The sequence below is a fragment of the Exiguobacterium aestuarii genome, from assembly GCF_020171655.1.
Taxonomy (GTDB): Bacteria; Bacillota; Bacilli; order Exiguobacteriales; family Exiguobacteriaceae; genus Exiguobacterium; species Exiguobacterium aestuarii_A.
Genome location: NZ_JAIVAC010000001.1, coordinates 1,845,090 through 1,900,777 on the forward strand (window position 1 = coordinate 1,845,090; position 55,688 = coordinate 1,900,777).

The 55,688-nt window shown below is 48.9% G+C and carries 63 protein-coding genes (2 of these 63 cut by a window edge); 23 read left to right on the forward strand and 40 right to left on the reverse strand.

The features are described 5' to 3' along the window. The 5 genes from LCM29_RS09590 to LCM29_RS09610 form a co-directional block, all read right to left on the reverse strand. On the reverse strand, positions 1-234 hold the 5' portion of the coding sequence (locus tag LCM29_RS09590; RefSeq protein ID WP_224862326.1) for a hypothetical protein. 195 nt of this gene lie to the left of the window's left edge; 234 of the gene's 429 nt are visible here — the first part of the coding sequence; its start codon is at positions 232-234; its stop codon lies off the left edge, out of view. Further along, positions 234-650 carry a DUF1934 domain-containing protein gene (locus LCM29_RS09595; protein WP_214694605.1) on the reverse strand — a complete coding sequence of 139 codons (417 nt, stop codon included), beginning with the start codon at positions 648-650 and terminating at the stop codon, positions 234-236. Before LCM29_RS09595 ends, LCM29_RS09590 begins: the two co-directional genes overlap by 1 nt. 63 nt (positions 651-713) lie before the next feature. Then, positions 714-1,262, reverse strand: coding sequence for a GNAT family N-acetyltransferase (locus LCM29_RS09600; RefSeq protein ID WP_224862328.1), 549 nt, complete (start codon positions 1,260-1,262; stop codon positions 714-716). A gap of 34 nt (positions 1,263-1,296) precedes the next feature. Further along, entirely contained in the window at positions 1,297-1,959 is a 663-nt protein-coding gene (locus LCM29_RS09605) for a Type 1 glutamine amidotransferase-like domain-containing protein (RefSeq protein ID WP_224862331.1), read from the reverse strand. A 119-nt stretch (positions 1,960-2,078) separates the two neighbouring features. Next, a complete protein-coding gene (locus LCM29_RS09610) occupies positions 2,079-3,785 on the reverse strand; it encodes a glycoside hydrolase family 13 protein (protein ID WP_224862333.1) in 1,707 nt (568 codons plus the stop codon). Between the two features lie 213 nt (positions 3,786-3,998). Between LCM29_RS09610 and LCM29_RS09615 the strand changes: the two genes are divergently transcribed. Both LCM29_RS09615 and LCM29_RS09620 read left to right on the forward strand, forming a co-directional pair. Continuing rightward, positions 3,999-4,463, forward strand: a complete 465-nt coding sequence (locus tag LCM29_RS09615) for a GNAT family N-acetyltransferase (RefSeq protein ID WP_224862335.1) — start codon at positions 3,999-4,001, stop codon at positions 4,461-4,463. Positions 4,464-4,510: 47 nt separating this feature from the next. Then, positions 4,511-5,275: a MerR family transcriptional regulator gene (locus tag LCM29_RS09620; RefSeq protein WP_224862337.1), complete on the forward strand. Its 765-nt coding sequence runs from the start codon at positions 4,511-4,513 to the stop codon at positions 5,273-5,275. A gap of 10 nt (positions 5,276-5,285) precedes the next feature. Here LCM29_RS09620 and LCM29_RS09625 read toward each other — a convergent pair whose 3' ends face one another. From LCM29_RS09625 to LCM29_RS09650, 6 genes are read right to left on the reverse strand one after another with little or no spacing between them, the layout of a single operon-like run. Beyond that, entirely contained in the window at positions 5,286-5,945 is a 660-nt protein-coding gene (locus tag LCM29_RS09625) for a hypothetical protein (RefSeq protein ID WP_224862339.1), read from the reverse strand. A gap of 24 nt (positions 5,946-5,969) precedes the next feature. Then, a complete protein-coding gene (locus LCM29_RS09630) occupies positions 5,970-6,980 on the reverse strand; it encodes a polysaccharide deacetylase family protein (protein ID WP_412093978.1) in 1,011 nt (336 codons plus the stop codon). Further along, the gene (locus LCM29_RS09635) at positions 6,977-7,561 is read right to left on the reverse strand and encodes a hypothetical protein (RefSeq protein ID WP_224862341.1); all 585 of its coding nucleotides are present in this window, start codon (positions 7,559-7,561) and stop codon (positions 6,977-6,979) included. Before LCM29_RS09635 ends, LCM29_RS09630 begins: the two co-directional genes overlap by 4 nt. A gap of 12 nt (positions 7,562-7,573) precedes the next feature. Continuing rightward, the gene (locus LCM29_RS09640; RefSeq protein WP_224862343.1) at positions 7,574-8,716 is read right to left on the reverse strand and encodes an aminotransferase class I/II-fold pyridoxal phosphate-dependent enzyme; all 1,143 of its coding nucleotides are present in this window, start codon (positions 8,714-8,716) and stop codon (positions 7,574-7,576) included. Beyond that, the gene (locus LCM29_RS09645; RefSeq protein ID WP_224862345.1) at positions 8,713-9,552 is read right to left on the reverse strand and encodes an NAD-dependent epimerase/dehydratase family protein; all 840 of its coding nucleotides are present in this window, start codon (positions 9,550-9,552) and stop codon (positions 8,713-8,715) included. Before LCM29_RS09645 ends, LCM29_RS09640 begins: the two co-directional genes overlap by 4 nt. 14 nt (positions 9,553-9,566) lie before the next feature. Further along, entirely contained in the window at positions 9,567-11,483 is a 1,917-nt protein-coding gene (locus LCM29_RS09650; protein WP_224862347.1) for a polysaccharide biosynthesis protein, read from the reverse strand. A 397-nt stretch (positions 11,484-11,880) separates the two neighbouring features. On the opposite strand from LCM29_RS09650, the gene LCM29_RS09655 reads away from it, so the two are divergent. Continuing rightward, a complete protein-coding gene (locus tag LCM29_RS09655; protein WP_214744652.1) occupies positions 11,881-12,633 on the forward strand; it encodes a homing endonuclease associated repeat-containing protein in 753 nt (250 codons plus the stop codon). Between the two features lie 51 nt (positions 12,634-12,684). Here the strand turns inward: LCM29_RS09655 and LCM29_RS09660 are convergent, their stop codons facing one another. From LCM29_RS09660 to speE, 4 genes are all read right to left on the reverse strand, one after another. Beyond that, on the reverse strand, positions 12,685-13,641 hold the full coding sequence (locus LCM29_RS09660; RefSeq protein WP_214744654.1) for a sodium-dependent bicarbonate transport family permease: 957 nt from the start codon (positions 13,639-13,641) through the stop codon (positions 12,685-12,687). Positions 13,642-13,858: 217 nt separating this feature from the next. After that, positions 13,859-14,218 (reverse strand): DUF2294 domain-containing protein, encoded by a 360-nt coding sequence (locus tag LCM29_RS09665; protein WP_031422162.1) that lies wholly within the window; start codon positions 14,216-14,218, stop codon positions 13,859-13,861. Next, complete coding sequence (speB, locus tag LCM29_RS09670) at positions 14,219-15,100, reverse strand: agmatinase (RefSeq protein WP_214784858.1); 882 nt, start codon at positions 15,098-15,100, stop codon at positions 14,219-14,221. Then, on the reverse strand, positions 15,097-15,936 hold the full coding sequence (gene speE / locus LCM29_RS09675; RefSeq protein WP_012727429.1) for a polyamine aminopropyltransferase: 840 nt from the start codon (positions 15,934-15,936) through the stop codon (positions 15,097-15,099). Before speE ends, speB begins: the two co-directional genes overlap by 4 nt. 201 nt (positions 15,937-16,137) lie before the next feature. Between speE and LCM29_RS09680 the strand changes: the two genes are divergently transcribed. The 4 genes from LCM29_RS09680 (at position 16,138) to cls (ending at position 20,442) form a co-directional block, all read left to right on the forward strand. Continuing rightward, on the forward strand, positions 16,138-17,076 hold the full coding sequence (locus LCM29_RS09680; protein ID WP_224862349.1) for an EAL domain-containing protein: 939 nt from the start codon (positions 16,138-16,140) through the stop codon (positions 17,074-17,076). 189 nt (positions 17,077-17,265) lie between these two features. Continuing rightward, the gene (locus tag LCM29_RS09685) at positions 17,266-18,450 is read left to right on the forward strand and encodes a chloride channel protein (protein ID WP_224862351.1); all 1,185 of its coding nucleotides are present in this window, start codon (positions 17,266-17,268) and stop codon (positions 18,448-18,450) included. 65 nt (positions 18,451-18,515) lie between these two features. Next, the gene (locus tag LCM29_RS09690) at positions 18,516-18,866 is read left to right on the forward strand and encodes a hypothetical protein (RefSeq protein WP_074035622.1); all 351 of its coding nucleotides are present in this window, start codon (positions 18,516-18,518) and stop codon (positions 18,864-18,866) included. Between the two features lie 46 nt (positions 18,867-18,912). Beyond that, complete coding sequence (gene cls, locus LCM29_RS09695) at positions 18,913-20,442, forward strand: cardiolipin synthase (RefSeq protein WP_224862353.1); 1,530 nt, start codon at positions 18,913-18,915, stop codon at positions 20,440-20,442. Here cls and LCM29_RS09700 read toward each other — a convergent pair. The 9 genes from LCM29_RS09700 to LCM29_RS09740 all read right to left on the reverse strand — a co-directional run bounded on the left by LCM29_RS09700 (position 20,418) and on the right by LCM29_RS09740 (position 28,763). Continuing rightward, positions 20,418-20,951 carry a TVP38/TMEM64 family protein gene (locus LCM29_RS09700; RefSeq protein ID WP_224862355.1) on the reverse strand — a complete coding sequence of 178 codons (534 nt, stop codon included), beginning with the start codon at positions 20,949-20,951 and terminating at the stop codon, positions 20,418-20,420. The genes cls and LCM29_RS09700 overlap by 25 nt on opposite strands. A 64-nt stretch (positions 20,952-21,015) precedes the next feature. Then, positions 21,016-22,293, reverse strand: coding sequence for a dicarboxylate/amino acid:cation symporter (locus LCM29_RS09705; RefSeq protein ID WP_224862357.1), 1,278 nt, complete (start codon positions 22,291-22,293; stop codon positions 21,016-21,018). Between the two features lie 157 nt (positions 22,294-22,450). Further along, positions 22,451-22,954 carry a YwhD family protein gene (locus LCM29_RS09710; protein WP_224862359.1) on the reverse strand — a complete coding sequence of 168 codons (504 nt, stop codon included), beginning with the start codon at positions 22,952-22,954 and terminating at the stop codon, positions 22,451-22,453. Positions 22,955-23,009: 55 nt separating this feature from the next. Further along, a complete protein-coding gene (locus LCM29_RS09715; RefSeq protein ID WP_224862361.1) occupies positions 23,010-24,059 on the reverse strand; it encodes a DUF871 domain-containing protein in 1,050 nt (349 codons plus the stop codon). A gap of 60 nt (positions 24,060-24,119) precedes the next feature. After that, the gene (locus LCM29_RS09720) at positions 24,120-25,493 is read right to left on the reverse strand and encodes a PTS transporter subunit EIIC (protein WP_224862363.1); all 1,374 of its coding nucleotides are present in this window, start codon (positions 25,491-25,493) and stop codon (positions 24,120-24,122) included. A gap of 14 nt (positions 25,494-25,507) precedes the next feature. After that, positions 25,508-26,401, reverse strand: a complete 894-nt coding sequence (gene murQ / locus LCM29_RS09725; RefSeq protein WP_224862365.1) for an N-acetylmuramic acid 6-phosphate etherase — start codon at positions 26,399-26,401, stop codon at positions 25,508-25,510. 100 nt (positions 26,402-26,501) lie between these two features. Continuing rightward, positions 26,502-26,969 carry a GNAT family N-acetyltransferase gene (locus LCM29_RS09730; protein ID WP_224862367.1) on the reverse strand — a complete coding sequence of 156 codons (468 nt, stop codon included), beginning with the start codon at positions 26,967-26,969 and terminating at the stop codon, positions 26,502-26,504. Next, positions 26,966-27,814 (reverse strand): MurR/RpiR family transcriptional regulator, encoded by an 849-nt coding sequence (locus tag LCM29_RS09735; RefSeq protein WP_074035742.1) that lies wholly within the window; start codon positions 27,812-27,814, stop codon positions 26,966-26,968. Before LCM29_RS09735 ends, LCM29_RS09730 begins: the two co-directional genes overlap by 4 nt. A gap of 94 nt (positions 27,815-27,908) precedes the next feature. Continuing rightward, entirely contained in the window at positions 27,909-28,763 is an 855-nt protein-coding gene (locus tag LCM29_RS09740; protein ID WP_224862369.1) for a neutral zinc metallopeptidase, read from the reverse strand. Positions 28,764-28,911: 148 nt separating this feature from the next. On the opposite strand from LCM29_RS09740, the gene LCM29_RS09745 reads away from it, so the two are divergent. Continuing rightward, a complete protein-coding gene (locus LCM29_RS09745; protein WP_214744680.1) occupies positions 28,912-29,100 on the forward strand; it encodes a 2-hydroxymuconate tautomerase in 189 nt (62 codons plus the stop codon). 52 nt (positions 29,101-29,152) lie between these two features. Here the strand turns inward: LCM29_RS09745 and LCM29_RS09750 are convergent, their stop codons facing one another. The 3 genes from LCM29_RS09750 to LCM29_RS09760 are packed head-to-tail and all read right to left on the reverse strand — an operon-like array spanning position 29,153 to position 32,730. Next, positions 29,153-29,806, reverse strand: a complete 654-nt coding sequence (locus LCM29_RS09750; protein WP_224862371.1) for a hypothetical protein — start codon at positions 29,804-29,806, stop codon at positions 29,153-29,155. A gap of 20 nt (positions 29,807-29,826) precedes the next feature. Further along, the gene (locus tag LCM29_RS09755) at positions 29,827-31,413 is read right to left on the reverse strand and encodes a Na/Pi cotransporter family protein (protein WP_224862373.1); all 1,587 of its coding nucleotides are present in this window, start codon (positions 31,411-31,413) and stop codon (positions 29,827-29,829) included. Positions 31,414-31,434: 21 nt separating this feature from the next. Further along, on the reverse strand, positions 31,435-32,730 hold the full coding sequence (locus LCM29_RS09760; protein ID WP_214694686.1) for an HD domain-containing protein: 1,296 nt from the start codon (positions 32,728-32,730) through the stop codon (positions 31,435-31,437). Positions 32,731-32,836: 106 nt separating this feature from the next. Here LCM29_RS09760 and LCM29_RS09765 point away from each other — a divergent pair, with 106 nt between their 5' ends. Both LCM29_RS09765 and LCM29_RS09770 read left to right on the forward strand, forming a co-directional pair. Beyond that, a complete protein-coding gene (locus tag LCM29_RS09765) occupies positions 32,837-33,679 on the forward strand; it encodes a biotin/lipoate A/B protein ligase family protein (RefSeq protein WP_214784887.1) in 843 nt (280 codons plus the stop codon). An 8-nt stretch (positions 33,680-33,687) separates the two neighbouring features. Next, positions 33,688-34,533 (forward strand): DegV family protein, encoded by an 846-nt coding sequence (locus tag LCM29_RS09770; RefSeq protein WP_224862375.1) that lies wholly within the window; start codon positions 33,688-33,690, stop codon positions 34,531-34,533. Between the two features lie 41 nt (positions 34,534-34,574). Here the strand turns inward: LCM29_RS09770 and LCM29_RS09775 are convergent, their stop codons facing one another. After that, on the reverse strand, positions 34,575-36,524 hold the full coding sequence (locus LCM29_RS09775) for a glycoside hydrolase family 3 protein (protein ID WP_224862377.1): 1,950 nt from the start codon (positions 36,522-36,524) through the stop codon (positions 34,575-34,577). Positions 36,525-36,849: 325 nt separating this feature from the next. Between LCM29_RS09775 and lipA the strand changes: the two genes are divergently transcribed. Both lipA and LCM29_RS09785 read left to right on the forward strand, forming a co-directional pair. Beyond that, positions 36,850-37,749, forward strand: a complete 900-nt coding sequence (gene lipA, locus LCM29_RS09780; protein WP_260569918.1) for a lipoyl synthase — start codon at positions 36,850-36,852, stop codon at positions 37,747-37,749. A gap of 17 nt (positions 37,750-37,766) precedes the next feature. After that, positions 37,767-38,597, forward strand: a complete 831-nt coding sequence (locus tag LCM29_RS09785; protein ID WP_224862379.1) for a biotin/lipoate A/B protein ligase family protein — start codon at positions 37,767-37,769, stop codon at positions 38,595-38,597. 34 nt (positions 38,598-38,631) lie between these two features. Here LCM29_RS09785 and LCM29_RS09790 read toward each other — a convergent pair whose 3' ends face one another. The 6 genes from LCM29_RS09790 to LCM29_RS09815 all read right to left on the reverse strand — a co-directional run bounded on the left by LCM29_RS09790 (position 38,632) and on the right by LCM29_RS09815 (position 44,711). Beyond that, a complete protein-coding gene (locus tag LCM29_RS09790; protein ID WP_224862380.1) occupies positions 38,632-39,645 on the reverse strand; it encodes a fatty acid desaturase in 1,014 nt (337 codons plus the stop codon). Between the two features lie 204 nt (positions 39,646-39,849). Further along, positions 39,850-41,391, reverse strand: a complete 1,542-nt coding sequence (gene amyS, locus LCM29_RS09795) for an alpha-amylase (RefSeq protein ID WP_412093986.1) — start codon at positions 41,389-41,391, stop codon at positions 39,850-39,852. 175 nt (positions 41,392-41,566) lie between these two features. Then, positions 41,567-42,094, reverse strand: coding sequence for a DUF2812 domain-containing protein (locus tag LCM29_RS09800; protein ID WP_214744697.1), 528 nt, complete (start codon positions 42,092-42,094; stop codon positions 41,567-41,569). After that, a complete protein-coding gene (locus tag LCM29_RS09805) occupies positions 42,091-42,423 on the reverse strand; it encodes a PadR family transcriptional regulator (protein ID WP_214744699.1) in 333 nt (110 codons plus the stop codon). Before LCM29_RS09805 ends, LCM29_RS09800 begins: the two co-directional genes overlap by 4 nt. A 129-nt stretch (positions 42,424-42,552) precedes the next feature. Beyond that, complete coding sequence (locus tag LCM29_RS09810) at positions 42,553-43,680, reverse strand: YfbR-like 5'-deoxynucleotidase (protein ID WP_224862384.1); 1,128 nt, start codon at positions 43,678-43,680, stop codon at positions 42,553-42,555. Between the two features lie 11 nt (positions 43,681-43,691). Beyond that, positions 43,692-44,711 (reverse strand): ion channel, encoded by a 1,020-nt coding sequence (locus LCM29_RS09815; RefSeq protein ID WP_224862386.1) that lies wholly within the window; start codon positions 44,709-44,711, stop codon positions 43,692-43,694. 106 nt (positions 44,712-44,817) lie between these two features. Between LCM29_RS09815 and LCM29_RS09820 the strand changes: the two genes are divergently transcribed. The 5 genes from LCM29_RS09820 to LCM29_RS09840 all read left to right on the forward strand — a co-directional run bounded on the left by LCM29_RS09820 (position 44,818) and on the right by LCM29_RS09840 (position 47,903). Next, positions 44,818-45,276 carry a hypothetical protein gene (locus tag LCM29_RS09820; RefSeq protein ID WP_214694705.1) on the forward strand — a complete coding sequence of 153 codons (459 nt, stop codon included), beginning with the start codon at positions 44,818-44,820 and terminating at the stop codon, positions 45,274-45,276. Next, positions 45,273-45,641: a hypothetical protein gene (locus LCM29_RS09825; protein WP_012727458.1), complete on the forward strand. Its 369-nt coding sequence runs from the start codon at positions 45,273-45,275 to the stop codon at positions 45,639-45,641. The genes LCM29_RS09820 and LCM29_RS09825 overlap by 4 nt, the downstream gene beginning before the upstream one ends. Then, positions 45,638-46,867 (forward strand): glutathionylspermidine synthase family protein, encoded by a 1,230-nt coding sequence (locus tag LCM29_RS09830; protein ID WP_224862388.1) that lies wholly within the window; start codon positions 45,638-45,640, stop codon positions 46,865-46,867. The genes LCM29_RS09825 and LCM29_RS09830 overlap by 4 nt, the downstream gene beginning before the upstream one ends. Continuing rightward, positions 46,864-47,277, forward strand: a complete 414-nt coding sequence (locus LCM29_RS09835) for a DUF350 domain-containing protein (protein WP_012727460.1) — start codon at positions 46,864-46,866, stop codon at positions 47,275-47,277. The genes LCM29_RS09830 and LCM29_RS09835 overlap by 4 nt, the downstream gene beginning before the upstream one ends. A 68-nt stretch (positions 47,278-47,345) precedes the next feature. Next, the gene (locus tag LCM29_RS09840; RefSeq protein ID WP_224862390.1) at positions 47,346-47,903 is read left to right on the forward strand and encodes a hypothetical protein; all 558 of its coding nucleotides are present in this window, start codon (positions 47,346-47,348) and stop codon (positions 47,901-47,903) included. 41 nt (positions 47,904-47,944) lie between these two features. On the opposite strand, the gene LCM29_RS09845 is transcribed toward LCM29_RS09840, so the two are convergent. Further along, a complete protein-coding gene (locus LCM29_RS09845; protein WP_224862392.1) occupies positions 47,945-49,045 on the reverse strand; it encodes a globin domain-containing protein in 1,101 nt (366 codons plus the stop codon). A 186-nt stretch (positions 49,046-49,231) separates the two neighbouring features. Between LCM29_RS09845 and LCM29_RS09850 the strand changes: the two genes are divergently transcribed. After that, complete coding sequence (locus LCM29_RS09850) at positions 49,232-49,672, forward strand: RrF2 family transcriptional regulator (protein ID WP_224862394.1); 441 nt, start codon at positions 49,232-49,234, stop codon at positions 49,670-49,672. A gap of 22 nt (positions 49,673-49,694) precedes the next feature. Here the strand turns inward: LCM29_RS09850 and LCM29_RS09855 are convergent, their stop codons facing one another. Beyond that, entirely contained in the window at positions 49,695-50,627 is a 933-nt protein-coding gene (locus LCM29_RS09855; protein WP_224862396.1) for a ring-cleaving dioxygenase, read from the reverse strand. Between the two features lie 119 nt (positions 50,628-50,746). Here LCM29_RS09855 and LCM29_RS09860 point away from each other — a divergent pair, with 119 nt between their 5' ends. The 4 genes from LCM29_RS09860 (at position 50,747) to LCM29_RS09875 (ending at position 52,337) form a co-directional block, all read left to right on the forward strand. Next, complete coding sequence (locus LCM29_RS09860; protein WP_224862398.1) at positions 50,747-50,956, forward strand: helix-turn-helix transcriptional regulator; 210 nt, start codon at positions 50,747-50,749, stop codon at positions 50,954-50,956. After that, complete coding sequence (locus LCM29_RS09865; RefSeq protein ID WP_224862399.1) at positions 50,953-51,420, forward strand: hypothetical protein; 468 nt, start codon at positions 50,953-50,955, stop codon at positions 51,418-51,420. Before LCM29_RS09860 ends, LCM29_RS09865 begins: the two co-directional genes overlap by 4 nt. Before the next feature lie 87 nt (positions 51,421-51,507). Then, positions 51,508-51,840, forward strand: a complete 333-nt coding sequence (locus LCM29_RS09870) for an ArsR/SmtB family transcription factor (protein WP_224862400.1) — start codon at positions 51,508-51,510, stop codon at positions 51,838-51,840. Continuing rightward, positions 51,837-52,337, forward strand: coding sequence for an SRPBCC family protein (locus LCM29_RS09875; protein WP_224862401.1), 501 nt, complete (start codon positions 51,837-51,839; stop codon positions 52,335-52,337). Before LCM29_RS09870 ends, LCM29_RS09875 begins: the two co-directional genes overlap by 4 nt. Positions 52,338-52,380: 43 nt before the next feature. Here LCM29_RS09875 and LCM29_RS09880 read toward each other — a convergent pair whose 3' ends face one another. From LCM29_RS09880 to LCM29_RS09890, 3 genes are read right to left on the reverse strand one after another with little or no spacing between them, the layout of a single operon-like run. After that, the gene (locus LCM29_RS09880) at positions 52,381-53,439 is read right to left on the reverse strand and encodes a threonine aldolase family protein (RefSeq protein ID WP_224862402.1); all 1,059 of its coding nucleotides are present in this window, start codon (positions 53,437-53,439) and stop codon (positions 52,381-52,383) included. Positions 53,440-53,494: 55 nt separating this feature from the next. Beyond that, positions 53,495-54,475, reverse strand: coding sequence for a zinc-binding dehydrogenase (locus tag LCM29_RS09885; RefSeq protein ID WP_224862403.1), 981 nt, complete (start codon positions 54,473-54,475; stop codon positions 53,495-53,497). Positions 54,476-54,477: 2 nt separating this feature from the next. After that, on the reverse strand, positions 54,478-54,969 hold the full coding sequence (locus LCM29_RS09890; protein WP_214786108.1) for a lactoylglutathione lyase family protein: 492 nt from the start codon (positions 54,967-54,969) through the stop codon (positions 54,478-54,480). A 118-nt stretch (positions 54,970-55,087) separates the two neighbouring features. On the opposite strand from LCM29_RS09890, the gene LCM29_RS09895 reads away from it, so the two are divergent. Beyond that, entirely contained in the window at positions 55,088-55,396 is a 309-nt protein-coding gene (locus LCM29_RS09895; protein WP_031422089.1) for a winged helix-turn-helix transcriptional regulator, read from the forward strand. 28 nt (positions 55,397-55,424) lie between these two features. Here the strand turns inward: LCM29_RS09895 and LCM29_RS09900 are convergent, their stop codons facing one another. Continuing rightward, positions 55,425-55,688, reverse strand: the 3' portion of a protein-coding gene (locus LCM29_RS09900) for a VOC family protein (RefSeq protein ID WP_214784925.1). It continues 117 nt past the right edge of the window; 264 of the gene's 381 nt are visible here — the last part of the coding sequence; the start codon falls outside the window, past its right edge; the stop codon is at positions 55,425-55,427.

A 55,688-nucleotide genomic window follows, 5' to 3' on the forward strand; every position in this document is an offset into this window, starting at 1 on the left:
GCGAACGGTATCCTCTCCGTAAAGGAGCGGGAACTCATCGTTCAATTGAAGCAGTTTATCGATCGAATCGACATCGACACCGTTCTCCTGATCGTAGTGCGTGATGACTTGTTCGGCGTGGTCCTCGAGGCGACCACGCCACTCTTCATACTCTTCTTCGTTCGTTTCGAGCATCTCGAACCAGTCTTCATTCAACATCTCTTCAATCTTGTTTACGCGTTCTGTAAAGTTCATCAGTCTTCTCCTCCTTCAAATGTCCATGTGACATGTACTTCATATATGCCAACATCTTCTTCATTCATGGACAACTCATATACGAACGTACATGATTCTTCTGACACATCGAGGCGCGATGTCGTCGTCGCCATCGTCATCGACATATATGGATTCTTGTATAAGCTTTGCGTGAAGCGACCTTCGATGAAGGAGTGATTCATCTCGATCGGTCCTTTACAGATCAGCGCCAATCGTTCCGGCGTGTACTTGATTGTCGTCGGGACCGGTCCGTCCTCTTGTTGTTGGTCAAACATTAAAATAAAGCCAGTCTTCAATGGATAGTATAAACCGTCAGCCGAGAGCTCGATCGCCTCTGGCATGTCACTCATCCGTGTTGTTTGCTGGACACGCACGCGAAGTGGTTCAATCGCCATGCTCATCCCCCTTTCCGTCAATTCATCGTACCATATGTGGTAGGAGTCGTTCTATCGACGGCGCTAAGTTTTCACGTAGACGAGATGATCTACCCAATCTTCGTTCTCAAAGATAAATCCTTTTCTCGTACACTCATACGACATGCCGACACGCTCCGCGAGACGAATGGACGCCTCATTGCCGAGATTGATATGTGCCTCGATTCGTTGAAAGTTCAACTCGTCAAAAGCGATGCGCATTGCCAGGTCGACTGCTTCTGTGCCATATCCCTGGCCCCAATGCTGATTATGAATCGTATACCCGACCCTCCCCCATTGAAACGCATCTCGCGCAAGAGTAGAAAAATCCACCATACCAAGGTGTGTCCCATCGTCGAGTCGGAAAATGGCGAAGACATGTGCCTCGTCTTCAAGCGCAAGTGACTGATGATTGTCGACTAGCTGGTCAAACCAAACGGACGTACAGTCGCTCATGTCTAATTTCCCAGGGTCATACTCATGTTGCGAAACAAGACGATTGGTAAATCCACTTAACCACGCGTCATAATCTTGCTTCTCTAACGGTCGTACGACGATTCGATTCGTTTTTCGTTGATGTGTAAATCGGTTCAATCTCTCAGGTCCCCTTCCTATTGGTTTTATACAGTCAGAAAAACTTCTTCCACTTTCCTTCCGAAATCACATCGACCTTTCCTTCATTCACACGAATTGCGGTCTCGTCGTCAATCGCATAAGCAGGTGCCTGTAACGCTTCCGCCCACTCTGCCGCATCTCGTGACGTGTTCTCCGGGAGCATCTCGTGGTCAAGGTGCGGAAAGATTGAGAAGTCGACAAACCCTAACGTCTCATCGTTTTGGTCGTCGGATGCGCGCCATCCGACAAATGCTTCCCCGATTCGTGGTGTCATCACCATGCTACCTGCGCTCAATCCGACATACACGCCTTCCCAAGATGGGAGTAATGCCACCACCCCGGACTGTTTCATCCAGTGATGTAAAAAGAGCGGATCGCCACCGTTCACCAATAACACGTCCGCCCGTTCAAATGCCGGTCTCCATACCGATTCATCGATACTCGGGAGCGCGCTCAGTTCGAGCACCCCGATTGATTTCCAACCTAACTCACACATCGGTGTCGAGAAATCTCCGTTAAAAAAGTTCCATGCGTGCTGCGTTCCACCGTTCAACGCATAGATGGCTGTCGGGATACAGAGTGCCTCACACTCTTCAATCGGCTTGTCTAATAACTCCAGAAGCGCTTGTTTGATGCTTTCATTCTTTATGCCTGCTGACGTTAATAACAGTTTCATCTACGTCTCCTCCTTCTTCATCTCCCTATAAGGAGTTCGCATGAGTCGCCGTCATCCCCTTTGTTCAACAAAAAAGGTCGTAGACGAATTCTCGTCCACGACCTTGGGGTTCTGAAAAATTAGCTGACTTTATACACGCGGCCTTCGAACGGCTTCAAGTGAAGAAGCGTCGATTCTGCATCGCCCTCGACCGGCATGTTGCTCAAGACGACATCTTTCGCACGAAGTGTCTGGTCCATATCGAACATCGTCTCTTTCGCCGTCAAGTTCGTGACGACAAGGTACTGCGTATCACCGAGTGTACGCGTATACGCATAGACTTCCGGGTGATCTGGTAAGACGACATCATACGCCCCGTATACAAACGTCTCATCGTCTTTACGGAGTTGAATCATCTCTTTATAGAAGTTAAAGATAGAGTCCTCGTCTTCAAGCTGTGCTTCGACGTTGATGTCTGTATAGTTCGGGTTGATGCCGACCCATGGCTTCTCTGCGAACGTGAAGCCGGCGTTCGGTGCATCACTCCACTGCATCGGAGTGCGTGTGTTGTCGCGTGACGAGTTCCACGTGATGCGCATCATCTCGTCATGACTCTTCCCTTGCTCGACGCCGATATAGTAGCGATTGCGTGTCGCGATATCGTCATATTGGTCGATTGAATCGAATTTAACGTTCGTCATCCCGATTTCTTGACCTTGATAGATAAATGGCGTTCCTTGCATGAGGAAGTACATCATCGCAATCGACTTCGCGCTTTCTTTCCAGTAACGCTCATCGTCTCCCCATTTCGAGACCGTACGTGTCTGGTCATGGTTTTCGACGTAAAGGGCGTTCCATCCGTCAGCTTCAAGTCCTTTTTGCCATTTCGTCAATACGTTCTTCAAGTGGACGACATCGAGTTTCGAATCGGCGTCCTCACTCCATAGGTCCATGTGTTCGAATTGGAAGACCATGTTCATCTTCCCTTCTTTTTCACCGACCCAAAGGTGTGCATCGTCAGGTGATACACCGTTCGCCTCACCGACTGTCATGATGTCATGTTTATTGAACGTCTCGTCACGAAGCTCTTCTAAATAATCGTGAATCCCGTCCACGTTCATGTGCATCTCGAACGACGGTACAAAGTCGAGGTCGTTCGGGTTCGGCAAGTCGGCGAACGTCGGATTCTTGCGGATGTGGCTGATCGCATCGACACGGAACCCGTCGATTCCTTTTTCGAGCCACCAGTTGATCATGTCGTATACGGCTGTACGCATCTCAGCGTTTTCCCAGTTGAGGTCCGGCTGTTTTTTCGAGAAGACGTGCAAGTAGTATTGCTCCGTCGCTTCATCGAATTCCCAAGCCGAGCCACCAAAGATCGATTCCCAGTTGTTCGGCTTCGATCCGTCTGGTTTCCCGTCGCGCCAGATGTACCAGTCACGCTTCGGATTGTCTTTTGAGCTCTTCGATTCAATGAACCAAGGGTGCTCATCCGACGTATGGTTGACGACGAGGTCGAGCAACAGTTTCATACCGCGCTGATGCACTTCGTCCAATAAGCGGTCGAAGTCTTCCATCGTACCGAATTCGTCCATGATGTCCTGATAGTCACTAATGTCATACCCGTTGTCATCGTTTGGCGATTTATACATTGGGCAAATCCAGATGACGTCAATACCGAGGTCTTTCAAATAGTCGAGCTTATCGATGATTCCTTGAATGTCTCCGATTCCGTCTCCGTTCGCGTCATAAAAACTGCGCGGATAAATCTGATAGGCGACGGCTTCTTTCCACCAGTTGCGTTTAAGCGTTTGTGTTTGTTGTTGTTCTCGTTGTAAAAGTTGCATGTGATCTAGATACTCCTTATCCCAAAACTCACTGCTCATCATTTATAATTATCTTATTCGTGCTGTGAACTTTATATCATTAGCGCAATCGTTTGCACGATGCAATAAATTTATCTTACCAAAAAACATTCGATGATACAAAGATGTTTCATCAGCATACTCAACGTGTACCCTACACGATTTTGAAAAGAAATGAAAGCGAGGTGCCTCATCATGTTTCGATTTGCGACACTTGATGATTTTTCAGCCATCGACCAATTAATTGTAAAGAAAGCGAAAGAGTTTCAGACAGCCGGGAAATCCCAATGGGTCAAATATTTAGAGCCGAGTCACTCGGATTATGTCCGCCACGATTTAACGAAAGGGACTGTGTTTGTGTATGTACGCGACAATCAAGTCGTCGGTGCGGTCAGTCTCATCCCACCGACCGATTGGGATCTTGCTCTCTGGGACAACCCGAACGGTGCCGTCTACTTGCACCGACTCGTCACGGACTCGAACGTAAAAGGAGAACGCATCGGCGAGCGTCTGATGCAGTACGCCCTCTCTCACACTGCCTCGACCGTCCGATTGGATTGCGTGGCAGACAACACGTTCTTGAATGAATATTATCCACAGTTCGGCTTCCGTTACATCGGGGAGCGGAATGGATTTTCGTTATTTGAAAAACAGGCTTGACCTTAACGTGACGTCAACCTTTACGCTTGTGCTAAGGAGGTGAAGGGATGTATACGATTCAACAACTTGCGTCACTCGCCGGAACGACGACACGGACGCTTCGCCATTATGACGCGATCGGTCTCCTCGTCCCTACACGAGACGACAACGGCTACCGACGTTATACGTCAAGCGACGCCGAACGTCTACAGCTCATCTTACTGTATCGAACACTCGACGTTCCGCTCGACCAAATCGGACAATTGCTCGATGCATCGACGTTTGATCGAGTCGAAGTATTGAACGAACATGTCGAGGCGTTACGACAAAAAGCCGCCTATTTCGCGCAACTCGCGAAGACGGCGGAAGCGACCCTCACCTCACTCAAAGGAGGGATTCCGATGGAAGACAAATCATTGTTCAAGGGATTGTCTTATGAGGAGATTCAAGCACATGAGGCAAAACATCAAGATGAGGTAATTGAGCGTTGGGGAGACAGTTCTGCTTACAAAACCGCGCAAGAACGAGCTGCGAAGCGTTCGAAAGCGGACTGGGAACGCATGAATCAGATGCAACTCGATTTGATTGCGCCACTCGTCGACTTGTTTCGTTCACAAGTCGCAATCGAGGATGACCGGGTTCAATCGATTGTGAAAGACAATCATCTGTTCATCCACACACACTTTTATGACTGTTCGCTCGATATGTTCAGCGGACTCGGACAGATGTATGTAGCGGATGAGCGATTCACCGCCTATTATGATCGCTTCGAACCAGGTCTTGCATCGTATTATAACGAAGCCATCCAATATTATTGTATCGCCAACAGTTAAAGTCCAAGCCTCAGGCTTGGACTTTAATTTGTCGTCGGTCTAGTTGTACGAGATCTAGTGTTTCGATGTGTCGACGCAACATCGGTAACACCGTGGTCAATTGTAAATAAGGATAGGTGGCAAAATTGTCGCTTCCGCCTTTATAGATGACCGCCCGATCGAGAACGCGCCATCCTTGTGTCGTCCATTGTTCGAGCGTCGCCTCACAAAAAGAAGGCACGGATTGAATCGCCCAATAGGCTTGTAGCTGCCCTTTCGCCATCGATGGACGAACGGTGATGATAGGGCATGACAACTGGTTCAAACGACTCGACTCGATTGGACCGGTTTCATGAATCACGAGCAACTTCGGTTCAAGTCGTTCGAGCCACATGAGCGTTTTGTCATCATTCAAGGATGAGACATGGATGAGGTGATGAGGAGGAATCGGAGAATCCTGTAACGGATAACGCTCTCTCACTTCTCGAATACGCGCTTGACTCGTCCATTTCATATATGGCGTCGCCCATCGAATATATAGATGAGTAATCCACTGTTTGAGCGACTGCGGTCGATGTTCAGTGGGACCGTCTTCTTGAATGACATGTGTCACGCCTAAATCGCGGATCGCGTGATAAATATGCTTAGACGTTTCATGCTCACTAATCAGCAGAACAATCGGTCGAACCATATAGACGACACCTCCATCCTAGGATTATCCGTGTCCTTGTCGCGAAACATGGACTTGTTGATTACAATAATCCGCAACCTCTTCCATCGACAAACTCATCCATCCGTACTCTTTCTCAAGCACTTTATAATGTTTGAGAATAGCCTCAAGCATGTTAACGTTCTGTTCAATGTTTTTTCCAAAGTTGTGGGGATGCCACCACAGATGATAAAGTTCACCTCGTTTGGCGGCTTGTGTCATGCTTTGCTTAATTCGACGAAGCTTTAAAATTTCCACTATACGTAAAGATGGAACGTATGGACGCAGAAAACGACTTGATGGAACGTTGTATGGGTGAGTCTGTTGGATTGAATTCCATGTAGACGTATGATGCCCTGTCAAATTGATGTACGCATCAAGCAACCGAATCGCACGTCGTAATAGACCTTCATCCCCGCGGGCATCAGGATGATAGATACGATGTTGTTCGTTACCACGATATACTTCTATCCCTAGCATGCCCGCAGCTTCATGAAATGCTCCATCCGATTGATTCCGTGGGTATACTATGCTTCGAATCGGTAAGTTATGAAGAGCTCCCACTCGTTTTGCCGCTTCAATATCGGCTTTAAACGCTTCAACGGTAACACCTTGCTCTAAACATGATAGGTGTGAGAAAGTATGAGTTCCAATGGTTTGATGAGGCGTTTTCATAATTTGATCAACTAACGATTTTCCAAAATGGTACGGATCCGTTCGCTCATTTTCTCCAATCTGTTTCAACCATTCATAAGAGGAGTACTTAGGTTTAACATAATTCGGTAGACGTGTTGGTAAATGAAGAAGTAGTTCAGTTTTCGATTCAAAAAATAGAAATCCTACCGTAGACCATGTCACGTGCATGCCGTATGTCGTAAAGAGTTCCAGTAAACGAGGCACGACTTGACGAACACCTAAGATATTCTCACCGTACTCCTCTAGCGTGACCGCATCAAACGTACCCCAGTTCAGTTCGAAGTCTAGTGAGATGACAAACGCCCCATTCATTCGATTCACTCCCTTCCTCTCCCTTCTGATTCATAAATTCCAAGTTCATCAAGTGCGCTTTTCCATGAACCAAAACGTCTTGACACTTTTGCAACGCTCGGTTTCTGAAATCGCTTTGCCCATTTTTGATATGTGATTGCATTAAATGGCTTCAAAATACGATATGCCTCAAACAACGCTTGAACCATCTCTACTTTTTCGCGCTCTGGCTGAACAGTAAAGTGTTGTTCTTCTAAACGCTCGACCGCTTTGACTGCGAGACTCCACGACCCGAAGTGGGTAATAATATCGCCTAATGAAGGAACACTTCGTCCTGATGCCCAGTGCCGATATTGAGCACTTGTCAGTTTTCCTTCTTCTGTCGATGCGAGCCGAAGTGCCTGAATCATATCATGGGATTCATAACGTCTGATTTCTAACAATCCCGATGCTTTCAGGGCATTCGTCCATGTCCCATATACAGATAAAATGTCTAGAAACGTGGGAGCATTTTTCCCTTGGCTCCATCGTTGATATTGTGTCACCGTGAGAGATGGAGTCAGAGATGCTGCGGTTTGAAGCGCTCGAATGATCTCTGCTTCCGTTTTCATTTCATTTCCTCCTTACACGCTTTTTTCTTTTACGAAATGGCGTGTATCTAGCACGGCCTGAATCACTTTCTGTTGTTCACCAATCGTCAAGCTTGAACTCGATGGCAAGCAAACACCGTTTTCAAATAAGTGGCGACTCATGTCTTCCCCGTCAACCGTGACATATTCGGCATCTCGATAAATCGGTTGTAGGTGCATCGGTTTCCAGACTGGCCGTGATTCAATTTCGGCGTCGCTCAACTGTTGAATCAACTGATCACGGCTGGCGATATCGCGTCCGACTTGCATGGCGGTCAACCAACGATTCGCACGAGAGAAAGGGATTTCTTGTTGATACGTGACATCAATCGTCGAAAACATTTGTTCATACCGACGAAAGACGTTACGTCTCGCCCGGACTCGTTGTTCGATGACCTCTAGCTGTCCTCGACCGATCCCTGCCGACACATTACTCAAGCGATAGTTGTACCCGACTTCTTCATGTTCGTAATGTAAAACGTTCTCTCTTGCTTGCGTTGCGAGTTTCAACGCATATTGGCGCTGACTGTCAGAGCCTAGCAATAGCATCCCTCCACCGGATGTGGTGATGATTTTGTTCCCATTGAACGAATAAAATCCGATGTCACCAATCGTACCGGTCATCTGCCCTTTCCAAGTCGCTCCGAGCGATTCCGCCGCATCCTCAATCAGTGTCACCCCAAACTCTTGGCAAATGTGACGAATCTCGCCAATCTTCGCGACTACCCCGTATAAATGAACGACGATGACCGCTTTTGGTAACTTTCCTTTTGTAGCGGCTTGAACCAATGCTTTTCGCAATGCTTCCGGTGACATGTTCCACGTTTCCCTCTCTGAATCGATGAATACCGGTGTCGCCCCGACATACAGAATGGGATTGACCGAAGCGACGAATGTGAGCGACTGACAAAAGATCACATCTCCTCTTTCGATTCCTAACGTCAACAACGCGAGATGGAGCGCCGCTGTGCCAGAACTCGTTGCGAGTGTATGCGGGTGATCAACGTACTTCCCAAGCTCTTCTTCAAAGGCGTTAACGTTCGGACCGAGTGGCGCAATCCAGTTACTTGTGAATGCTTCTTCTACATAAGCCATCTCTCGTCCGGACATGTGCGGTTTTGATAATAAAATAGTCATGTGCTCATGTCCTCCTTCATCATCGTTTGATAGGCGTTGTACCATTCGATCGTCTTCCGTAACCCCTCGTGAAGCGGGGTACGTGGTCGAAATCCAATCATCGCTTCTAGCGTAGGCAAATCTGTTTCTTGAAAGACTTGGTCACGCATCGGTAGAGATACATGGACCGGTTGATGCATCTGGTGTCCGATTTCGGTGAGCAGCGTTTGGACGTGTACATAATCCGAGGCATCGATTCGGAACTGCCCAACGATTGGCAAGCCTGACTGAATCAATTTGATGACGCGAACGACGGTTTCGACCACATCATCGATATAAGAGGCTTTTACAATGTCCGTTGCATAGAATCCGACCATACGATGACCTTGGTCAATCGCGAGTACCGCTTTCGAAAACAGGGTTGTCGAATCATCCCAAGGTCCGTATACATCCTCTGTTATCAGATGAAGCGCTGATGAAGAATGACGAGTCTGTTCCATTGGAAGGTCGAACGTGATGAACGACTGAATCGGCACCCGACTTTTTTGATTCATGACGAGCTGCTTCACTTGTTCGTATCGCTCTATTTCACGATTTTGATAGACCCCACTGCATAAGATGACGTGATTCGGTTCATACATCGTCACGATTTGGCGCATATGTGGCTTATGGGAGACATCTGTTCGAATGAGATGGAACAAGGGATGAGACAAAACGTATAATCGTTGTCTCGCAAGCTGCGCTTTCGCTTCTCCTTCATCATCAATCCCAATCACTTCGTATCCGTCTTTTAGTAGTCGCCTGGCAAGATGAAATCCTTTGAACGTGGATACACCGATCACCATGACACGATCCATTGCACTCCCCCCTTTTAATTTCCATCGACGACCCGGATGCGCACTTGCTGGGCTGGGATAAACTCGAATCCACTTGCAAAAATTCGTTGTAGATCTCGGTCAATATCATTACTGTTTGCGACGAATAATAACGCGTCTGTCAGTGCCGGACCGTTTTGTCGGAAGTGTTCAATCAACCGTAAGATGGGAGCGACCGATGTGAACGGGCGGGTGCAACCGACAAAGATTTTCGGGAAGATGTTCGCCTCTGGGTCTAACTCATTTGTAGCCAGTAATTCTTCATATAACTTTTCACCCGGGCGAATCCCCGTCACTTCAATCGGAATTTGATCGATGGTGAACCCGCTGAGCTCAATCATCTTTTTCGCTAAATCGATAATTTTGACCGGTTCTCCCATATCGAGCACGAAGATTTCTCCACCTCGGGATAACACACTCGCTTGAATGACGAGTCGACTCGCCTCTGGGATGGTCATGAAGTAACGGGTCATCTCTGAATCCGTTACCGTGACCGGTCCTCCTTGGGCAATTTGTTCTTTGAAGAGAGGGACGACCGAACCACGGCTACCGAGAACGTTACCGAATCGAACGACCGCGAAAATCGTATCGCTTGAACGTGCTTTTTCCTGAACGATCATCTCTGCGATTCGTTTCGTCGACCCCATGACGTTCGTTGGGTTGACCGCTTTATCGGTCGATACCATGACGAATCGATCGACCCGATATTTCGAAGCCACATCGACCATATTCTTTGTGCCATAGATATTATTTTTGACTGCTTCAAGCGGGTTATCTTGCATGAGCGGAACGTGTTTGTGTGCCGCCGCGTGATAGACGATTTCTGGACGATACGTTTGAAAGACGTGTTCGAGTCTCTCTACATCTTGCACATCCCCGATCACTGGATGAAGTTTCGTCTCAAGTCCAAGTCCGTTTAACTCTTTCTCGATTAAATAAATGCTGTTTTCTCCATGTCCGAAAAGGATCATCTCGGCCGGTTTGAACTTAATCAATTGACGACAGAGTTCCGAACCAATCGACCCTCCTGCCCCTGTCACGAGGACCGTTGCTCCTTCCACGTGCTTCGAGATACCTGAAATATCGAGTTGTACCGGCTCTCGTCCTAACAAATCCTCGATTTTCACTTCGCGAATTTCGTTAATCGACACATTTCCGGTAGCAAGTTCGGACAACATTGGGAGTGCATGTGATTCAACGCCAGTCTTTTCAATACGTTTCAACAATTCGATGCGTCTTGCGTGTGCTAGACTCGGGATAGAGAAAATGACGACTTCAATTCCTTGCTCTTCGATGATGCGTTCTAAATCGTCTGTCGTACCGAGAATCGGGACACCGTGTACATATAAGGAGGCGAGCATCGGATCGTCATCGATAATTCCAACCACATGGAGGACGTTCGTCCGATACTCTTTCAACTCACGTACGATGAGCTGTCCAGAGTTCCCGGCCCCGATGATCAGTGTTTTCCGACCTTGTGGGGCAGGATGCGGTTTGAACGTATGCAAGACGTGATGACGGGCCAAGAAACGCGTGAATAAAATCATGTTGAATGCTAATAGCCCTTGAACTGCAATCATGACACCGAGCCCGCGTCCGAATTGAAACTGGTTGTAGGCGAATAGAATCAAGTCGCTGCTAACCAACGCAATGGTTACTTGTTTCATTTCATGGATTGAAGCGTATCGCCAATCGATTCGATGAATTTTCAAAAGCGCCCCGACCAGCATGAAGCTAAACATTTTGATTGCCACCATCAGTAACAAATTGTATGTTGTTGCTGTGAACGGCATCACTTTCGAAAATAAAATATCAAACGTCATATATAAGACGATTGAGACGATTGCGATATCGACGCAGAAGAATAATAAGTTTCTGCGATTTCTTCGATATACGTTGACGAGTGTAGCCATTGTGTATTGCACCTCCAAATGTCTAAGTTGTGTAATCGTGTTGGGTATGGTGTGCGAAGAATACGTTGATGCTAGTAAACTACCCGAGTCGTTGTAACAAATTTAAGGATAATGCGAGCTTTTTGTTATTAATGAAATCGCTGTAACAAATAAGTTCACAAAGTTATTCTTATCTTTTCCTTCACATAATGAATAATTTTCTTCCGAGCGGGAATGGAAAGAACATACCAAATAAAATTGGGTGTTGTTGACAACTGTGTTTTGAATGAAAAGGAGGAACCTGTACCGCATCGCTGTTTTACTTCTGTACGACCAATCTGACAACATACATGTTCATTCACACCAAGAGACCTTCTGAGACGCCCGTGAGCGTTCACACAAAAGGAGAGACACCAAGATGAAAAAATGGACAAGACCTCAAATCGTACAAGCTTTGCAGTTGGCTGCCCAAGAATACGCAGAACTTGATTCCAAACAATATAGCGTTTGGTCTCATGACAAGAATGTCCCTTCCCTTTCCACCGTCATCCACCAATTTGGTTCGTGGCGTGAAGCCCTCGTTGCAGCACAGATTAAGCTTTCGTTTCATTATTATTCAGACGAAGATATTCTACGCGCGTTAAACAAAGCCGCAGAAGAGCTCACGCTATTCACGAGTCAAACTTACCGAGAATGGTCAAAAGTGACACGATCGCCATCTCTCACCCTCATCAGTAGTCGCTTTGGTTCATGGTCGAATGCACTCCGAGAAGCGAAACTTCAAACAACGGCCGCTAAAAATAGTGAAGAACGCATCATCCAAGCCTTGATCGAAGCATCGGAAGAACTCGAACGTCTCACGTCTCAACATTACGCGGTGTGGGCGCAAGAACGAGGCTATCCGACCGTTGCGACCATCGCTAGAAAGTATGGTTCTTGGAGCTACGCTCTTTTCGTATTGGACATCGCTCCACCGAAACGGAAATGGGATGAAGAAGATGTGATTGAAGCGCTCCGGCTCGCGAAGAAAGAATTGCCTCATTTCAGCATCCTCCACTATCGAAAATGGGCGGAAGGACGGAACGTGCCGAGTACATCGACGATTAACGTCCTCTTTGGAAGCTGGACGGCCGCTCTCAAATGTATGGAAGCGCAAAAAGTGACACAATAATGCTCAACGAACACACAAAAAGCGCCGACTCAGGAGGAGTCGACGCTTTTTTCATGTGACGATTGCAATGTACAACGGAATACCAATCAACAAGTTGAACGGGAACGTGACCGCAAGGGAGAGGGTCAAATAAAAGGACGGTTTCGCTTCTGGGACCGAGGCTTGTAGCATCGCAGGCGCGGCGATGTATGAACCGCTCGCCGCTAATGTCATAAGAAGTATCGTTCCTCCTTCTGAAAGACCAGCGACACCCGCTGCCAAAAAGCCAACAAGTGCCCCAATCAACGGGAATAACATTCCCATGGCAACGAACTTCAGCCCATACGTCGGCACCGTCTTCAACTGTTGTCCGACTTTTACCCCCAATCCTAATAAGAAGAGAAGCAACACCCCTGGGAACAAGTCCACAAAGAATGGTTTGAGTGGAGTCGCATCTGGCGTCACGAGTCCGACCACAAGACCTGCCAGCATAAGCAAGATGCTCTTCGAAAATAAGCTATCCCGGAGGACAGACAGCGAATTCGTTTTGCCCGACGTCGCGGTGATCCCCATCACCTGAGTTTGGTTATATAACAGTAACGCCACAATCAGTCCAGGGATTTCAAGCACGACGACCAATGTCGTCATGAACGGTTCATATCCAATCCCAAGGCGCTCAAGCTGCGTCGATGCAGCCACATAGGTCACGAGCGAGACGGAACCGAACGTCGCAGCCATGGCAATCCGTTCATGAAAGGTAAACTTCAGGAGACCTCCTGCGAGAAAAGCGAGGAGCGGTAATAAAATCCCAATCAACAGCGTCACAGTCAATGGCAGTGCAATTTCTTCAAATGATACCGAGGCGAGTCCCATCCCACCTTTCAATCCAATGGCCAGTAGTAAGTAAATGTTTAGCGTCGTGCTCAGTGAATCAGGAATCTTCAAGTTCGATTTCCCGACTGCGGCAATCACGCCCGTTACAAATAGAAGCACGGGAGCACTCGTGAGTAAAAATAAAAACAATTCCATACATGTTCCTCCTTGGCGACAAAAAAGCGCACACCTAAAGAAGGCGTGCGCTGTATGCCGACGGCTCGACTATTCGCTCCGTCAGGCCGACAACTGTCGGTTGATTAAATTGTTCAGTAGCTCCGTAAGAAGATTTCGAAAGCACGCCTCGTGACGACTCGTCCATTCGCTCCTCTCACGTCTCTGAATTTCATTTTAAAAAGTCGACGTTCCGTTGTCAATCGGTTTGATCCCAAGGCGCGTCCAAACGAAAGACGATGAGACGCTCCCCTGTTTTCGTACTGATGTCCGTGTGGAGCGAAACAATCGAACGGCCGAGCACTTGCCCGACAATCGTTTCAAGTTGGCTCCGTCCCGATTCGACGAGATTGTTGCGGTATTTCTTCAATTGCTCGCGACCTGACGACTTGGTGGCCAAGTCATACTCGGCCGGTGTCAACACACCTTGGAGTGTGACGATGGCGAGGTCCCGAAGCAGGTCTGCCTTACACGTCAATGACCCGCGACCCAAATATTCTTTCTCCCATTGGGTGATCCGGGCGCTCAGTTCCATTTCCAGCTGACCTTTTTTCCGCATTTACTTCACGAATCCAATCATCATCTCACGAAGAATTTTTGCTGCCGCGATGGCCGTCATATCCGACTGATCGTATGCCGGTGACACTTCGACAAGGTCTGCGCCGATGATGTCGAGGTCTGCGTTCGCGATAGCGTGTACCGCTTCTAACAATTCTTTCGTCGAGATGCCGCCGATTTCTTGTGTACCTGTCCCTGGTGCTGCTGACGGGTCAAGAACGTCGATGTCGATCGTGACATATACTTTTTTCCCAGCGAGTGTCGGTAAGACGCGCTTGAGTGGCTCGATGACTTCAAATTGATGCATGTTGTAGCCGACTTCACGTGCCCACTCAAACTCTTCTTTCATCCCTGAACGGATCCCGAACGAGTAACAGTTCGATGGTCCAATCAAGTTTGCCGCTTTTTTAAGCGGAGTCGAGTGTGAGAGTGGCTCGCCTTCATACTCATCCCGAAGGTCCGTATGCGCATCCAAGTGGATGATGACAAAGTCGTCGCCGTACACGTCGTGCATCGCTTTGATGATCGGCCATGTGACGAGATGTTCGCCACCCATTCCGAGTGGGAACTTGCCTGCTTTGACGACATCTTTGACGAACGCCTCGATCATATCGAGCGACTTCGGTGCGTTTCCGAATGGAAGTGGGATATCTCCTGCATCGTATACCGCTGCATCTGCCAAATCACCATCTAAATACGGGCTGTATTCTTCAAGGCCGATCGACACTTCACGAATCCGGTTCGGACCGAAACGTGAACCCGGACGGAAACTGACCGTCCAGTCCATCGGCATTCCGTAAAGAACCGTCTTCGCCTCTGTCACCTCTGGGAGACTGGCGATAAACACTTTACCTGAGTATGCTTCATCAAAACGTTTAATCATTTTGTCAAATCCTCCACGAATTTTGGAAGGACGAACGCCGCGTTGTGAAGCTTCGGCGTGTAGTATTTTGTTTCGATGTCATGGAAACGCTCAGCCGATACTTGTTCCGGATCGTATTTCTTCGAACCGATTGTGAACGTCCACATCCCGCTCGGATACGTCGGAACGTTCGCCGTGTACAATTTCGTGATCGGGAAGATTTCCTTCACGTCACGTTGAACCGTTTGAATGAGTTCTGGTGTGAACCACGGGTTATCCGTTTGTGCGACAAAGATGCCATCCTCTTTGAGCGCTTTCGAGATGCCTGCATAGAATCCTTTTGTGAAGAGGTTCGCTGCTGGCCCAACTGGTTCTGTCGAGTCGACCATGATGACGTCGTACTCGTTCTCTGATTTCGCAATATGCATGAAACCGTCACCGACGATGACTTCAACACGTGGGTTATCAAGTTCACCGGCAATGTTCGGCAAGTATTTCTTCGAATATTCAATGACTTTCCCGTCAATATCAACGAGAACTGCCTTTTCAACTGATGGGTGTTTCATGATTTCACGGATGACACCGCCGTCTCCCCCACCGACTACAAGCACATGCTTTGGATTCGGGTGTGTAAAGAGTGGGACGTGTGCGACCATCTCGTGATAGACGAATTCGTCCTTATCCGTCGTCATGACCATCCCGTCAAGTAACAACATCGTTCCGAACTCGTCCGTTTCGACCATTTCTAGTCGTTGAAACTCCGTTTGTTCGCTCTCATAAACGTGGTTTACACGGAACGTGATCCCGTAATCTTCTGTTTGGTGCTCCGTAAACCATAATTTTAATTTTTGGTCCATCGATAGAACCCCTTTCTGTTCAAAAAGTTGTTCGTATGCGAGTGGCGTTTTGAGGCGCTTCTTAATCATACGATAGGAAGTATACAAAACCTGTACCCATTTTGCACGAATTTTTTGAAGAATGGTTCCTGAATGTGAGTTTTTTGTGAGACGTGACCGATATACTGAATGAACCAATTTTGAATGGAAAGGTGGAATAGTATGTGGTCACCCTGCGCTTCTTGTAATACAACAATTCCTTTGATTGCTCAAGGGTCACTCGTCACAACATTTAAGGAATACCCGTATACATCTTTTGAAGAACTAGATGTACTTCTCTCGCAAGCAAATGGAACGGTATACTGTGTCGATCCTGCATCGAACCGTCAGACCCCGCCGCTTGAGGTCGAAGTATTAAAGGATCAGCTTGCCAATCGGCACATCATTGAACAGATTCAGCACGGCACGTTCGAGAGTCATCTCCAGCCAATCATCTTCCTCGATTCTACGGAAACGTTCGGGTACGAGGCACTTCTCCGTAGCGGTGCCAACATCTCGCCTTATGATTTATTCCGGACGGCAAACCGTTTCGGTCTTCATTCCAAGCTCGATCAGCGGGCTCGCGCTGAGGCGATTAAAGCGACGTATGAAGTCATCGCCCCTCATCAAAAGACATTCATCAACTTCTTACCCTCAACGATTTACAACCCGGACTATTGTTTGCAGCATACGTTCGACATCATCGACCGATATCAACTTAGTCCGGACCGCTTCATCTTTGAAGTCGTGGAGACGGAGAAGGTACATGACGTCGATCATCTCCAACACGTCTTTTCGACATATAAAAAGCGGGGGATGCAAGTTGCGCTAGACGACGTCGGTGCAGGTTTCTCGACCATCGACATGTTGAAGCGACTCGAACCGGACTATGTCAAAATCGACCGCTCGTATGTTTCATTTTGTGACGAGGATGCCGAAAAGCGGGATTTCCTCAAAAAAGTGCGTGCGTTGACCCACTCGATGGGCATCACACTTCTCGCTGAAGGTGTCGAGCGCATCGAAGAGGCGGATGTGTGTCGTGAACTCGGATTCGACTTGGCCCAAGGGTATTTCTTCGGAAAACCGGCTCCTGCGAAAGAGCACGTCATCAAAACAGCATAAGTACGTTTCTTCATTCCAAGTGTGGGCATCGACGTTATCGAGTGTCCGCACTTTTTTGTTTTTCGTATGAAGCGGTTGTCGCTTTCATCACTTCGATACGGTTTCATCGTTTTTTAGGTTTCGGTCTGAGGTGTTCAGGAGATAGCATATTATAGAAGGTCGACGCGAGCGAAAGAGGTGGAGATGTAGATGAAATCATGGATTGTCAGTGGCTATGCCATCGTACTCGGAATCATCATCGGCTTAGTGAGTTGGCTCTTTTTATCCGTTGTTTATAAAGGCATACACGTTGTGTGGCATACGGTACCTGAGCAATTTATTTTTCCGTTTTATGTGTTTCTCGTACCGGTCATCGCCGGGGTATGCATCGGTCTGTTGCAACGTCGGTATGGGCGAATGCCCCGTCTCATGCCTGAGGTGTTAGAAGAACGAAAAGGAACGGGGCGCATTGACTATCGTTTGATCGGATTTACGACGTTGACCGCCCTCCTCGTTCTCATTGGAGGAGCAAGTCTCGGCCCCGAGGCCGCGCTCGTCGGCATCGTCGGCGGACTCACGACATGGTTCTCAGAGCGCATCCGTCACGTCCGTCAAGAATTAGCGGAATTGCAAGAAGTCGGTCATGCCGTCGTACTCGGGATCGTCTTCAACGCGCCACTCTTTGGTGCCATTGCGGCGGAAGAAAGCGAGCAGAAAAAGCAACCGATGCTGAACCTGCTTGCGACACTCGCCGGAATCGGGACGTTTTATTTACTCAATCAACTTGACGAACGTCCACCGTTCATCATTAAGTTCCCTGCGATTGAAAGTGTCCAGATTGATTGGACGATGTTATTCATTATTCTTGGCGGCATGGTTCTCGGCTGGCTTTACTTGGTCAGTGAACATGCATTGATGCGGCTCTTCTCAAACGTGCCTATTCTACTCCTCACAACGCTCGGCGGCGTCGGGATTGGAATCATGGCTCTTCTTTATCCGAACCTCCTCTTCTCTGGAGAAGAAACGATTCTCGAATATGCAGAAGACTGGCAACTCATCCCGCTATACACTCTTCTTCTCTACAGCGTGTTAAAACTGCTCTTTACGGCATTCTGTCTAGCGTCCGGCTGGCGCGGTGGTCATATTTATCCGCTCCTCTTCTCTTCGTTCACACTCGGTTATTTTTTCAGTCTCTTGTTCGAACTCGATATGACATTTTCAGTCGTTCTGACGACGAGCGCTTTACTCGCCACGGCGATGCGACAACCGTTGGCCATCATCGTGTTGCTCGTGCTCTTTTTCCCACCGAATAGTTGGCTCTATGTATTCGCGGTCGTGGCAATCGTTTCTAAAATTCCACTTCCCTCATTCATCCATCCGCCAGTGAAAGCTTGATTTTAGATGTTGAAAAAAGGGTAATGGATGTATAGTTATGCAATCTGTCGAAAGGAGGAACGGTTGTGAGCGAATACGAAATGGCCATTGAAAACCTAATTGACGCAGTTAGCTCGGATTGGATTAGCATCATTTTAGCTATTTTAGTCGTGATTATGGGGATTGTCGTTTTCATCTACGTCGTCATGACAATCGTCGACATGTTTTTATCCAAGGACATCGTCTGGGGAATCGTTGAAGTCATCGCTCTATTCGTAGGACTGGCAGTGCTCTTGTCCGTCTTCTATTACTGGAATCGAAATCGGGTCAAAGCACAGTTCGGTCTCTTCCTCGTCTTGTTCTCTCTCGCAGTAAATGTGTACTTCTTCGTTCGTTATGCGGACGAAATTAACGCTGTCCTGAACAGCGTTTACTAAAAAACGAGGGGAATCTCCCCTCGTTTTCATCGTTCATGGAAAGGTGGTGTTTCCTTTGAAACGTCGCGTCATTCAACTCATCATCATGATCCTCAGCGTCATTTTGCTCGTCGGTCTCTTGTTTTGGCTCGATATCCTCATTCCCGTATTAATCGGGATTGCCATCGTCGCACCGCTCGTCGTCGGTTGGCAGATTTTATTTGACCAAGTACAGCCCCAAGGGAAGCTCGCCTGGTTATTGACCGTATTCTTCATCCCGTTCATCGGCGTCTTGGCATGGGTCATGTTCGGCCGTACGCCGCGTCGCCATCGACGCTTTAAACGAACATCGTCAGAAATCCGGATGCTAAAACAAGCGATCGAGAGTGAAAAAATCGAGACTTCTCCTGATATCGTGTCTGCTTATCCGTTGACACGGACACTTGAAAAATTAGGAGCAAGCGGTGCGGACGCTCACACGTCGACAACTCTCCTCGTCAACGGCGAAGAAAAGTTCGAGGCGTTATTAGATGCCATCAACAGTGCGACCGACCATATCCACATTCAATACTATCTATTTAGAACCGATGAGATTTCATTAAAGGTCCGAGATGCACTCATCCAAAAATCAAATGAGAACGTCATCGTTCGCTTTTTATATGACGGACTCGGTAGCCAAGAAATCGGGGAAGACTTTATCCAGCCGTTACAGGAATCCCGTGTCCACGTCCAAGCGTTCGATCCGGTCCTGCACCCTTATCTCGTCTTCAATGCCAACTTCCGCAACCATCAAAAACTGATTGTCGTGGATGGACGAATCGCGCTAACAGGCGGGTTGAACGTCGGTGATGAATATCTCGGAAAAAATGAGAAGCTCGGTTTCTGGCGTGACACGCATCTACGTCTCGAAGGTCCGCTTGTCCGAGAACTCCAACAGCTCTTTGTCGAGAACTGGTTATATGCGGGACAAGGGACAATCGATGAGACGTGGGACCTATTCGCAGATGAAGAGCATCTCTCTCAGTACTTTGTGAATGAACCGAAAGGACAAAACGGGGCGACACAACTGCTCGTCACGTCACCGGGTAAAGACGTGACGATTCGTGACGGGTTGATGCGTCTGTTGATGGAGGCAAAAGAGTCGATCTGGCTCACCACCCCATACCTCGTTCCTCCACCTGAACTGTTGGCGATTCTCGAAGTCGCAGGTCGTAGCGGCATTGATGTGCGCATCGTCGTACCGGGCAAGGGAGACGAATGGTTCAGCTTCCATGCGACCGAGTATTATTTCGAACAGCTGTTGAAGCGGAACATTAAAATTTATAAATACAATCGCCATTTCATCCATGCGAAAACGCTCCTGATCGATGGCAAAGTTGCCCTCGTCGGGTCAGCCAACTTCGACTTCCGGAGTATGTTTCTGAATCACGAGATGATGATCGCCCAATTCGATACGACGTCGATCCAACAACTTCACGAAGCCTTTTTAAAAGATTTTGAAGAATCGATTTTAATCGACTGGGCTGTGTTACGGAAGAAAACGACTGGTAAGCGTTTCGTCGAGGCGTTTTGTCATATCTTCTCGCCTCTTCTCTGACGCATTCGCCAGACAAGATAAGAAACTCCGACGAGACCGACCAAGAACAATTGCCATCCGACCGTCAATTGCATCGCTGCCGTCACCGCCAGCCCTTCCATGATGAGGGCAGGCACTTTCCCAATCGTACTTGCGACCGCAAATGAGGCGAGTGTCATACGACTGAACGCTGCCGATAACGTGACGAGTCCAGACGGTACGAACGGCATGAGACGCATGCCAAGGACGAGAAACCAGGCCTCGGCTCCATCGGACTCCCGGAGGCGTTGAAATCGGCCACCGTCCGGGGACGTGTAACGATGCAACGCTTTTCGGTAAAGGATGAAACTGACGATGGCGCCAACCGCCTCTCCAACAATCGATACGAGTATGCCCGGCACAAGACCGAGGACACTCACGTTGATTGCGGTCAAAAAAGCACTCGGGAGGACCCCAGCGACCGCAATGACACTATTCAGTAAAACACTGACGATTAAAAATAAGGGGAGCGGGAGCAGTTCCCATTCCATAACGATCACTCTTTCTCTTCACAAAATAAGGGCCATGACGCACTTGTCATGGCCCTTTACTATATCATAGCGATGATGAAGAGGTCGCGCCTGCTTCATCCCACGAGTCTTCGTCGACTGGTGGTAAATGTTTTTCTTCCAATTTCGAAACGACAACCGCACATGCCGCATCCCCCGTGATGTTGACAGATGTGCGAAGCATATCGAGAATACGGTCGACCCCGATAATGAGGGCAATTCCCTCTACCGGCAAGTTGACCGACTGAAGGACGAGCGCAAGCATGACAAGCCCGACTCCTGGTACACCCGCTGTCCCGATTGAAGCGAGGACCGCCGTAATGACGACTGTCAACAATTGAGTCATTGTTAAATCAGACGCGAATACTTGCGCGATGAAGATGGTTGCAACACCTTGCATGATGGCTGTTCCGTCCATGTTGACCGTTGCCCCGAGTGGTTGCACGAACGACGAAATCGAACGTGGCACACCGAGTTTTCTCTGTGCGACTTCCATCGATACCGGAAGCGTCGCATTCGACGAAGATGTCGAGAATGCGAATGTCATCGCCTCATAGAAGTTTTTGAAGAAGAACACTGGGCTCATCTTTCCGATGAAGTAAACGGCTGCCCCGTATACAATCGTTGCGTGTAAGAAGAGCGTCAAGACAACTGCGATCATATACCATGCCATCGCGACGACCGCATCGAGACCGATACCTCCAATCGCCGAAGCAATCAATGCGAATGCACCGTATGGCGCGAGCTTCATGACGATATGGATGAGGTACATCATGATGCGATCACCTTGTTTGACGAATTGACGCCATGTCTTCGCCTTGTCCCCAAGGGCGATTAACGCAAATCCAATCAATGCTGCAAAGACGATGATTTGAAGCATGTTTCCTTCAGCGAGTGCCGTAATCGGATTCGTTGGAATCATATTGACGAATGTCTGTACGATATTTGAAGAATCCTCGGTCGCTGTTGACTCAAATTCAAGACCTGTTGTTTGGAAGTCCCCACGTTCCCCTGGTTGTAGGACAGATGCGACGCCCATCGCCAACATAATCGCAAGTGCTGTCGTCGCTAAGAAGAACAAAATCGATTTCGTCCCGACCCGACCTAGCTCTTTCGGGTCCCCGAGACCCATGACGCCTAAAATAATCGAGAAGAAGACAATCGGCACGACTAACATTTTAATTAAATTCAAAAAGATCGTTCCGATTGGAGATAAAATATACGGATTCACAATCTCATAAATTGAATCCGGCAATCCCGCCAATCCGAGACCAACTACAACACCTAGCGCGAGACCGATTAAGATTTTTTTCGTTTCGCTCATCGTATCACCCTTTCTTTATTTCACAATGTAGTCAGTATATCATAATACTGAATTTTCATACAATTACAAATGAATATCTCTTCAGTTACATAATTTCCTTTTACTCCCAAAAATGCGAAACAAAAAAGATTGGAGACGAAAAAATCGTCCAATCTTTTTACTCGGCACCTAAGCGCTCGAGCTCTGCATGAAGTTCTGTCGAGTTCGTCCAAATTTCCGGGCGATGTTCTTGCAAGAAATTCGCCAATACGTCGCGGGAAGGAGCGTCCATCATGTCGATTAAAATCCGACCCTTCAACGATTTGTCCATTTGATTGACGTGATAAGGCAATAACTTATAGCCTCGTCTCGCTTCGACATCTACCAACATGTCACATGCCGCGACGCCGCCATAGTAAAAGCCTTCTCGTTTTCGACCGACCGTCACCCAAACGATCCAATACGGTTTCCCGTTCGGTACCGCTTCTTGGTCCGTCAAAAACTTGATTCGCTTCTCGATGGCAGACTTGGCGTGCATCGCACCCATATCGATTGTCGCCGTGCCCGCCTCGACATCGATGATGACCGGGGACATGTTATTTAAACTAAGCGAACCGACACCAAAACCGCCGTGTCCGTCCGTCGCGTCGTCTGAAATGATATTAAAATTAATGTCTTTCATGTTCCACCCTCCCTCTCTACTGTACACAATGATATAGGATGGTGGCAATCCCGAGTCACGTCCAATCGATTTGGAAACGTCCACCAGGTCCGATATGTTGAACGAGCGTGCGGTCCATTTCAATGACCCGACCGATGACGTTGACCCGTTCATCTGCCGGCAAATCTCGCTTCGTCACTTGCAGTTCTCCCGCATAACGCCCATATCGTTCGTTGTCCATCGTGATGCTACCGAGCAGTCGTTCTTTTGTATTTCGCGATTGAATCAAATGGCCGCCTGGTCGTCCGTAAGCTCTCGATTCAACCGAACGAATGACATTTCGGGCTGGGTCCATCCGGTTCGTATGCAGTGTCGGTAATGAATCGAAACGGTACTCTGAAGTTGCACGAAGGACGATGATTGCTTCATCGTACGCCTGAAATTGTCGTATCGCCTGATTGGACACGCGCGGGTCACCAATCAAAATTCGGTCGACCGTGGCTTGTAAATCGATGTAACACGAAAGCGGAGACTGATGGCGGTGCGCCTCGAGTGTCGGTAACGTCTCATGAAGCGGACCACGTAATTGTTCATCTCCAGGGATGAACGCCTGCACCTTGATTCCTTGCGCATGTAACCAAGCGTTTCTCTCGTCAAACCAGGAGCGGTCGAGCCCCGTCTCAGGACGAGGATAAAAGTTATGCCATGCTTCGACGTGGTCACGTCGTAGCCCTTGTCGCAACATCTCTTCAAACTCTGTTTCCGTGAGTGTACTAGCATTGAGTGCGACCATCATATGTCGTGACAAGTCGGCCACTTGTTTCGTTGTGACGCCATAATCGACACGTAGCCCTGTGACGCCCCACTCTAACAATGTATGGGCATCATCCCAGCCTTTCCCGAGTGCCTGTAAAGATGACGGGGCGATGTCTGCCACGAGTTCCATATCCAGACGTCTTGCCAATTCTCCTAACTGCTGGAGTCGTCCTGTATATAACGTCGAATCGTCTTCCGGAATATGAAGCGACGTGAAAATGCTCGTGAACCCGCTCTCTCGCATGCGTTCGATCCAATCAATAGACGCAGACGTCAGTTCCTCACTTAAGTAAACAGAAATCCCTCTCATCTATTTCCCTCCTCACAAAACGTATAGAAAAAGATGACTCGACCGAGCCATCTTTGTTTGTCAAATCCCATCCGCCATCTCTTCTTTGAAGCCGAAGAAATAAGTGAACAGGAAGCCTGCCGTATACGAAATCAATAGTCCGGCGACATACGTCAAGTACATCCCGTCATCAATCAGCGGCGTAAGGGATAGACCCGATACGCCAATTCCAAGTGCAGCCGTCTTCATCGTTGCTTGGAAGGCACCACCGACCGCGGCGCCGAGACAAGCCGTTAAGAACGGACGTCCGAGCGGAAGCGTAACCCCGTAAAGGAGTGGTTCACCGATTCCGAGGAAACCGACCGGGATGGCCCCTTTGATAATATTACGGAGTCGTGGGTTGCTTGTCTTCACAAAAATCGCAAGCGCCGCACCGACTTGACCGGCACCTGCCATCGCCAAGATTGGAAGAAGTGCCGTCGTCCCGACCGTATTCAACAGTTCTAAATGGATCGGCGTCAAACCATGGTGTAACCCGACCATGACGAGTGGTAAGAAGAAACCGGCCAATAATGCCCCCGCGACAGGTCCCCCGAACTCAAGCGTCGCATTGATGCCTCGCATAATCCCATCTGACAATACACCCGCGACCGGCATGATCGCATAGAGTGCTGTAAATCCGACGATGAGGACTGTGAAGAGTGGTGTGAAGATAATATCGATCGATACCGGCATGAAGCGACGAATGTGCTTCTCGATATACGTCATGAGCCAACCGGCAAAAATAACACCGAACAACCCTCCACGTCCGACGACGAGCGGTTCCCCATAAATGACAATGTCTGCGAGGAGTGGGTTGAATAGAATCCCCCCGGCAATCGCCCCGAGCACCGGTGTCCCCCCGAACTCTTTCGCCGTGTTCCACCCAACGAGGATGGCTAAGTATGCGAAGACTGTGCTACCGAGGACGAGTAAAATCTGCATCCACGTCTCCGTCCGGTCGACACCGGCGTTGACGGCAAAGTTCGCCGCCCCATTGATGATTCCTGAAGCGACGAGACCCGGAATGAGCGGGATGAAGATATTCCCGAGTCGACGAAGGAATCGTTTGAACGGTGACTTTTGCTTCTCTTTTACTTTTTGACGCTCCACCGCTACGCGTTCCTCTGGCGTCAAGTTCGCATCCACTGACTCTTCTCCAATCGCAAGGCCTGTCTCATGACTCATATAATCCGCGACCCGATTCACCGTTCCCGGACCGACGACGATTTGTAGCGTCTCATCATCGATGACCCCCATGACGCCATCAACCTTCTTCAAGGCGTCAAGATCGGCTTTGGTCGAATCCTTCAACGACAACCGGACACGCGTCATACAGTGAGCGAGTTGACGAATGTTCTCTTTCCCCCCGACATGTGCGAGGATGTCCCGTGCTAAAACCTCTTCTTTCTTCATCTCGATTTTCCCCCTTATAGCGCCTCGCGGACAAACCCGTTCGCACGCTCTAATCGTTTGATGGCTTCTTCGTAAGAGACGTCCGCCAAAATCATGACGATTGCTGTTTTGACATGTCCTTTAGATGACGCAAAATAACGCGCAGCCGTTTCCATGTCGACCCCTGTCGCTTCTGCGATCATCCGCTTGGCACGTACTTCTAATTTTTCGTTCGTCGGTTTCACGTCGACCATCAAGTTTTGATACACTTTGCCTACTCCAATCATCGACGTTGTCGAAATCATGTTGAGGACCAATTTCTGTGCCGTCCCTGCCTTCAATCGTGTCGAACCAGTCAACACTTCCGGTCCTGTCTCCACTTCAATGGCATAGTCTGCATGACGGCTGATGATTGCGTCATGATTACAGGAAATGGCTGCGGTGGTTGCCCCTACTTCCCGCGCATAATCGAGACCTCCGATGACATACGGCGTCCGTCCGCTCGCCGCAATCCCAATGACCGTATCGTCCGCCGTCAGTTGAAGCGCTTTCAAATCACCGACTGCCAATTCCTTGCTGTCTTCTGCTCCCTCGACCGCTTGAATGAGCGCACGCTCGCCACCGGCAATCAACCCGATGACCTGATCCGGAGACACTCCGAACGTCGGTACGCACTCTGCGGCGTCTAAAATGCCTAAACGTCCACTTGTGCCCGCCCCGATATAAATCAAGCGACCGCCTTTACGAAAGGATGCGATGACCCGCTCCACGACTTGCGCGATGACGGGAATCTGATGTTGAATCACTTGCGGGACTTGTCGGTCCTCACTGTTCATGATCGTCAATCGCTCCTCGATCGACATCTCATCTAGTTGCATCGTTCGTTCATTCCGTCTTTCTGTAGCCAATTTTTCTAGCATCGCCACCATCCTTTCTTCTCTATGATTTCATCGTACTATATTGAAATTTAAAGTCAATTTATTATTAATTATTTCTGAAATTCAATTTCAGTATTTACGAAAGAAAAACTCACTCCGGTCGAATGAGTTGTTTCTTCAGGACATGAACGCGCACATCCTTATTCGTGGTAGAATCCTTTTCGTATACATAGCCGTTCCGCTCCCAAAACCGACGAGCGCGCAGATTGTTCGGAAGGACACCTAATCGAAACACCGTCTGATAGGGGCGCATATACTCTTCTTCCACTTGTTCATATAACGTTTGCGCCAAGCCCGTCCCGTGAAGGGTTTCATCGACGACGAACAATCCGAGCCAAAGCGAACCGTCCACGGGATGTCGTTTCAACAGGTCCGCGATGGCGACAATCCGTCCATCTGCACGAATAATCAGACTGACGGTGCCATCCTCTGCAAAATCCGCCACGTTCTCATCACGGAACGCTTGAATGGATTGTCCATTCAAGCGAGCGAAGGTACGTTGCTTTACCAAAAAGTCTTCCAACTCCGTGCGATCTTCTTTCGAATATGGTCGAATCATCGGCGCAACTTCACCATCTCATCTCGCGCTTCGGCGTAGCGATCAATCAGGCCTTCTCCTTTTCGATGCAAGAGACCCATATATAACGTATCGACAATCGTCAATTGCGTCATCCGTGAGGCGATGCTCGCAATCCGGAAATCACTCTCGACGTTCGGCGTGCAAAGGCGTACATCCGCTTCTCGGTAAAGTGGCGACTTGTCCAAGTTTGTGATGGCGATGACGGGCACACGTTTCTTCTTGGCGAAACGAACGAGTTCGAGCACATCTTTCGTCCGTCCCGACGTGCTGATGGCGACGAATACGTCTGATTTTCCTAAATGCGGAATCAACGACAACATATAATGAAAGTCCGACGATGTCGTAGCCGCATACCCGAGCTTCGTGAATTTATATTGTGCATCCATCGCTGCAGTCGACGATCCACCGACCCCATAAAAGATGACACGATTTGCGCGCGCGAATAAGTCCACCGCATGTTCAAGCTCGCGTTTGTCCATCGCTTCGGCACACGCCTCGATGGCCGCTTTATTCACATGGATGACTTTTTGAAACGAATCGTACGGCGTATCCTTTTGCTGGAGAACGTTGAAGTCCGTCAATGTCGTTTCGGTGACGGCCAAGTCTTTCACGAGCGCAAGTTTAAACGCTTTAAAGCTATCAATCCCGACCACGCGGGCAAAACGGACGATACTCGCCTCAGACACATCCGTCTTTTGGGCCAGCTCTTTCGTCGTCATATTTGGAATGAGCGTTGAATGGGACAAAATATAGTCCGCGATTTTCTTTTCAACCGCTGTCATATCGTCTTTTGCTAAATCGATTTTCGTAAGTAAGGATTCCATCGGGTCATCCCCTTCCTGCAACTGTTGTTCTTTTATGATAGCGGATTCTATCCTCATATTCCAATCGGCTAAAAAGGTCGAGCGTGCGCCCGACCTATAAGTTGTTCGTATTGAACGTGTCCCCACCTTGAATCGATCCGTTCTCAAATCCTTTCTCGAACCAGCGCATCCGCTGTTCCGACGTTCCGTGCGTGAACGAGTCCGGCGTCACGTATCCACGCGCCTGTCGTTGTAGCGTATCGTCACCGATCTGGTGAGCCGCATTCATCGCCTCTTCGACGTCCCCTGCTTCGAGATAGCCGAGCCCTTGCGCGTGATGCGCCCACACGCCTGCGTAGTAGTCCGCCTGTAACTCGAAACGGACGAGATAGCGATTGAACTCGGTCTCGCTCATCTCATTCCGAAGCGGCATAATCTCTTCTGTCGTTCCGAGAAGCGTCTGGACATGGTGCCCGACCTCATGGGCGACGACGTATGCCATCGCAAAATCACCCGGCGCATTGAAACGCTGACTCAGCTCATCATAGAAACTTAAATCAATGTACAGCTTTTGATCACCCGGACAGTAGAAGGGGCCGACCGCCGACCCGGCGATGCCACAAGCGGATTCAACTTGTCCCGAGAACAGGACGAGCGTCGGTTCTTGGTACGTCATGCCGTTCTCCGCAAAAATATCTGTCCATACTTCTTCCGTATCTTTCAAGACGACCGCCACAAAGTCCGCCATCTCCTCTTCTCGCTCCGTACCGGTGTATGTTCCTTCAGTTTGCGGCTCACCTAGTCCGATATTGTTGACGAGGTCGGTCGGGCTTCCCCCATTCAATAATGTAAAGACGATGACGAGAATCAATCCGAGACCACCCCCGACCCCGGCAATCCCTTTTCCTCCGATGCTACGCCCTCTTCGGTCCTCGACGTTACGGCTCTGTTGTCTACCTTTCCACTTCATCTTCATTCCTCCTACATTCGCTCTGTCTTGTTCCTTACCCGAAATGTTGAAAAAGTGAGCGCAAGCTTTGAGGTGGACGAAAATTTTCTTTTCTCGAGGAAGTGGATTCACTACAATGAAAGAGACTTCAGCAAAGGAGGAATGACCCATGCCTTACGTAACAGTAAAAATGCTCCCAGGCCGTAGCGTGGAACAAAAACGCGCGTTGATTGAAAAAGTGACGGACGCCGTCTCCGAGACGACGAACGCTCCAAAAGAGAACATCACCGTTTTCATCGAAGAAATGGATGCGACGCACTATGGTCAAGCCGGCGTCATGCACGCGGACAAGAAATAAGTAACGAACGGACTCCTTGAATCGGGGTCCGTTTTTTCGTCTAAGCACCACGTCAAATATGTATTCGTTGAACTTCTTGAATTTTCGCTTGTAGCCCACAAAGAACCTCTTCAATGAAATCATCGACCTCTTCAGGTGACATATATACATATTCATGCTGGGGGTCAAACGGATGGGTTTTATAGAAGGACGTGATGTTTTGAATTTGTTGTCCCGTTTGTCCTTGTGGGAAAAACGGTAAGACGTCTTCGAACGAGTCAATGTGACAGAAGTCCGTCCAAAAGATATGATTCGGATGTTTTGCCAAGTACTCAAAGTCAATCCCATACCAGTCCGTTTTGACTAAACGGGTATAGTCTGGTGTTCCGACGATTGCCTGTACAATCGGTTCTTCTTTTTTCGCACGGGTCAACCGCACCCAATATTCGTCTGTGACCAGATGAAAATAATAACCGACTAAATAAGACCACTCTGTATTCGATTTTGGGGTTCCTCCATCTAAATACGTCTGTTTGAACAAATCAGAGGAGATCCCGTTCTCTGTTTTGAAATGTGTGATGGTTTTCGGTGGTTCAGGACGTCCATCCGCTCCGACCAGCCCACAGTCCGGACCGATATTTCCTACTAAAAAAGGTATGCGTTCAAACGCGGAATCCGTCTCAAGAATCCGCTCCGCGATACGAAAGTGAGTCACCCATGTCGCCATTTTCATTCCTCCATTTTACTTCAATCTTCTCGGTTCACTTCGAACCGTTCACTCGGCATGGTCGGCTTAATCAAGTGCCGTGTTGCCCGCCAAATGTGGTAACCGATCCGGTCAAGCCACAGCAATACTTGTACTTTTTGGATCGTCTGGTCCATCTCCAACTGATTCGCCGCCGTTTCTTCTAGCAGCTCAGAGCGATGTGCCTTCCGATATTCCGCCAACTGTTTTGATGCCTGTTTCCACATCTTCGAATCTTCCGGTGGCGTATGATGGTTCAATTGATGAACGAGATCGAGTTCGTGCAAGACGAGTTCGCGCGCTGCTAAAAAGTCCGTGTCCCGCAGTGACTGGACCGGTTCGATTTCTCGCAATACATACAACCACCGTTCGAGATGGTCGATTGAATGCAGGAGGGACAAGTGTTGCCCGTAGTCATTTTGCTTTCCGACATCGTCTAGTTGAATCGTACTCAAAAAGACACGGACATCGCTCAGCGTCTTGTCGACGAGCGTCAACTCATCTTCCCGGAGACGTCCCTCCCGGACGAGCAACTCGGTCTCGTTCCCTAAATAGCGTTCAATTTCAAGTAAAGACCGCCGCGCCGCCTCAAGAGCGACCGTCGGGAGTTGCGACATGTTCTTGTCGAGCAGACGTGTCAATTTTTCTGATCGGCTCGGAATCCATTTTAGTAACCTTCTTGCGAACGGCTGATAAAATGGCAGGAACAAGAGGACGCCTAATATATGGAACGTCGTATGGAATAGGGCGAGACGTAACAAGTCGTTCCAGTTGAACCAATCGGCTACTCGATTGACGACAAAGAAGAGAACGGGGAATGTCAGCCATCCGATGAGGACGATGGACACGTGGTAAATCGCATGACCCAATACGATGCGTCGGGCCGACTTCCAACCTCCCATTGAACCGAGTGCCACGACAAGACTCGTCCCAGCACTTTGACCGAGTACCAAAAAAGCGGCTTGCGGAAGTGAAATCGCGGCAGTCGCAAGAGCCGTCATCGTTAAGACGAGCCCAATCGTCGACGACTGAAGGACAACCGTCATCGCAAACCCGATGCCAATCAGGAACGCCTGTTGAGAAAAACGCATCGACTCGATTGGTCCGAACGAGAACGTGACTACATCCCGCATCGCTTCTTGTAGCGTTCCAATCCCGACAAAAATCAAACCGATACTGACGAATAATAGCCCGATTCGGCGTAGACGTGGTCCTGAGAGACGAAGTGCCATTCCGAGACCGATGAGCGGCAAGAACACTTGACGTACGTCTACGTTATAGCCAAGGACGGCGATGATCCATCCTGTCGTCGCGCTGCCTACGTTCGCCCCGATGATGAGCGGCAATGCTTGCGTGAACGTGATCAATCCTGCGCTCACAAAACCAATCGTCATCAACGTCGTGACGGTAGAGGATTGAAATAAAGCCGTCAACATCGCGCCAAGTGTCGCCCCCGACAACGAGCCATCGGTGAATTGGTTCAACCGATGTCGAAGTCGTGTACCGGCCCATTTTTTGAGCGTGTCTGTGAGTAACGTCATCCCGAGTAAAAAAATCCCGATGCCACCAATCAGTGTCGCAATCTCCATCGTGTCACGCCCCTTTTCGGGTTATTCGGATTTCAATGTCGACAAGAGCCACGATTTTTCATTCGCATGATCCCTTAAGTTCAGTAACACATCTTCCGGATAATAAATTTTTTCATCCGATTGTCTCGAGTTCAAAATCGACTGGACGAGCATCGACACTTCCGAAATCTCTTTCCGTTCCCCATCGTTCATCTGAAGATAAATGCCTTCATACTTGCCCTGTCCTTTATATAAATCGTACGGCAATTGACTCAATTGATCTTCGAGCAAGTAGTATTTCGGCGGAAGTCCGATGCCTTCCATCGTCTGACGCAACCGTTCCATATAGCGGACGCGGTTCGCTTCCGGGAAGTTTTTATATTTCAATAAACGACGATTCACGAAACGGCTCGATAAATCGGCTAGAATCGCGTCGTCTTCCTCCATCCACTCCTGGAAGTAGAAGTAGACGACCGTCTCGTCCAACTTCAAATATTGTTCAAGCGACATGTTGTTCTGCTCAAAAATAGGCAAGAAATGTTTCGGTACCATCTTGAATGCGTAGCCGCTCTCATATAGTTCCTGCGCTCGCTCGAGAATCGCTTTCAAAAGGAGGTCGCTCGAACGTGTCGCCGGGTGAAGGTACACTTGCCAATACATTTGATAGCGGCGCATGATATAGTCTTCAATCGTATGCATCCCCGACTGTTTGACGACGACTTGGTCCTCATCTGGTCTAAGGACACGCAACATGCGTTCCAAATCAAATTTTCCATAACTGACACCCGCAAAGTGCGCATCCCTGAGCAAATAATCCATCCGATCGACATCGAGCTGCGAACTGAGCATATTGACGATCAAGCGGTTCGGGTGCGTCTTGTTGATGATGGAGGCCACCTCTTCTGCGAACCCGACACCCATCTCCGACAACACTTGGTTGACCTCGGTATCGCCTAAAATGATGCGCTCGGTCCACACTTCATGGCGAACGGAGAAGACATGTTCGAACGCGTGTGAGAATGGGCCGTGACCGACATCGTGCAAAAGCGCCGCCGCTAACAACAGTTCACGGTCGCGGTCATCCCATTCCGGATATTGTTGGAACTGGTCAATCAATTGGCGCGCAATCTCATAGACGCCGAGAGAATGATGGAAGCGCGTGTGCTCTGCGCCATGGAACGTCAAAAAGGATGTCCCAAGTTGCTTGATGCGGCGTAAACGTTGAAATTCTTTCGTGTTGATCAGTTCCCAAATAAGGTGATCGTAGACGTAAATATAACGGTGTACCGGGTCTTTAAACACTTTTGACCCAGATAATTGTCCTCGTGACGAGTACATGACATGCCCTCCTACGTTTCGTTATGTTCTAGATTCGACTTCAAACGAATCGTTCCCTCCATGCTATAATGAGAAGGAAAATTATTTGTGAAAAGGAATTAAGTATATGATCCATCCATTATTAAAACAACCGAGCTATCGTGTGATCGACCAATCGAGCCTTGGCACGATGTTTCAAGCGGAACAATCGTTCGCGACTGATGACACGTTATGTGCTTCAACCCAACAATCAGGCGCTGTCTTGCGCGCATGGGTGCACACGAATACGATTGTACTCGGAATTCAAGATGCAAGGTTACCTCATTTAAAAGATGGGGTCCGGTATTTGCACGAGCGCGGCTTCCGGCCGGTCGTCCGTAACTCAGGTGGGCTCGCCGTCGTGTTAGACGAGGATGTCCTGAACTTATCTTTAATCTTACCCGAGAATGACGGCATTCAAATCGACAGCGGCTATGAGGCCATGACTTCCCTCATCCAACACATGTTCCAAGACGTCACGAACGACATCGTCCCAGGTGAAATCGTCGGCTCGTACTGTCCGGGAAGTTTCGACTTGTCGATTGATGGCAAAAAATTCGCCGGTATTTCACAACGTCGCGTCCGTGGCGGCGTCGCCGTTCAAATTTACTTGAGCGTAAGACAGAGCGGGAGCGAACGTGCCGAAATCATCCGAGACTTTTATGAATTGGCCATCCAAGGGGAGGCGACCAAGTTCACATACCCGACCATTGTACCGGAAACGATGGCGTCGTTAGAAGACTTGCTCGGCATTCCTCTCACGGTTCAAGATGTTCTGACACGGGCCTACCGCGTCCTTTCCACTGTCAGTACGCTCCAAAACGCGTCGCTGACGGCTGAAGAACAAACGACACTCGTGAGCCAGCTCGAACGGATGTGGAAACGGAATGAACCATTACGCGAGATCGAACAACAATTAACAGAGGAGTGATTCATCCAATGTTTAAACTGATCACAGACACCGGGGCCGATTTGACGCACGATCAAATCATTGAGTACGGTCTTGAGATTTTACCGCTCGGTGTCATCATCGACAACGAAGAGTTTTTAGACTGGGAGACGATTCAACCGAAAGACGTGTACGATGCGATGCGTCAAGGTAAGACACCGAAGACGTTTCAAATCGAGGCGTCGCGAATCGAGCATTGTTTCCGTCAACATCTCGAAGCCGAAATCCCGTTTTTATATCTCGTTTTCTCCGGAGAGCTCTCCGGTACATATCAAACGGCTGTCATGGTCGGTGAGATGCTCAAAGAGGAGTATCCCGATAGCAAGTTCAAGATTATCGATACGCGAACGGCTTCTGTCGGACAGGCATTGTTCGTCAAGACGGTCGCAGAGTACGGACAAGACCATACGTATGAAGAAACAAGTGAATATGCTGCTTCACTCGTCGGAAAGATTCGACACTTGTTCACGGTCGAGTCACTCGAATATTTGATGCGGGGCGGACGCGTCTCGAAAGCGAGTGCCTTCATCGGTGACTTGTTGACGATTCTGCCGTTACTGACGGTCGAGGACGGGAAACTCGTCCCGATTGAAAAGGTACGCGGTCATAAAAAGGTCATGCGCCGTATGGTCGAATGGACGATGGAATCGAAGCCACTCGTCGAGAACGGGCATCTCTTCATCGGTCACGGTGACGACCCTAAAAAAGCGGAACAGTTCGAGAAGATGGTCCTTGAACATGTTCAACCGAAACACATCACGAAAACACTTGTCGGCTCTGCCATCGGTGCCCATACCGGTCCAGGTCTACTCGTCATCGCCTATTTCGAGGCATAAAAAAATGAGCTTTCCCTTATTTAGGGGAAGCTCATTTTCATTTAGCGATTCCAGTTCGTGAACCCGTCTCCAAACTGTGCATAGTTCTCGTCTTGGAACACACCGTCCACAAATTTCGGTACGTCTACCGGCAACGTTCCTTGTGGCTTCACTTCACCGAAGATGGCACGAATGCCCGCCGGCAAGTTCGGTCCGGCCGATTTCAAGTTGCCTGCTTCCGAGTCCGGTCCGTTCGGATCACCTTTGAATCCATAGATCAAGAGTTGCGCCGGAGCGTCTGGCTGAACGGCGACATCGTATGGGTTGCGCAAGCTGAGCAAGACCGACTTCTTCCCTGTCTCGTTGGCGTAACGGAACACCTCAGCCGGCACGTAATGATCGGCTGATGTCGGTTTCAATTTCGCGCTGTTGTTCACGTTCGAACCGACGATGATGTAATCGGCTGCCTCGACTTTTTGTTGAAGTACCGGATTTTGAGTTAAGTGTGGCGTTGATGCCGAATAGTTGGCCGTGATGACGTTCACGCCTTTCATATTCCCAGCATTCTTCTCAAGCGACTTGATTGTCTTCACCATACTGTCCGTTTGATCTTTCGCTGGTGACAAGACGAGCACCGTGTCTCCTTTTTTCGGTTTGAACGGGAGTGTCTTGTCCTCATTCTTCACGAGAGTGACAGCCGCTTCCGCGATTTCACGCTCTTTCGCTTTATGCTCCGCACTACCTACGACGGCGTTCGCTTTTGTGAGCTTCGCCTCGAGCGTCGTCGAATCGATCGTCTCTCCCCAAATCCCACGCTCTGCCTTCAGTTTTAAAATACGCTCGACCGACTCATCAATGGTCTCCTCTGATAAACGCCCATCCTTCACCGATTGGATGACTTCATCAAAGATGGCTTCGAGTTTGATCACGTCTGCTTCCGAACGCAAAATCGTTGGCATGAGGGCGATATCGACGCCCGCTTCAAACGTCTTGATGACCGCTTCTGCTTCTGTAAAGTTGTCGGAGATGGCCTGCATGTTGAGCGCGTCGGTCACAACGATTCCGTCATATCCGAGTTCCTCACGTAGCACGCCCGTGATGACATCGTCCGAGAGCGTCGCTGGGAGTGGGAACGTCCCACGATCCGACTCGACGACCTCATCTTCGATTTGCGGCATACCGATATGTGCCGTCATAATCATGTCGATCCCTTCTGTAATCGCACGTTTAAACGGCAACAACTCGAGTCCACGCAATTCGTCGAGCGACTTATCGACAATCGGTAGTCCATAGTGTGAATCGACTGCCGTATCCCCATGACCCGGGAAATGTTTCGCCGTCGCCGCGACACCTTGGTCTTGAATGCCTTGTGTCATCGCTGACCCGAGTTCACCGACGAGTTCAGGGTCGCTCGAGAATGAACGGACCCCGATGACCGGGTTTCCTGGATTGTTGTTGACGTCGAGTACCGGTCCGAAGTTCACGTTTACCCCGAGTGCGTTCAATTCAGAACCGATGATGTTTCCAGCGTCATACGCATATTGACTGTTACGAGTGGCACCGATTGCCATATTTCCTGGTAAGTTCGTACCTGTACCGAGACGCGTCACGATGCCCCCTTCTTGGTCAATCGTGACAAAGAGCGGAATGTCATTACTGTCGTCTTGCTTCACGACTTCTTGCAGATCATGAACGAGTTTCGTCGTCTGTTCCGTCTCCTTCACGTTCTCCGCAAACAAAATCACGCCACCGAGATCAAAACGATCGATGACACGCGCCACTTCCGGTGCGAGAGAAGTATGGTTCGCCCCGTTCCAAAGTCGGAAGTCCGGCATGATCATCTGCCCGATTTTTTGTTCGAGCGTCATCGATTCTAGCTTCGTGTTGACGCGCTGGTCGATCGACATCGTCGGCGTTCCTTCCGCCATGACCGCATCCGCTGCCGGAATCGATGAAACGAGTAGTGCCGTCGTCAATCCGAGTGTTGCCGTCCAGTTCAATGCCTTGTTCATGTTCCCCACTCCCCTTAGTCCAATTTGACTGACCCCCAAACGAAAAGGCATGGAGGAAGAAGCGTTGCCTCATCAACGCTCGTTCACCCCATGCCTGATCGCATCAGTTACATTTGGTTCTTATTCAGGTGGTCAACAACAGTATAGCAACTCCATTTTTCAGAAACAATGACTCATGTGAAAGCGTAACCATTTTGAAACAATGTTTCTGTTTTGATACACAGAAAACTGTATTGGCAAAACCAATAATTTCTGTGGTTCGTTTTTGATTCTTTTTTTGGTAAACTCAATTCGATACAGGTTAACTTTCAAAAAGGGGGAAATTATTGTGGCAAGAGGGGAACTGAAACGAAAGCCGGAATGGTTAAAGATTAAATTAAACACGAACGACACGTATACCGGTTTGAAGAAGATGATGCGCGAAAAAAATCTACATACGGTATGTGAGGAAGCTAAGTGTCCGAATATCCATGAATGTTGGGCGGTACGTCGGACCGCGACGTTCATGATTTTAGGAAGTATTTGTACACGTGCCTGCCGCTTTTGTGCCGTCACGACCGGTAAACCGAACGAGCTCGATTGGGAAGAGCCAAAGCGCGTCGCCGAATCCGTACGCCTCATGAACTTGAAGCACGTCGTCATCACTGCTGTCGCCCGTGATGACTTGAACGATTACGGGGCTACTGTCTTCGCAGAAACGGTTCGTGCCGTCCGTTCTATGAATCCAGAGACATCGATCGAAGTGCTCCCGTCTGACATGATGGGTGACTTCTCTGCCTTGCAGACATTGATTGATGCGGGTCCTGACATCATGAACCATAACTTAGAGACGGTTCGTCGCCTCACACCGAGAGTCCGTGCCAAAGCGACATACGACCGTACACTCGAATTCTTGAAACGCTCAAAAGAATTGAACCCGGATATCCCGACGAAATCATCAATCATGGTCGGACTCGGAGAAACGAAAGAAGAATTAATTGAAGCGATGGATGACCTCCGCGCACACAACGTCGACATTTTGACACTCGGCCAATACTTGCAACCGACGAAGAAACACCTCGAGGTGGAACGTTACTACCACCCGGATGAGTTCGCCGAGTTGAAAGAGATCGCACTATCAAAAGGATTCTCACATTGTGAGGCAGGTCCGCTTGTCCGCTCGTCTTACCATGCGGATGAACAAGTACACAAGGCGCGTCGCCACACGATGTTGCCAATCGACTAATAGAAAGAAGAGAGATTATGACTGGTACGACGTGGCACTTACTTAGAACTGAATCCACTTCACCGGCTGAGAATATGGCGATTGACGAAGCCATCGCCAACTGGGTCGCGAAGGGAGAACTCAAACCGACGCTTCGTTTTTATTCATGGGCACCTCATGCGATCAGCGTTGGGCGTTTCCAACGGGCTACGCGTGACTTGGACCGTGACGCCCTCACGAAGAACAACATTCCGGTCGTCCGTCGCCTAACCGGAGGACGCGCCGTGTTGCACGCCGATGAGTTGACATATAGCGTCATCTTGCCCGAATCGACCCCAGCCCTCCCAACGAATATCATCGAGAGCTATCGCTTGCTCACGGAAGGAGTCCGTCGTGGTTACCACGAGCTTGGTGTACCGGCCGAGTTTTCGGTGCCGTTGACAGAAGAGGACCGTGAGGCACTCCGCAAACCAAAATCAGCCGTCTGCTTCGATGCCGCCTCCTATTATGAGCTGGCCGTCAACGGGAAAAAGATTGCGGGTAGCGCACAAGTGCGCCACCAAGGGGCCGTCTTGCAACATGGATCCATCCCGCTTTCTGTCGACGATGAGGTATTGTTCGACTGTTTCGCAATGGAAGAGCACGAAAAACGTGAAGCCAAAAGTCGGTTCAGCGAAAAAGCCGTCGCCTTGAACGATACGTTACAGCGCTTCGTCTCCTTTGACGAAGTAGCGGCCGCGTTCGAGACCGGCTTCAAAGACGCCTTCTCGTTGACGTTCGAACCGCTCGTCTTCACAGAAGAACAACAATCCGAAATCGACTTGCTCATCAAGAAGTATGAAAGTGATGAATGGGTCTGGAAACGCTAAAAAGATTGTCCCTTTTGACGGGGACAATCTTTTTTTATGCCGCGTTCGTTCGGCGCAACAGATGGCGCACTTCTCGGAACGTGACGAATGTTTTGTTGTTCGCATCATACAATTTGTAGCGTAACGACTTCAAACTTGAAAACAGTCCGATCGTCGTCGCCCGTTGTAACGGTGGTGTCGACGTATGCGCCTTCTCCAAATGATAGTTCGGGACACGCGGGCTCAAATGGTGGACGTGATGGAAACCAATATTTCCTGTCACCCATTGAAGCACTTTTGGCAATTCATAATACGAGCTTCCTTCGATTGCCGCCTTCACGTAATCCCATTCCTGCTCGTCCTCGAAGTATGAGTCTTCAAATGTATGCTGGACATAGAATAACCAGATTCCGAGTACGCCGGCGATGAACATCGTCGTGCCCTGAACAATGAGAAAGGCTTGCCAGCCTACCAAATAAATCAATGCGCCGTATAACACGACGAGTGAGAGATTAATGATATACGTGTTTTGGCGTTCTTTCTTACGCGCATCTTTTCGATTGAAACGGCTCGTCACGAGAATGAGCCAGAGCGGTCCGAGTCCGAACATGACGAGTGGATGACGATATAGGCGATATTTCAGTCGCGTCCATTTCGAGGCTTCGATGTACTCCTCAATCGTCATGACCCAGATGTCCCCGACGCCCCGTTTATCCAAGTTTCCGCTCGACGCATGATGAATCGCATGCTCTCGCTTCCACTTCTCGTACGGGAATAACGTCAAGATTCCTGTAATGGTTCCGACAATCGCGTTCGCCCTCTTATTTTTGAAGAATGAACCGTGCGTGCAGTCATGGAAGATGATGAACATCCGCACGACAAATCCTGCCGCAATCAACGTGAACGGTAATGTCAGGAAAATCGAGACACTCAGTAGTTGATACGCTAAGAACCACGACACGAGGAACGGTAAAATCGTATTGATCATCTGCCGCACACTAATCCGGATATCGGACTTTTCAAACGGCGAGACGTGCTTTCTTAATTGGGCAATCTTTTCTTTACTCATAACAACCTCCTTGAATTCAACAGCGTCACAACGCAAAAATATAAATGAAACCAACAACCAACGTTGTTCAATGTGAATTCATGGATCGGAAAGTCGTCCCTATCAAGAATTAACACTAGGTCATTATATCACGTATAAAAATTATGTGGTGAAAATTCAGAAAAAAGACTTATCTCATTTTTAGATGAGACAAGTCTGATGGATTTATTGTTGTGTATAGATGGAAACCGAGCCGCCGTTGACGAAGAACTCGCCCCAACCGTCCGCGTTGATTGTCACGAGACGACCATTGTTGCCGGTCATGTCCTTCCATACTTCTCCCGCGTTCTGCTTCCCGACATACATCCATTTCGAGCCACCCGGTCCGTCCGACAAAATCGTCGCAAGACCTGACTTCGCACGGTCTGTCACACCTTCACGTGTCCAACCGATGACGTCTTGGTGGTTGATGTAGTCATGTTGTGTGCCATAGGCAAAGTCTTTACGCGCTTTCAAAATCGGTTGAAGAGACCCTGACATATTCGGAATTTCACGGTTTGTCGTCCCCTTCGTCCCATAATAGTCTCCATAGAAGAGTGTCGGGTATCCTTGACCGCGTGTCATGATCGTCGCATAGGCGAGCGGTTTGAACCAATTGGCAACCGTCGACTCGAGTGATTGCCCAGGTTGTGAGTCATGGTTATCGACAATGGTGACGGCGAGTGTCGGATGCTGCTCGACGACCGTTCCTTTTAGAATGTTGCGCATATCATAGTAACCGCCGCCGTTCCCTGCCGCTTGGAAGTTGTAGTGGAGCGGTACATCGAATACCGAGTGAGTATAGCCCGTCTTCGCCAAGTAATCATTGATGGCCCCAAGGTCGTTTTTCCAATACTCCGCGACGGTGAACATCTCTTTCCCTGTCGTCTGTCGGACACTTGTCACCCATTCTTTCAAGTACGAATGATTAATATGTTTGACCGCATCGAGACGGAATCCATCGAGACCGAGTGAATCCGCGTACCATTTCCCCCAGTTTTTCATCTCTTGTCGCACTTCCGGATGCTCAAAATCGATATCGGCGTACATCAAATAGTCATAGTTCCCGTTCTCCCCGGATACTTCACTGTCCCACGCTTTACCCGTACTTCGGAATTTATAAATCCGGCTTAAGTTCCGTGACTGATCCCAATCAGTCCCGTCAAAGTGATACCAACGCCACTTGAACGGCGAGTATGTATTGTTGCGCCCCGCAAAATTGAATCCGGTCCAGGCAGAAATCGAATATTCCCCAGACGTCTCCTGATTCCGGTTAGAAGGATTGACCTCGACAGCTTGAACAGACTCGGTATAATCCGCTCCCCCCTTATGGTTCATGACCACATCCCCGTATACGCCAATCCCTTTTCCGCGTAAGTTAGAGATGGCCGACTGTAGCTGCGCTTTCGTTCCATACTTCGTGCGTGTCGTCCCTTTTTGATTGAACTCTCCTAAATCATACAAATCATAGGCCCCGTATCCGACATCATTTTGAGACGTCCCTTTATAAGCCGGCGGAATCCAGACCGTGGAGATGCCGATATCTTTCAAATGCTGCGAATCGTTTGAGAGACGGTTCCAATGGAGCCCGTCGTTCGGGACATACCATTCAAAGTATTGCATCATCGTACCGTTCTGTGGAGTTGCCGCTTGTGCGACCGGTTGCCCCGAAAGCAGTGCAATCGATGTCACTCCAGCCAGCACGGCAATCCCTTGTCGTTTCTTCAACATCATTCATTCCTCCTCAACTAAATAATGAAAGCGCTTGCATGAATTATTGTGAAGGATTTTGATTTTGTTGCATAGACTAATGTCTAAAAACAGTTCTCTCTCTCTAACTATTTTTTATTTGAATAGTTCAGTTGAACGAAACAAAGACGGATGGCTTGTGCCATCCGCCTAATCATCCTTGACGGCTTATTCGTTTTCGCTTGAAACGGTAGCCAATGTACGGTAGTCCTGTAAATACGAGACCGATTGTCACGAGTAGTTGAACACCGATCAATATCGTCTCGACGACGATTGGCCACTCAAACTGAAACAAGGAAAACAGGGCAATCCATAAAATACCTAGGATGAGCGCAGCTCGTCCCATCTGACGTTCCATGTCATGATATTTCTCCTCTGCCGTTTCGACATCCGAATAAATCGGCTTGGCATCTCGATTCCCTTTGAAAATATGAATCTCATCCCCGGTCGATGTGACATGTTGCCATCCGCTCGATGCAAACAGGTCAAAGTAGTCTTCATCCGGACGGGTTCGATAATCCAAACTATATTGAACGTCTTCCGGTTCCCCTTCAACGAGCGTGTATCCTAGAGGTGCGAATTGCTTCAAATGCCAACCCTTGGCTGCCATTCGTTCTAGTTTTCGCATCTCACGCTCTTCGGCAAACGCTAGTCCCCAGCTCGACATATACTTCTGTCTCATCGTGATCCCTCCATATCTAAAATGGCACAGGCATCTTCGACCATCGCCTGTCGTCTCTTCACATCATCCGTCAGAATCGAACGCCCTTTACGCGTAATCTGGTAGTTCTTTTTCTTTCCGTCCCCGTCCATCGGTTCAATCAGTTCGGCGTTCAATAATTTTTTAATAATCGTATACATCGACGCAGGACCGATTTGCATTCGTCCTCGTGTGATTTCTTCGACAAATTGCATGACCAAATAACCATGACGCGGCGTCGTGAGCGCCAATAAGATGTAAAACATACTATCCGTCAGTTCTCCTAACTCCAAGGAGTCCGTTCGCGGCATCTTCTCCACCTCCTATATCATTGAATGATACATTTCTTATATTCAATATATATCGTTAAATGATATATGTCAATAAATGATATAAAAAAGTCGCGAACAATTAAGTTCGCGACTTCTGTGTGAATCGATTTAGCTTGTGACGTAATCCAGGTCGTGCAAAATATAGGCGAGGAAGAAAATCATACTCGGGTTCTCATAACGCATTTGGACTTTACGGAGCTGCTCACGATACGTGACCTCATACTCGGCCCCGTTCATCTTCCGCTCCATGTTCATCTTGATGAGGGCATCGAGTTTATCCATCATATCGACGAGCATCCCTTCATACGTGTCATCTTTCGAATCAGCCATGTATCGACGGAACGCCGGCTGCATATATGCCGGCAACAACCCGAGAAGACGTTCACTCTCTGCCCGCTCATATGCCTCGAACGCCGCTCCCGTCTCTTGTGTCGAATGCTTGACCGGTCCGAGCACATCTCCGGTCACCCCTTCGACTAAGTCATGACAAAGAAGACGTGCCACGAGTTCAGCGACATCAACGTCGACGTTGTACTTCTCGCGCTCTAAGAGTCCGCTGAACATACCGAGCGCGGCAGCCCGGAAACCATGAATCGCATCGTTGTCGTCAATCGTATTGAAGCGCCCTTTCCAACGACGGACACTGTCCATCCGCATGACGTTCTCGATGAAGCGTAACACATCGGTCTCTGCCTCGACCTGGTCGAACAGCCAACGGACCGAATCAATCGGATGATGACGGAGGGCAGCTTTCATCTCTTCTAACTTGTCATCGAAATGAGGAGAGCCATGGGCGACTTCCCGTCGTACGAATAGCATCGCATCAAAAGAATCGATTCCGTCGACAATCCGTCCTTCGAACGAGTCATCTTCCGCCTCAACAACAAAACGGTGGAAGTGAGGACGTAACGACTGTGACAACAATTCGACAAGACCGAGGCTCGCTGTCCGTTCCATGCGCTCGATGTGACCAATCAAGGTCGGCTCTTTTTTCGTCCGGTGCATGATCGGACCGGTCTGTACTTCATTCATGTCGTGGAAAATAGCTTTCCCGAGCAAATCGAGCAAGTCGACGTCACGCCCGTTCTCTTTTTCCACATAAGCCGCGATCAAGCTGAAGACCGCGACACGAAAGCTATGACTCGCTGCATTATCATGATAATGTGGGGCATATTCGTCCCATCGTTGCACGTTTTGCATACGTGTCATCTTTCGGATAAACGTTCCGTTATGCATGGTTTCACTCCTTATGATAATCGTTCAAATACATCGTCATGACAGACGACATAGAGCATGTCTGTGTCTTGTAGTGGCAAATCGAGCATCGTCGCCACATCTAATCGGTCATTGACCGCGATGAGTGTCACCCCTGATTCAAGTAAAGCCGTGTTCGCTTGCCGAACATTTTGCCACTCGACTTTTGGTTTCAACGCTTGGATGTTCCCGCCTGACTGTTTGCTTAACAATTGACGGAAAATCGCCGTCGTCCCTGGCTGTAACGTCGCTTTCGCCATTAGGAGGGAGACTGAGTCGTTCGCCAAAATAAAATCGTCGACGCGAACGTGTTTGAATTTCGAGATATTCCGCTCTTCACACACTTCAACGACCGTGTGCAAATCCACTTGATGTTCAGAGGACAGCGCCTCGACCGCTGAGGCGATCAAAAGCGATTTTCCATCGGCGAGTAATGTCTCCGTGATTCGCGCATCCGCAAAAATGGCGACGCGTCGTGCTTTCAGGACGTTCGCCTGCAATAAGACCGCTTCATCTGAGGCATCCCCTGAAACGAAGTGCACTTGATCGTGCACGTACGGCTCCTCGATCAACTGATCAATCAAGACGATTTCCGCTTTCGGTTCATAGTTGAGCACTTCATCAATTGCCTTTTTTGTCTTCGGGGACCACCCGATATACACATAATGTCTTTCTCCACGATACACTAGTCTTCCCTCCCGTTTTAACCGTTGAAACGTCGCGCCGATTTCAACTAATTTTCCAATCAACGCCCCGATAATCCCAATCCCGAATAGGAACAAGAAGATCCCGAGCCATCGCCCTGCCACGGAGGACGGATAAAAATCCCCATATCCAACGGTCGTCAACGTCGTCATCGTCCACCAGAACGAATCAAATAATGACCCGAACGTCTCAGGCTCTAACCAATAACCGAGCACGGTCCCTAGGACGATAATGCCAATCGAAGCTAGAACGACATTCAAAAATGATAATTTCGCTAACCCTTTCCACAAACGAAATAAGATATGCACTGTTTCCCCCTCCTTCTCTCTTATATACTAAACGTATCTACAAAAAGATTCACGAAACCATTTTGATTGTGATTCCGTATAAGAAGAAAAAAGGAAGGACTGACATATGAACTCAATCGTCTTAGAGTATCGTCTCTATAAAAATGAATTATCGTTCGAACCACTATATCATTACACGTCTCTCGGCTTAGATGAAGTGCTGGCCCGTCGCGAGTGTGAGTTTTTCGTCAAAGACGGCATGACCTATAAGCAACGCTCGTCCGCCCTAGAAGGCGATCAATACTTCTTGATTTACGTCGACCGTTACACAGAAGGACCGATGGACAAACACGAAACGAGCGAGATTAAAGTCGAGATCCGTACACTCGACGACCGATTTGACAACCCGCTGCTCGAAGCCTATTACGTCGACCGTCACCTCGATGCGCTCGCCATGCTCGGGAGCCAATACTTGTACGTGGCCGGCAAAGAGTATGAGCGGGATTCAGCGGAAACAGATGAAGATCGTGGTGTGTACGTCATCTATGTCACACCGACTGGTTATGAATTGGAGGAATCAACATGAAGACGAGCAAGAAAATTTTAAGCGGACTATCGGTCGCAGTCTTGACCACTTCCCTTGCCGCATGTGGTGGGGACGAATATGAAGAGGCGGCACTTCCGGAAGAACCGACCGGCTACGAATGTGATGATTGGGACTGGGATGACGAGACGGAGTCGTATTATTGCGATGACGACCGTTCTCCTCACTATGGCAGCTATTTCTTACTCGGTAGTCTATTCCGCTCAAAAAATGCATTGAAGAGCTCTTCGTCATATAAGACGTATAAAGCTAACGGTGGTGCGACCGGCGCCGTATCGAACGGTTCCAATTCAGGATCGTCAAAATCTGGACTCGGCAGCGGCTCTAAAGGTGGATTTGGCGGATGACGCGTGACGAACTTTATAGTCAAATCCCTTATTTTTGGCCCGATTTAAACGATGAAGAATATGCCTTATACGATTGTTTTGAGATGACCGCCTCGCAGGTTAACTCGATTCGAGAAGCGACCGAGGCGGTTGATTCGATTTTTCGGAAGACGAATCAATTGTTGCGTACGCTACCGGACGAGACGTTCCGACTACTCGGTTATCCTGAAGCGAGCCTGCCTTTTTTACGAGAGAAGGCGATTTCCCAGGAAACCATCATCGGTCGTTACGACTGGATCATGAAAGACGGTCAACTCAAATTGATGGAGTTCAATGCAGACACACCAACGTTTATTAAGGAACTGTTTGACGTGAACGGCGTGGTCGCTTCCGAGTTTGGTCTCCTCGATCCGAACAGGGAAGCCACCGCTCAACTGAAAACCGAACTGCGCAAGGCCATCGTCGCCGCATGGAAACGACTCGGACGAGAAGGTACACCTAAAATCGTCTTTACGGCACATGACGACAACATCGAAGACAAATGGACGGCGCGCTTTCTGCAAGAAACGCTCGACTTACCGTCTGAATTCGTACCGTTGCACGCCTTACTCGTCGACGAAGACGGTGTCTACACGCCATCGGGCGAACGAATCGACATCTTGTATCGTCAAACGTATCCAATCGAGCATCTCGTGGACGACCGAGCAGCAGACGGAGACTTGATCGGCATTCGGTTGCTCGAATTGAACCTACAAAAACATGTGTCGCTGCTCAACCCGCTCTCGGCATTCCTCATGCAGTCGAAAGGTGTCCAAGCCTTGATTTGGGAATTGTATGAGACCGAGACATTGTTCGATGAAGCCGAGCGCGACATCATCGGAACTTATTTTTTACCGACTTACTTAGAAGAGACACCGTTTCTCGGCGAATCGGATTACGTCAAAAAGCCAGCGTTCGGACGCGAAGGGGACTCCGTCATCTTGTACACGAAAGACGGCCAACCGTTTCACCGAGAAGCACTGCAAACGTATGCGGAAGAAACAGCCGTGTACCAACAGTTCATCGAACTTCCGACACGGATGACGACGACTGTCAAAGGTCGTGTCGAGACACATTATATGGTCGGATGTTTCTGTTTGAATGGACATCCGTCCGCACTCGGCGTCCGTGCCGGTAGCATGATCACGAACAACCAATCTTACTACTTAGCCGTTGGCACACCTACTCAAAAGGAGACAAACTCATGACTTTCATCACACTTGACTCAATTTTAAGCTTCCTCGCCCACCTCGGGACAGGATTCGGTCTCATTCTCGCTGGACTCATCATCTTCGCCCTGACGACCAAGTATTCGGAACGTAAGTTAATCAAAGAAGGCAACATGGCTGTCGCGTTGAAACTTTGGGGGAAAGCACTCGGACTCGCCATCGTCATCTATACGGTTTGGGCGAACAGCGTCAACTTACTCGATGCGTTCATCTGGGGGCTCGTCGGCATCGCTGCCCAAGTATTGGCGTTTTGGACGTTTGAATATATCCTCACACCTGGCGTGAACTTAGAAAAAGAAGTCGAGAACGGCAACATGGCCATCGGTTTCAGTTTATTCGCCGCATCACTCGTCGTCGGCATCATCGTCGCTGCGAGCTTGACGTACTAATTCAAACACCCCATGCACTCGCGCGAGCCATGGGGTGTTTCTATTTATAAAAAATTGGAGGAAGAACAATGTCTAAGCGAATCATCCTACTCACGATCGTCTCCGGTCTTATCATCGTCGCCATCGCTGTCGGTGTCGGACTGTACACATACACCAACATTCAGAACGGTAACTCATACGAGAATGCCGAAAAGGAAATGAATCGTTATATGACGATGAACGATTGGTATACGTTTGAAATTCATAACATGGAACAGTCCGTTCTCTCTTTTTACACAAATGAAGACCGCTCCGTCATCGGTCTAGCTGAGATTGATGTCGATACAGGGAACTTAGGGTCTGTCACGAAACAAACAGAGCCGAATCAGCCGTTTGATTTCGTCACTCTTCAAGTTGAAAACAAAGAGTACATCGGCGTCCATCTAAAAGAACGCCCGGAAGATGTCGTCTATTTACGGTTAAACGGTGACGATGTCTCAAAAGATTTTCTCGTCAACGATCCCGAAATTGAAAGCTACACCATGACCTATGTCATTGAAACAACACAACCGTCAGATGGTTCGTGGTCACTTGAAACGTTGGACGCCAACAAACAAGTCATACATTCAAGTGAACTCACGGAATAACTTATGTTGTGCATCAAGACGACTTTTTCTAGTCGTCTTTTTTAGTTGGTCGTGAGAACTCCAGACGGCCCGAAGAATTCATATCGTGCCTGAGGAATGACGCGAACGACCGTCTCCATCATCGCGTTCGGTCCACACGTATAGACATCATGACCTTCGACATCGAGTGCCTCTAGTTGCGTCGCACTCATACAACCCGATACGTCATCCACGTGTGTGATGAGTTTAAGCCCTTGATCCACAAGTTCATCAAGTTCGTCTCTGAGCGGACGAAGGTTCGCACTGCGAACCGCGTGCAACAATGTGACGGAACGCCCTTGACCAATTGCCGTCTTCGCCATATTGAAGAGTGGTGTAATGCCGATTCCTCCCGCGATGAGTGTGAGCGGACGATCAGACGTTTCAAGGATGAATTCACCCGCTGGTGCGCTTACCGGAATTTCGGTACCAATCGTCTGTTCATGGAGCCAGTCCGAAACGAGCCCTTCTTGTTTCGGCGCAATCCAGTACCCGTTTTCTGTCGTCTCGATAACGCTATATTGGCGGTGATGTAGGATGTCCTCTCCTGCGATTCGCGCTTGAACCGAGATATATTGTCCTGGGACGGCTGTACCGACGACCCCGTCTTTCGCAACGAGACGGAATCGCTTCACTTCCGGTGTGTCTTCAATGATTTCTTCGATGATGAACGATTTAAAGCCGACCCATGGCGCGTCATCATACATCTGTTTCTCGAGTGAGATGAAGACGTCGGCAATCACGCCATACGCTTTCGCCCATGCGTCGATGATGTCTGGTGTTGCAGCTTCTCCGAGGACGTCTTGAATCGCTCCAAGTAAGTTTTCACCGACAATCGGATAATGTTCTGGGCGGATATTCAAACTCTTATGTTTATGGAGTGCCGGTTGAATGGCAGGAAGAATCGCTTCGAGTCGGTCGATATGAATGGCAGCCGCATAGACCGCGTTCGCGAGTGCTTCTGGCTGGCGTCCTCGTTTTTGGTTCGTATGGTTGAAGAAGTGACGAACTTCTGGATTTTGTTCAAACATTCGTTGATAAAAATGCTTCGTAATCGTCACACCATGTTCTTTCAAAACAGGCGCCGTCGCTTTTACAATCTCAATCGTTTGTTGATCTAACATATGTTTATCCCCCTTTTGTTTCGTACACGTTCATTATGTGATTCAGGTCACTTTAAAGCAATATATTAAATACTTGTTTAAAACGAGTTTCACGATTCCGACTCATTTCTGCCACCATCCTTTCACATTTACGCGAATCGCACTTTTAGACGTTGTCTTGTACAATGGAAAAAGAGGTGATGATGGATGAGACTCACGCAAACGTGTGACTACGCACTCCGGACGTTAATGTATAGCGCCACGTTTTCACATCGGCTCGTCACGATTCAAGAAGTGGCGGACCAATACAACATCTCCAAAAACCATGTCATGAAAGTCGTATACGAGCTTGGCAAACATGGTTACTTGGAGTCGGTTCGTGGCCGTGGTGGCGGGTTCCGTCTCGCGCGCCCGATGGAAGACATCAACGTAGGCGAGGTCGTTCGGTCGATGGAACCGCTCGAGCTCGTGGAATGTTTCGGGGAAGGCCGATGTGTGATCGCACCGGCCTGTGACTTACGAAGTGTGTTGAATGAGGCCATGCTGGCATTCTTTCAAGTGCTCGACCGTTACACGATTGCCGATCTCGTCGCCAATCGAACGAATGAACTTGCCCTGCTCTTAGGCGTACAAAACCCGACAGACTGAAAAAAGTCCGTCGGGTTTTTGGTTACAGTGGTTTTAACTTTTCCTCAATTTCCGCTCGTCTCGACTCTAGAAACGGTGGCAAGGCGAGTCGTTCTCCGAGTGCTTCAACTGATTCATCCGTCGCGAATCCAGGTTCATCTGTCGCCAGTTCTACTAAGATACCACTCGGTTCACGGAAGTAGATCGACTGGAAATAATAGCGGTCAATGAGACCGGAGTGACTGATCCCATGTGCGTCAAGCTTCTCAATCCACTTCGCCATATCGTCTGTATCTTCCACTCGAATCGCCACATGATGCACACTTCCCCGCCCTGGTCGTTCCGATGGCAAATCCGGTCGATCGACGAGATGAATCTCTGTCGCCACGCCACCTTCTCCCGTCTCAAAGACACGCACGTCGTGACCATCCCGTTCAAACGTCGTCACATATCGATAACCGAGTATTTCAGTCAGCACTTGTGCCGTCTTGTCAATCCGCCGTACCGTCCACTCACTAAATCCGAGACCGAAAATGCCGACATCTGTAGGCACAGGACCCTTTTCCCAAGGTGTCCCGCTCCCACCTTCCACGAGACAGAGACGTTGCCCCTCATGATCTTCAAACGAAAGGGTTGCCCTTCCTAAAACCGACTCGATTTCTCCGTAAGATACATTGAATGTGTCAAAACGCTCCTGCCAGTACGCGAGCGCTCCATCCGGCACCCTGAGCGCTGTCCGGGAGATACTGTTTGACCCTCGATACGTCTGTCCGAGAAACGGTAACTCAAAGAACGTCAAATCAGTTCCAGGCGTCCCCTTCTCGTCTGCATAGAACAAGTGATACATCGATGGGTCATCCTGGTTGACCGTCTTTTTGACGAGCCGCATCCCTAGTATTTCCGTGTAGAATCGCAAGTTCTTTTTGGCATCCCCGGTCATCGCCGACACGTGATGTTGTCCTCCAATCGCTTTCATCCGCTATCTCCCCTTTCGACTATAACGTTATTGTATCACCTCCAACTAAGTAAAGTCTTCTTTACATTATGTAAAGTTTGTTTTACACTAGTGGTAGAAACTAGAAATGAGGTGGCACGATGCCATTAGTCAACCGCGTAAAAGAACTGCGTGCTCGGCACCAGTTAACCCAAGGCGACCTTGCCGAAAAGGTCGGTGTGACGAGACAGACGATCATCTCGCTCGAGAAAGGCAGCTACACGCCGTCACTCATGCTGGCGATGCACATCGCACGCGTTTTCGAGGAACCGGTCGAATCTATATTCACAATCGAGGAGGAATCACAATGAAACACGTCGTCGTTCAGTCTATTTCCAGCATCATCTTGTATATTCTTATGGCTTTTCTATTCAGCTCATTTCTATCTGATGTATCGAAGACCGTCATCGAGTCTGATCGCTTCTCAGTTGAATTCAATTTGCTTCCTTTACTTTTACTCGTTGTTTTTGGCATTGTTTGGACAGTCTATTCCTTTAACACACGCCCGAATAAGCAGTTAAGCTTCGCGCAATGGTCCGTCCGCATGACTGAATTCAGTGAAGTCGATGAACGTGAGCAAATCATCACAGCGAAAGCAACTAAAGCGGCATACGTCTCGTTCGGCATCTCTGTCCCTATTTTTATGGGGTCGTTCATGTTTTATCCGTTATTTGAAGACACACTTCCCGCATATCCGATCTATGCACTCGCTTCAACGCTCATCATCGCGACACTCGTCTATATGACGACTTGGATTCGCGGTTATCGACATTAAGGAATTCATTACGAATTCCTTTTTATATTCCTGTTTTAGAATATTCCACATGGGGAATATAAGAGAATAAGAGGACGGTGACGAAAGATGGAAGAGAAACTGGCTTCTTTGTTTCAAGCGTTAGCCGACCCGAATCGGTTACGGATGATTGAATTGTTACGAAAACAAGAGTGGACGGTCGGAATGATGGCAAATCAACTTGGAATCAGTCAACCGCAGACGTCGAAGCACTTGCGAATTTTATATGATGCAGGTCTTGTCACGGTAACGATTGATGCGAACCGGAGACGCTACGCGCTCAAGTCTCAAGCACTTGAACCGTTAGATGCTTGGCAGACCTATATCGCGCGGGAAACAGATCGTCTCAATCGATTGGAATCGTTTTTAGCGGAGTCACAACGAGAGGAGAATCAATCATGAGTACGGTCAAATCACATGTAGAGGGCACGACATTGATTATGGAACGTCTGTTCAAGGCACCACGGCAACTTATATTTGAAGCATTTTCGACACCCGCACATTTAGAAAAATGGTGGGGACCGGCTGGATGGGAGACGAAAGTATACAGCTTCGACTTCAAACCAGGTGGGATTTGGCACTACTGCATGACGTGTGTCGACAAAGAACAGGGTGACTTTTACGGCATGGAGTCATGGGGCAAATCGACCTTTATCGAAATTGACCCCTATTCCCGAATCGTCTATACGGATGCATTCTCAGATGCGGACGGACACGTCAATCCGGACTTACCTGTCATGACCATCACGAATGAGTTTCTCGATACATCGGAAGGCACGTTATTCATTAGCCGCTCCGAATTCCCGAATGAAGAAGCTCTCCAACAAGTCGTCGAGATGGGGGCTGTCGAAGGATTCACTTCCCAGCTCGATCGTCTTGAAGCGATTGTCAGCCAGTAAAAAACATGCACCGTTCCCGAAAAGGAATGGTGCATGTTTTGATTTATCTGAACTGTCGAAACAATACGTCAAGCTGTTCTGGTGTGATTTCCTCAAACGTATCCCCGATGCTGACCTCGGTTGAACAAAATCCTTCTTTTTCAACGAGATATCCCGTAATGCCCACCCCAGTTTTTTCTTGAATGCGCGCAATGTTCTCACTTAGTTCTTCCTTCTCCCCTTGAAAGTGGAGGTGGAACATATTTGTGACCGGGATGCGTGGCGTCGTCCAGACGCCGTCGAGTCCGTTGAATCGTGCTGCCAACTGTACGGCATGATCCCGATACTCGGCCATCTTATCTTTCCGCATCTCGTAATAATAATCTGAAGAAAGAATATACGGGTAAAGGCTAATCAAATCACCGCCGTAGCGTCGCTTCCACACCTTCGACGTGTCACAAAATGATTTCGGTCCAGCAAGGATGGCACCGGCAATCCCACCGATTCCTTTATAAAACGAGACGTACACGCTATCAAAAAGTGCACAGATTTCAGATGCTTCTTTTTCGTAATACGGTAGCGATTCGAACAGTCGTGCCCCGTCCAGATGCAGATAGATCCCTTTATCACGACAGTGTTCATGAATCGCCACAAGCTCCTCGAACGTCGGCAATTCCCCGCCGATTTCCCGTTGTGGAAGTTCGAGCAATAGACATGCGATGTCTGGCAACGCCTGAATCTCTTCGAGTGTCATCACCCGATTTTCGTCCCCAACTAAAATCGGTTCGATGTGATGTATCTCCTTCAAACCATCCTGCTCATGGATTTCAAGGTGGCAGAGCGGATGATACGCGACCGTGTTCTTCCCTGTTTCATCACACCAAATGCGTAACGCGATTTGTTGCGCCATCGTGCCACTCGGAAAGAATACCGCCGACTCTTTCCCAAGAACTTGTGCCATCTTCTCTTCAAACTGTCGAATCGTTTTCCCCTGTCCATACTGGTCACTCGGCTCATCGTCACGCACCTGTTCAAACGCACGTTTCAATACCCCGACTTCCCGTTTGCCGTGACCGCTCAACTGAACATCTGTCTGTCGATACGTGTCTATTAATCGCTCCATTCTTTCGCCTCCTCGACAAATAAACTCCCTGTCAGTATAACAGGGAGTTCTCTACTCAGTCGCGAATCCGGACGATGAGTTTACCGCGTACTTTCCGCGTTTGTAGTTTTTCGAGACCTTCTTTCAACTGGTCGAACGATAACACTTCTGTGACAAGGTCGTTCAGTTCACCTGCATCGAGCAAGCTCATCATCTCTTCGGCCATATACGCCAAGTTGCGAATCGCATGTTCGTCCTCGCTCGCATGTGCCGCTCCGAGTGCCACTTCATGAATCGAAGGGGATAACGTGAAGCCTTTCATGTTCGTCATATCTGGTGGCCCCGCGATATAGGCAAGGTGTCCGCTGAACGCGAGACGATCGAGGTCTGATGTCGCAACGTCGCGACCGACCGTGTTCAAAATCAAGTCGACACCACGTCCATCCGTTTCTTCCATGATCCGTGCCGTCACGTCCTCGACGTTATAATCAATCGCCACGTCTGCCCCGAGTGATTCTACCCACTCAAAATTCTCCGGAGATGCCGTCGTGAACACTTTTAATCCGAGGCGTTTTGCGAGCTGAATCGCAAAGCCACCGACACCGCCCGCTCCAGCGTGTACGAGAATCGTCTCCTTGTCTCGCGTGTTCAGCTTCTGCATGACCGCTTCATAAGCCGTCATTCCGGCACACAGAATCGAAGCCGCCGCCTCATCGCTCACCCCTTGTGGGACGACCGCACAGGCCCGGGCATCGACGACCGTATACTCGGCGAATCCTCCATATTTCGAAAGATCCGTATGAACGGCCACACGCGAACCCGTAATGATGTTGGCGATACTCGAACCGACCTCAACGACTTCTCCGACGAGGTCGACACCGAGAATATGTGGATACGCCCAGTTCGGGTTTCCGTTAGATCCGACTTTATAGTCGACCGGGTTTAAGGCGACCGCTTCGACACGAATCAACAGTTCTCCGGCTCCAGGTGTCGGACGCTCGATGTCTCCAATGTGCAGATGATCCAGACCGGGTTGGTCGAGTAGCCATGCTTTCATGTTTAATAAGCTCCTTCCGAATATGTGAGTTCGTATGAGTGTGAATAAATTTCAACGAGGTTACCGAATGGGTCTTCGCAGTACACCATGCGATACGGTTTCTCGCCTGGGTAGTATTCGCGAATCGGCATCCGTTGTTTCCCGCCATGGGCGACAATCTTCTCGACAAGCCCTTCGATGTCAGGATCTTGTACACAATAATGGAAAATCCCTGTCTTCCAAAACTCGAAATTGTCTTCTGGTGTCTCATTATTCGGGAACTCAAATAACTCGATTCCGATTCCGTCTCCTGTTGACATATGGGCGATACGGAATTTACCCCAGCCTGGTCCGAAGACGTCTGTACACATCACGCCGATTGGCGAATCATCTTCGACGACGTCTGATGGTGTCATGATGGTATACCATCCCATCACGTCCTCATAAAATTTTACGGCCTCTGTTACGTTCGGCACAGAAAGACCGATGTGTGAAAATGTTCTTGGATACGTCATGTTTCATCTACTCCTTTTTGTTTGCTCAATTTAGCGGATAACGATAAGATACTGTCATTGAAGTAAGAAAAAAAGTACGCACATTGAAGTAACTACCCGAAAGTGAGGCTCTTTGAACATGACCACATCGTTCCCCGTCAACCGTGCACTCGAGATTATCGGCGGCAAATGGCGCCCTCAAGTGTATTGTACGCTTCAAGATGGACCGCTCCGTTTTTCTGACATTCAACGGGCGATTCCTGACGTCAGCCGAAAAGTGTTGACCGATCAATTACGTGAACTCGAACAGCTGGGTATGGTTCGCCGTGTCGACTATTCGACCGAAAAGCACCTCCATGTCGAGTATTCATTGACTGAAGATGCGCTCGGCCTGCAGCCCGCCATGAATGCCCTTTGTTCATGGGGAGAGTGCCACGACAACAAATAATCCCGAGCCACATGGCCCGGGATTATTTTTATGAAGCGAACAAACTGATCAAATTCCCATCCGCATCGTACAGGATGGCGTAACGTTGTCCCCAAAACGCATCCCATGGGGCTTTGTGTGACGCATATCCTTGTTCAAGTACCTTGTCATATAATCGGTCGAGCGCCTCACGGCTTTCACATAAGAAGGCAAGCTCGATTCGATGCCCGTCTGCCTGTTTCCATTCCCCGTATACTGATTCGGCCACTTCTACCGTATCGAACGCGAGACGCACGCCTCCTTCGTCAATCTC

Bases quoted from the DNA above. Each gene is read 5' to 3' on its own strand.
- LCM29_RS09840 (WP_224862390.1), top strand. From the start codon at position 47,346: ATGTCTAAGCGAATCATCCTACTCACGATCGTCTCCGGTCTTATCATC.
- LCM29_RS09605 (WP_224862331.1), bottom strand. From the start codon at position 1,959: ATGAAACTGTTATTAACGTCAGCAGGCATAAAGAATGAAAGCATCAAA.
- LCM29_RS09635 (WP_224862341.1), bottom strand. From the start codon at position 7,561: ATGAAAACGGAAGCAGAGATCATTCGAGCGCTTCAAACCGCAGCATCT.
- LCM29_RS09740 (WP_224862369.1), bottom strand. From the start codon at position 28,763: ATGAAGTGGAAAGGTAGACAACAGAGCCGTAACGTCGAGGACCGAAGA.
- LCM29_RS09625 (WP_224862339.1), bottom strand. From the start codon at position 5,945: ATGGTTCGACCGATTGTTCTGCTGATTAGTGAGCATGAAACGTCTAAG.
- murQ (WP_224862365.1), bottom strand. From the start codon at position 26,401: ATGGTGGCGATGCTAGAAAAATTGGCTACAGAAAGACGGAATGAACGA.
- LCM29_RS09855 (WP_224862396.1), bottom strand. From the start codon at position 50,627: ATGAAAGCGATTGGAGGACAACATCACGTGTCGGCGATGACCGGGGAT.
- LCM29_RS09680 (WP_224862349.1), top strand. From the start codon at position 16,138: ATGTGGTCACCCTGCGCTTCTTGTAATACAACAATTCCTTTGATTGCT.
- LCM29_RS09825 (WP_012727458.1), top strand. From the start codon at position 45,273: ATGAAGACGAGCAAGAAAATTTTAAGCGGACTATCGGTCGCAGTCTTG.
- LCM29_RS09655 (WP_214744652.1), top strand. From the start codon at position 11,881: ATGAAAAAATGGACAAGACCTCAAATCGTACAAGCTTTGCAGTTGGCT.
- LCM29_RS09890 (WP_214786108.1), bottom strand. From the start codon at position 54,969: ATGACGTATCCAAGAACATTTTCACACATCGGTCTTTCTGTGCCGAAC.
- LCM29_RS09755 (WP_224862373.1), bottom strand. From the start codon at position 31,413: ATGGAGATTGCGACACTGATTGGTGGCATCGGGATTTTTTTACTCGGG.
- LCM29_RS09880 (WP_224862402.1), bottom strand. From the start codon at position 53,439: ATGGAGCGATTAATAGACACGTATCGACAGACAGATGTTCAGTTGAGC.
- LCM29_RS09745 (WP_214744680.1), top strand. From the start codon at position 28,912: ATGCCTTACGTAACAGTAAAAATGCTCCCAGGCCGTAGCGTGGAACAA.
- LCM29_RS09830 (WP_224862388.1), top strand. From the start codon at position 45,638: ATGACGCGTGACGAACTTTATAGTCAAATCCCTTATTTTTGGCCCGAT.
- LCM29_RS09775 (WP_224862377.1), bottom strand. From the start codon at position 36,524: ATGAACAAGGCATTGAACTGGACGGCAACACTCGGATTGACGACGGCA.
- LCM29_RS09710 (WP_224862359.1), bottom strand. From the start codon at position 22,954: ATGAAAGACATTAATTTTAATATCATTTCAGACGACGCGACGGACGGA.
- speB (WP_214784858.1), bottom strand. From the start codon at position 15,100: ATGATTAAACGTTTTGATGAAGCATACTCAGGTAAAGTGTTTATCGCC.
- LCM29_RS09645 (WP_224862345.1), bottom strand. From the start codon at position 9,552: ATGGATCGTGTCATGGTGATCGGTGTATCCACGTTCAAAGGATTTCAT.
- LCM29_RS09820 (WP_214694705.1), top strand. From the start codon at position 44,818: ATGAACTCAATCGTCTTAGAGTATCGTCTCTATAAAAATGAATTATCG.
- LCM29_RS09765 (WP_214784887.1), top strand. From the start codon at position 32,837: ATGATCCATCCATTATTAAAACAACCGAGCTATCGTGTGATCGACCAA.
- LCM29_RS09660 (WP_214744654.1), bottom strand. From the start codon at position 13,641: ATGGAATTGTTTTTATTTTTACTCACGAGTGCTCCCGTGCTTCTATTT.
- LCM29_RS09615 (WP_224862335.1), top strand. From the start codon at position 3,999: ATGTTTCGATTTGCGACACTTGATGATTTTTCAGCCATCGACCAATTA.
- LCM29_RS09665 (WP_031422162.1), bottom strand. From the start codon at position 14,218: ATGCGGAAAAAAGGTCAGCTGGAAATGGAACTGAGCGCCCGGATCACC.
- LCM29_RS09700 (WP_224862355.1), bottom strand. From the start codon at position 20,951: ATGGAATGGGAACTGCTCCCGCTCCCCTTATTTTTAATCGTCAGTGTT.
- LCM29_RS09875 (WP_224862401.1), top strand. From the start codon at position 51,837: ATGAGTACGGTCAAATCACATGTAGAGGGCACGACATTGATTATGGAA.
- LCM29_RS09770 (WP_224862375.1), top strand. From the start codon at position 33,688: ATGTTTAAACTGATCACAGACACCGGGGCCGATTTGACGCACGATCAA.
- LCM29_RS09860 (WP_224862398.1), top strand. From the start codon at position 50,747: ATGCCATTAGTCAACCGCGTAAAAGAACTGCGTGCTCGGCACCAGTTA.
- LCM29_RS09720 (WP_224862363.1), bottom strand. From the start codon at position 25,493: ATGAAGAAAGAAGAGGTTTTAGCACGGGACATCCTCGCACATGTCGGG.
- LCM29_RS09705 (WP_224862357.1), bottom strand. From the start codon at position 22,293: ATGAGCGAAACGAAAAAAATCTTAATCGGTCTCGCGCTAGGTGTTGTA.
- LCM29_RS09885 (WP_224862403.1), bottom strand. From the start codon at position 54,475: ATGAAAGCATGGCTACTCGACCAACCCGGTCTGGATCATCTGCACATT.
- LCM29_RS09850 (WP_224862394.1), top strand. From the start codon at position 49,232: ATGAGACTCACGCAAACGTGTGACTACGCACTCCGGACGTTAATGTAT.
- LCM29_RS09595 (WP_214694605.1), bottom strand. From the start codon at position 650: ATGGCGATTGAACCACTTCGCGTGCGTGTCCAGCAAACAACACGGATG.
- LCM29_RS09640 (WP_224862343.1), bottom strand. From the start codon at position 8,716: ATGACTATTTTATTATCAAAACCGCACATGTCCGGACGAGAGATGGCT.
- LCM29_RS09785 (WP_224862379.1), top strand. From the start codon at position 37,767: ATGACTGGTACGACGTGGCACTTACTTAGAACTGAATCCACTTCACCG.
- LCM29_RS09895 (WP_031422089.1), top strand. From the start codon at position 55,088: ATGACCACATCGTTCCCCGTCAACCGTGCACTCGAGATTATCGGCGGC.
- LCM29_RS09870 (WP_224862400.1), top strand. From the start codon at position 51,508: ATGGAAGAGAAACTGGCTTCTTTGTTTCAAGCGTTAGCCGACCCGAAT.
- LCM29_RS09810 (WP_224862384.1), bottom strand. From the start codon at position 43,680: ATGCATAACGGAACGTTTATCCGAAAGATGACACGTATGCAAAACGTG.
- LCM29_RS09760 (WP_214694686.1), bottom strand. From the start codon at position 32,730: ATGTACTCGTCACGAGGACAATTATCTGGGTCAAAAGTGTTTAAAGAC.
- LCM29_RS09805 (WP_214744699.1), bottom strand. From the start codon at position 42,423: ATGCCGCGAACGGACTCCTTGGAGTTAGGAGAACTGACGGATAGTATG.
- speE (WP_012727429.1), bottom strand. From the start codon at position 15,936: ATGGACCAAAAATTAAAATTATGGTTTACGGAGCACCAAACAGAAGAT.
- LCM29_RS09650 (WP_224862347.1), bottom strand. From the start codon at position 11,483: ATGGCTACACTCGTCAACGTATATCGAAGAAATCGCAGAAACTTATTA.
- LCM29_RS09610 (WP_224862333.1), bottom strand. From the start codon at position 3,785: ATGCAACTTTTACAACGAGAACAACAACAAACACAAACGCTTAAACGC.
- LCM29_RS09790 (WP_224862380.1), bottom strand. From the start codon at position 39,645: ATGAGTAAAGAAAAGATTGCCCAATTAAGAAAGCACGTCTCGCCGTTT.
- LCM29_RS09845 (WP_224862392.1), bottom strand. From the start codon at position 49,045: ATGTTAGATCAACAAACGATTGAGATTGTAAAAGCGACGGCGCCTGTT.
- LCM29_RS09735 (WP_074035742.1), bottom strand. From the start codon at position 27,814: ATGGAATCCTTACTTACGAAAATCGATTTAGCAAAAGACGATATGACA.
- LCM29_RS09620 (WP_224862337.1), top strand. From the start codon at position 4,511: ATGTATACGATTCAACAACTTGCGTCACTCGCCGGAACGACGACACGG.
- LCM29_RS09865 (WP_224862399.1), top strand. From the start codon at position 50,953: ATGAAACACGTCGTCGTTCAGTCTATTTCCAGCATCATCTTGTATATT.
- LCM29_RS09730 (WP_224862367.1), bottom strand. From the start codon at position 26,969: ATGATTCGACCATATTCGAAAGAAGATCGCACGGAGTTGGAAGACTTT.
- LCM29_RS09800 (WP_214744697.1), bottom strand. From the start codon at position 42,094: ATGAGACAGAAGTATATGTCGAGCTGGGGACTAGCGTTTGCCGAAGAG.
- LCM29_RS09835 (WP_012727460.1), top strand. From the start codon at position 46,864: ATGACTTTCATCACACTTGACTCAATTTTAAGCTTCCTCGCCCACCTC.
- LCM29_RS09685 (WP_224862351.1), top strand. From the start codon at position 17,266: ATGAAATCATGGATTGTCAGTGGCTATGCCATCGTACTCGGAATCATC.
- LCM29_RS09715 (WP_224862361.1), bottom strand. From the start codon at position 24,059: ATGAGAGGGATTTCTGTTTACTTAAGTGAGGAACTGACGTCTGCGTCT.
- LCM29_RS09750 (WP_224862371.1), bottom strand. From the start codon at position 29,806: ATGGCGACATGGGTGACTCACTTTCGTATCGCGGAGCGGATTCTTGAG.